Genomic DNA, 56,256 nt, shown 5'->3' on the forward strand with positions numbered 1-56,256 from the left:
GCGAGCGCGGCTTCGGCCTGTCCGGTGGCGAGGCCCGGCGCGTCGGCCTGGCAAGATTGCTGCTGCGCGACCCGCAGGTGCTGTTGCTGGATGAGCCGACCGCCTTCCTCGACACCGAGACCGAGGCGGCCTTGCTGCGCAGCCTGGCCGCGTATGCGCGCGGCCGCAGCGTGGTGGTGGCCACTCACAGCCCAGCCGTGATCGCCTGGGCCGACCGCTGTCTGCTGCTGCCGGAAGGTCGTCTGGTGGAACCGGCACAGGCGGTGCGCGCATGAAGCGCTCGTCCGATTCCTTGCGCGCGGTGTTCCTGCGCCATCGTCCGCGCCTGCTGCTGACGGTACTGCTGTTGTGGACCACGATGCTGGCCGGCACCGCGCTGCTGGGGCTGTCCGGTGGCTTCCTCACGGCCGCCGCGTTGGCCGGTGCGGCCGGTCTCGGCCAGGGTTTCAATTTCTTTTCGCCATCGGCCGGCATCCGTGGCCTGACCATGGCGCGCATCGTGTCGCGCTACTTCGAGAAGCTGGTTGGTCATGACGCCACCCTTCGCATCGCCCGCGACCTGCGCGTGTGGTTCTTCCGCCGCGCGCTGCCACTGGCACCGGCACGGCTGGGTGCCACGCGTACCGGCGAGCTGCTGGCGCGTCTGCTGGGGGACATCGGTGAAGTCGATGGACTGCTGGTGCGCGCGATCGGGCCGCTGGTGGCGCTGGGTGCGTTGTCGCTGGTCGCGGTGGCGTCGGCGGCGCTGATCCTGCCATCGGCGGCGCTGCTGCTGGCCGCGCTGGCGCTGCTGATCGCCTTCGGTGTGCCATGGCTGGGCGTGCGTGGCCACGATGATGAAGAGGCCGACCGTGCCGCGCATCGCGCCGCACTGCGTACTGCCGCGTTCGAAGGCCTGGAAGGGGCAGGTGACCTGGCCGCACTGCATGCCGATGCGGCCTGGCAGTTGAAGGTGCGCGTGGCGGCCAAGCAGCTGGCCTCGCGCGACCGGCGCCGGCGCTGGCGCTTGATCGCGGCCTCGACCCTGCATGGGCTGGTTGCCGGACTGGGGCTGGTGGCGATGCTGGCACTGGCCCTGCACGCGGCCGAACAGCAGCGCATCGCGCCGGAAATGGCGGCGGGCCTGGTGTTTCTCACCGTGGCGTTGATCGAGCTGTGGGCCGGCATGGGCCTGGCCTGGCAGTCGTTGCAATCCGGCCGGATCGCCGCCGATCGCCTGCAGGCCATCGTCGAGCAGGTGCCGACGGTGGAGGATCCGCAACTGCCGCAGCCGGTCCCGGCGGCCGCACGGGTGCATTGGGACGACGTGCATTTCCAGTGGCCAGGCGCAGCGCGACCGGTGTTGTCCGGCCTGCAGCTGACCCTGGCGCCGGGCGAGCGCATCGCCATCCGTGGAGACAGCGGCAGCGGCAAGACTACGCTGTCCAGCCTGTTGTTGCGCCTGTGGGATCCCCAACAGGGGCGGATCACCTATGGCGGACGCGACCTGCGCGATTTCGTCCAGGCCGACTGGCACCGCCAGCTTGCATGGCTGCCGCAGAATGCGCCGGTATTTGCCGGCAGCGTCGCCGAGAATCTGCGCCTGGGTGATCCCGGGGCCAGCGACGCCGCATTGTGGGCCGTGCTGTGCCGCGTGCGCCTGGGTGAATGGGCCGAGCGCAACGGCGGCCTGCAGACCTGGGTGGGCGAGAACGGCGCGACCATGTCGGCCGGGCAGGCGCGCCGCCTCGCACTGGCCCGCGCGCTGCTGCGCAACGCGCCGATCCTGCTGCTGGACGAACCCACCGAAGGCCTCGACGTGGATACCGCGCACGCTCTGCTGCAGGATCTTTCAGGACTGCTGGACGGGCGCAGCCTGTTGATGATCACCCATGACGACCTGCCCGAAGGGGTTGTCGACGCGCAGTACCGGTTGTGCGATGGCGTGTTGATCCGCGAAGCGTGAATGGTAGTGCCGGCCGCTGGCCGGCAACCTCATGGCGCTATGGCGCTTGATACGGAATTGCCGGCCAGCGGCTGGCACTACCGATTGCGGGGGTTACCGCGCAAACTCGCGCAGCATCACCGCGATCGAGGCCACGTTGGCCAGCACGCACAGCCAGAACACCCATTGGAACGAGGCCTTGCGGTGCTTGTGGCGGAACAGCGCCTGGCCCAGCAGTGCGCCCGGCCAGCCGCCGGCGAAGGCCAGCAGCTGCAGGGTGCGTTCGGGAATCCGCCATTGCTTTCGCTGTGCAGCACGCTTGTCGTGCCCATACAGGCCGAACGACACCGCGCTGGCCAGCAGGCACCAGCCGCCCAGCCACGGCGGCAGCACGCCGCTGATCATCAGCGCGATCAACGCGCCGAAGGCGGCCAGCGCCAGATTACGCCGCCACGCCACTTACAGGGCGTCGAGGAAATCGCGCACGGCCGGGCCGAAGCGATCGAAATCGACCAGGAAGGCGTCGTGTCCCTGCGGCGATTCCAGACCGATGAAGCGCGCATCGGCACCACCGGCGCGCAGGCCATCGGCGACCTGTTGCTGCTGCTGCACCGGGAACAGGATGTCGGTGTTGGCGCCGATCGCCAGTGCCCTGTCCACCCGGATCTTCGCCAGCCCGGCCAGCACGTCGCCGTCGGCATACTCGGCCAGGTCGAACCAGTCCATCGAACGGCTCAGGTACAGGTAGCAGTTCGGATCGAAGAAGCGCACGAAGCGCCGTGCGTGGCCTTCCAGATAGCTCTCCACCTGGAACTCGAGGCCGAACGGATCGTCATCGGTCTGGTCCGAATCCAGTCGCACGCGGCCGAAGCGGCCATCCCACTCCAGGGCCGAGCGGTAGGTGATCACGCCAAGCTTGCGCGCCATGCGCATGCCGGACTCGGGGTACTCGGCATCGTCGTAGTGACCGCCATTCCAGCGTGGGTCGAGACGGATTGCCTCGCGCTGCAGCGAGCGGATCGCGATCGAGAACGGCAGCGCCTGTGCGCTGCCGGAAATATTGACGTGACTGCGCGCGATGCCCGGCTGCAGCATCAGCACGGCCAACGCGGTCATGCCGCCCATCGAATTGCCGATCACGCAGGCCAGCCGTTTGATGCCCAGTGCATGCACGACCTCGATCGCGGCGCGCGCACCGTCCTCGATCGACAGTTCGGGGAAATCCAGGCGGTAGGGTTCACCGGTTGCCGGATTCAGCGAGGCCGGGCCGGTCGAGCCTTTGCAGCTGCCCAGCGAATTGATGCAGACCACGAACCAGCGGCGCGTGTCGATCGGCTTGTCCGGACCGACCATCGCCTCCCACCAGCCTGGTGCCGGGTTGGCGTCGTTGGCTGCGGCATGCGCGTCCGGCGACAGTCCGGTGACGATCAGGATCGCGTTGCTGGCATCGGCGGCCAGCGTACCCCAGGTCTCGTAGGCCACGCGCGCGCCGTGCAGGGCGCCGCCGCGCTTGAACGGGAACGGCGAGGGCAGGGCGTGGAAACGGGTGCCGGGAGGAATGAATTCGGTCATGCGGGCATTCTAGCGGGGCCGCATGTGGAGCTGGCGACACGCTGGTTTCCATCGGCGATGTATCCGGTGGTGCCGGCCGCTGGCCGGCAACCCCATGAATCCTGATACGTCCGCGTGGTTGCCGGCCAGCGGCCGGCACTACCGGGTAGGTGATGCTAGGGAAAGCGCAGCTCCACCACGCCTTCATGCGGCAGGTTGACCTTCACCGGAACGCTCTGCAGGTCGTCGTCGCTGCGGTTGGCGCTGCCCGAGCGCGAGATGCGTGCCAGCACTTCCACTTCGCGATGTGCCGACAGCGGCGCGGTCGGCATCGGACTGTCACCGTCACCCAGCCCGACCGTGGCCGGGAAACCGGCCAGCGGCAGCTTGCGTGCGGCCACTGGCATCGGCGGTCCCCCCACGGCCCGCGCCAGTACGAACACTTGGGTGCTGGCGGGCCAGTGCGCACCCTGCAACGCAGGCAGCTGCACGCGCACCTGCAGCAGTGCGGGCGGTGGTTCGGCAGCCGTATCGGGGGCCTGGCCGGCGGCCTCGCGGGCGATGGCGATCTGCGCCTTCAGCGCCTGTGCGGCCCCTGGCTCCAGCCGCGGCAGCAGGCCACTCCATACGTCGGCAGCCTCGGCGTTCTTCCCACGCTGGCGCAGGGCAATGCCCAGCAGCCAGCTGGCGCGCTCGGCATCGGGGGCCTGTGCATGCGCCTGCTGCAACCAGGCCATCGCGATGTCATCGAACTGTTTGCCGGCATCGGCCTGCGCGCGCGCCTGCGCGGCTTCCACCAGTACGCCCGGATCATCCGGCGCCAATGCGGCGGCACGCGCGAAGGCGTCCGCTGCGGCCGGGATATTGCCCAGTTCGGCCTGCGAACGACCCAGCAGCGCCCAGCCATCGGCGCGCTGCGGGTCACGCTTCAGCGCGTCCTGCAGGGCCTGCACGCCATCACGCAGGGTTGCCACCGAAGGCGCCGGCTGCACCTGTGCCGCACGTGGGTCACCCACCAGCACATACAGGCAGGCGCCGGCCACGCCAAGTGCGAGCACACCCACCGCGAAGCCGCGGCGACCGTGCTGGCGCAGCGGCCACAGCACCAGCGCGGCCATCAGCGCAGCCACCAGACCGGCAAGCATCGGCAGCCACTGGCTCACCAGCTGTCTCCTTCATCATCCTTGCTGGCCGCTGCGGCGGCTACCGTGCGTCCACGGCGGCGGACGATGCCCGCCACCACCAGCGTACCAGCAGCGAGCACCAGCAGCGGGCCCCCCCACAACAGCCAGGTGCCCGGCTGCAACGGTGGCTGGTAGAGCACGAACTCCCCGTAGCGGGCCACCAGGAACTGCTTGATCTGCGCGTCGTCGTGGCCCTGCTGCATCAACTGCAGTACCTCGCGGCGCAGGTCCTGCGCGATCTGCGCGTTGGAGTCGGCCAGCGACTGGTTCTGGCACTGCACGCAGCGCAACTGCGCGGCCAGGTCATGGAAGCGGCGCTCCTCGCCGGCATCGCGGAACTGCAGCGGTTGCGGGTCGTGCAGCGGCTGCTGGGCCAGCGCGGCCAGCGGCAGCACCAGAAGCAGCAGCGCCAGCAGCCAGCGCATGGGCTCAGGGCGCCGTATGCAGGGTGTTGCCGGCACTGCCCTGGGCCTTCTCGATCTTCTCCAGCGCCGGGATCAGCTTCTCGTCGACCACGCGCTGGGTCATCGCACCGCTGTACTTCCAGCGCACGATGCCGCTGCCGTCGACCAGGAAGGTCTCCGGTGCGGCGGTCACGCCCCAGTCGATTGCAGTGCGGCCTTCAACATCGCTGAGCACCACCATGAACGGATTGCCCAGCTGTTCCAGCCAGTGCAGGGCGTCGTTCGGGTCGTCCTTCCAGTTGTAGCCGATCACGCGCACGCGCTTGCTCTCGGCGAAGCGGGTCAGCACCGGGTGTTCTTCGCGGCAGGCCGCGCACCAGCTGCCCCATACGTTCAACAGATAAGGGGCGCCGCGCAGGTCGTCGCTGTGCACGATCATCTCCGGGTCGTGCAGCACCGGCAGCGCGAAGGCCGGCGCCGGCTTGTCGATCAGCGCAGACGGCAGCACGCCGCGCTGCGGGTCGCCGGATTTCATCACCCCGTAGATCATCAACCCGAGCAGGCCGAAGAAGAACAGCACGCCGATCACGATGGCTACCGGCGGCAGCGGGCGGGAGGGGCGCGGGGCGGGGGACTCGGACATGGGAACTCCTACGGACGACGGAAACGGCGGTCGGCGGCGGCGATGAATCCGCCCAGGGCCATCAACAGCGCGCCCAGCCAGATCCAGCGCACGAACGGTTTGATGTGCACCCGTACCGCCCATGCATTGTTGCCCAGCGGCTCGCCCAATGCCACGTAGACATCGCCGTCGAAGCGTGCATCGATGCCGGCCTCGGTCATCACCTGGCCGCCACTGGCGTACTGGCGCTTCTCCGGATGCAGCAGGGCCAGCTCGCGACCGTCGCGGAACACCCGCAGGTGGCCGCGGTCGGCGATGAAGTTGGGACCTTCGCGATGGTCCACGCCTTCAAAGCGCACTTCGTGACGCCCGACCACCACCTGCTCGCCCGGTGCCAGTGCCACTTCGCGTTGCACGTTCAGGGCTTCCACCAGCAGCGCGCCCGCCAGGAACACCGCCACGCCGGCGTGGGCGACGATCATGCCGAGCATTTCCGCAGTGAAGCGGCCGTTGCCGCGCACGCGCTGCCAGACGAAGCGCGCGGTGCCGAGCCCGACCCAGGCCGCAGCGGCCACGCCGATGCCGGCTTTCCAGCCGTTCTGTGGTGCCTGCCACCAGGCCAGCGCGCCAAGCAGCACGGCCAGGCCCAGCCACGGGGCCAGAAGCGCGAACGCGCGCGAGGGCTGGTCGCGCTGCCACTTCACCAGCGGGCCGAACGGAAGCAGCAGCACCATCGGCGCCATCAGCAGCAGGAACAGGCTGCCGAAGTAGGGAGGGCCGACCGAGATCTTGCCCAGCGACAACGCATCGGCCAGCAGCGGGTACAGCGTGCCGAGCAGCACCATCGCACAGGCGCTGGCCAGCAGCAGGTTGTTGGCCAGCAGCAGGGTCTCGCGCGAGGTCGCGGTGAAGCCACGTCGCGGGTCGTCGGCGTCCACGCTCAGCTGGCTGGCACGCAGGGCGTACAGCAGCAGGCTGCCACCGACCAGCAGCGACAGGAACACCAGGATGAACAGGCCGCGCGAAGGATCGGCAGCGAACGAATGCACGCTGGTCAGTACGCCGGACCGCACCAGGAAGGTGCCCAGCAGCGACAGCGCGAAGGCGGCGATCGCCAACAGCAGCGTCCAGCTGCCGAAGGTGCCGCGCTTTTCAGTGACGGCCTGCGAGTGGATCAGCGCCGCACCGACCAGCCACGGCATGAAGCTGGCATTTTCCACCGGGTCCCAGAACCACCAACCGCCCCAGCCCAGCTCGTAATAGGCCCACCAGCTGCCCAGCGCGATGCCCACGGTCAGAAAGCCCCAGGCGACGTTGGTCCAGGGGCGCGTCCAGCGCAGCCAGCGCGCGTCCACGCGGCCTTCCAGCAGTGCGGCCACCGCGAACGCGAATGGCACCGCAAAGCCGACGTAGCCGATGTACAGCATCGGCGGATGGATGATCAGCCCCGGGTCCTGCAGCAGCGGGTTGAGGTCGCGGCCTTCCAGTGGCGCCGGGTTCAGGCGCAGGAACGGGTTGGAGGTGAAGATCAGGAAGGCGAGGAAGCCGACGCTGACGATGCCCATCACCGCCAGCACGCGCGCCTGCACCGGTGCTGGCAGGTGCCGCGAGAACAGTGCCACTGCGCCGGTCCACAGCGCCAGCACCAGTGCCCACATCAGCAGCGAACCTTCGTGCGCGCCCCACACCGCCGAGTAGCGGTAGATCATCGGCAGCAGTGAATTGGAGTTCTCGGCCACGTAGCGCACCGAGAAATCCTGCTGCACGAACGCGGCGGTCAGTACCGCGAAGGCGCCGGCCACCAGCAGAAGCTGCGCGAACGCTGCCGGCCGTGCCACCGCCATCCACGCGCTGTGGTTGCGATGCGCGCCGACCAGCGGCAGGCCGGCTTGCAGCAGCGACGCCAGCAGCGCGCACAGCAGCAGGATCTGACCCAGTTCGGGCAGCACTCAGCGCACCTCGGTCGGCGTTACCGGCACATCATGCTTGCGATGGGCATCGCCCATCTTGTCGGCCACTTCCTTCGGCACGTACTTCTCATCGTGCTTGGCCAGCACTTCGTCGGCGACGAATGTCCCATCCTGCAGGCGGCCGCTGGCAACCACCGCAGTCCCTTCGGCGAACATGTCCGGCAGGATCCGCGCGGTGGTCACGGCCAGCTGCGCATCGCCATCGGTCACTTCGAAGCGTGCTTCCAGCGAGCCCACCGGGCGATTGAAGGAGCCCTTGACCACCATGCCGCCGAGGCGGAAGCGCGACTGCGCATCGACATCGCCGCGCAGCACTTCCGAGGGTGTGTACAGATAGGCGATGTTGCGCTCCAGCGCCATCGCCACCAGCGCGGTGGCCAGGCCGGAGGCGAGCAGAGCCAGCAGCACCCACACCAGGCGGCGTCGCTGAACCGGGGTCATCGTTCCAGCTCCGTCGACAGCGGGGCGGCGTCCTGCCTGCCGCCCCGGGCCTGCTGGCGCTGCTGCCGTGCCACGGCCAGGCGGTGCGCCAGGCGCAGGCGCAGCCACGAACCGATGGCATCGGCGCACAGCACCAGCACGAACACGGCGTAGGCGCCGATCACATAGGGCAGGTGGGTCATGGCTGTGCCTCCTGCGGGCCGGGCGCGGCATCGACACGGCCTCCGACCCAGGCCTTGCCGGCCTCGCGGTCGAGGTTGTCGGCGCGCGCCTTGGCCAGCACCGAACCGGCGAACCAGAACTTGGTGCCGATCACCATCCACCACAGCGGCGCGATCATCGCGCTGCTGATTGCCGATTCTCCGAACACATTGATCGACTGGCGCTGGTGCAGGCCGCCCCACCAGTCCACCGAATAGCGGATCACCGGCAGCAGGCTGACGCCGACGATGGCCAGCAGGCCCGCCGCGCGCGCGGCACTGCGGCGATCCTCGATGGCGTGGTACAGGCCGATCACGCCCAGATACAGGAACAGCAGCACCAGTTCGCTGGTCATGCGCGGGTCCCAGTCCCACCAGGTGCCCCAGGTGCCCTTGCCCCAGATGCTGCCGGTGAGCAGGGTGATCAGGGTGAAGCCGGCGCCCATCGGCGCGCAGGCCATGGCCAGGATCTCGCAGACCTTGATCCGCCAGATCAGCGCGATGGCGGCATACAGGGCCATCAGCGCGAACACGAACAGGCTCATCCAGGCGCTGGGCACGTGGATGTAGAGGATGCGGAAGCTGTCCAGCTGCTTGGCTTCCGGCGGTACCACCAGCAGCGCCTGCCACATGCCGACCAGCAGCACCGGCACCGCGGCGAGGTAGAACAGCCGCGACCAGCGGGCAGCGAAGCGGTCGAATGTGGGGGGCGAGCCGAGTTGGTGGAACCAGCGGACAATCGGATTCATGCGTGGCGGCTATCCAGCAGGGGTGGATTGGCTCTCAGCTCGGTCAACTCAGAGAAATGCGTATTGCAGCAGCAGTGGCCAGCGGTGCCAGTACCAGCGCGACCAGCAGGCCGGCGCCGAGCATCAGCAGCGCACCGACCGGATCCTGGCCGCGTCCGGCTGCCGCCAGACTGCCTGCGCCGAACACCAGCACCGGCACGTACAGCGGCAACGACAGCAACGCCACGAGAATACCAGAGCGTCGAATGCCCACGGTCAGCGCGGCGACCACGCCACCGATCAGGCTCAGCAACGGTGTTCCCAGCAGCAACGATGCCAGCAACATCGGCAGTTGGTCATGCGGCAGATGCAGCATTTCGGCCAGCAGCGGGCTGACCACGATCAACGGCAACGCGGTGGTGGCCCAATGCAGCAGTACGCGCACCAGCACCAGCCAGGCCAGCGGCACCGGCGCCAGCAGCCATTGTTCCAGCGAACCGTCTTCGGCATCGGAACGGAACAGCGAGTCCAGCGACAGCTGGCCGGCCAGCAGCACCGCCAGCCACAGCACCGCACCGGCGGTCGCGGCCAGCAACTGCGGCTCGCGGCCCTGCGCCAGCGCAAACAGCACCACCACCAGCACGGCGAACAGCAGCGGCTGCAGCGCATCGCCGCGGCGACGCCAGAGCAGGCGCAGGTCGCGCTTGATCAGGGCGCCGGCGGTCTGCCACAGGCCCGGTTCGGTTCCTGGGGCAATCATGCGGCACCGCCGAGGTCGAGCTGGCGGGTGCGCACCGGCGGTGCGGCATAGGCGCCATGCGTGGTGACCAGCGCAGCGCCGCCGGCGCGCAGGTGCGCCGAAATCATTCGGTTGACCAGGGTGATGCCCTCAAGGTCGAGATTGGCGTAGGGTTCGTCGAGCAGCCACAGCGGTGCTGGCGACAGCCAGATGCGTGCCAGCGCCAGCCGTCGCTTCTGTCCGGCCGACAGCTGTCGCACCAGCGTGTCCTCATAGCCGGCCAGGCCGACGATGGCCAGCGCGTTGCCGGGCATCTGCCGCGCGCGGCGCCCGTGCAGGCCACACAGGAAATGCAGGTTCTCCAGCGTACCCAGGTCCGGCTTCAACGCCGGCAGATGGCTGAGGTAAGCGACGTAGCGCGCGCGCTCGGCGTTGCTGGCCGGTTTGCCGTCGATCCGGACCTGGCCTGCACCGGGCCGTGCCAGGCCCGCCAGTACCCGCAGCAGGGTGGTCTTGCCTGCGCCATTGCCGCCCTGCACCAGCAGGGCCTCGCCGGCGTCCACATGGAAGTCCAGCGGGCCGAACACCGGCTCGTCATTGCGGGAGAAGCTCAGGCCGCTGGCGGCCAGCAATGCAGGGGTGTTCAAGGGGCAGGGGTCTTCATGCCGGAGTGCGGCGGCAATTGTAGCGGTGAATGTGGCCCGGTAGCGCCGGGCCATGCCCGGCGAGCACGCTGCGCGGCCTGCCATCGGTGAGGCATGTGCAAAGAGCCGCCGGGTATGACCCGGCACTACCGTCGGCGCCGCAGGCGGGGTCCGGATTTCGTACACTTCCAGCCCTTGTTCCCCCACAGCCCAGGCCGATGCAACCCACCACCAAGCTGCCCAAGGTCGGTACCACGATCTTCACCGTGATGTCCCAGCTCGCCGCCGAACACGGCGCGGTCAACCTGGGCCAGGGTTTCCCGGATTTTTCGGCGCCGCAGCGCCTGATCGACGAAACCGCCAAGGCAATGGCCGCCGGGCTCAACCAGTACCCGCCGATGACCGGCGTGGCGCCGCTGCGCCAGGCCATCGCACAGAAGGCGCTGGACTGCTACGGCGCGCAGGTCGACGCGGACAGCGAGATCACCGTCACCAGTGGCGGCACCGAGGCCATCTTCAACGCCATCCACGCCGTGGTGCGTGCCGGCGAGGAGGTGATCGTGCTCGACCCGGCGTATGACTGCTACGAACCGGCCATCGACCTGGCCGGCGCCAAGGCGGTGCACGTGTCGCTGGACCCGCAGACCTTCGCCGTCGATTGGGACCGCGTGCGTGCGGCGATCACCCCGCGCACCCGCATGCTGATCGTCAACACGCCGCACAACCCGTCCGGCGCGATGCTGTCGGCGCAGGACATGCAGGCGCTGGCCGAGCTGCTGCGCGGCACCGGCATCTACCTGATTTCCGATGAGGTGTACGAGCACATCATCTACGACGGTCGCCGCCATGAATCGGCGCTGCGCTACCCGGAACTGCGCGAGCGCGCGTTCGTCATCTCCAGCTTCGGCAAGACCTACCACTGCACCGGCTGGAAGATCGGCTATGCGATCGCCCCGCCGGCGCTGACTGCTGAGTTCCGCAAGGTCCATCAGTACAACACCTTCACCAGCTTCGGCCCGGCGCAGTACGGCTTCGCCGCGATGATCCGCGACGAACCCGAACACCACCTGGAGCTGGGTGCGTTCTACCAGGCCAAGCGCGACCGCTTCCGCGAGCAGCTGGCTGGTACCCGCCTGAAGGCGCTGCCGGTGCCGGGCGGCTATTTCCAGCTGGTCGACTACTCGGCCATCAGCGACCTGCCGGACCATGAATTCGTGAAGTGGCTGACCATCGAAAAGGGCGTCACCGCCATTCCGCTGTCGCCGTTCTACGAGAACCCGCCGGCCGGCCAGCGCCTGGTGCGCCTGTGCTTTGCCAAGAACGAAGCGACCATGGACGCGGCGATCGAACGCCTGCGCCTGTTGTGAGCGGAGAGGTGAACATGCAGGACCTGCGCATTTCCCTTGTCCAGGGCGACACCCGCTGGCACGACCCGGCCGGCAACCGCGCCTACTACGGTGCGCTGCTGGCCCCACTGGCCGGATCCACCGACCTGGTGATCCTGCCGGAGACCTTCACCAGCGGCTTTTCCAACGAGGCCATCGCCCAGGCCGAAGATATGGACGGACCGACCGTGGCCTGGGTGCGCGAGCAGGCCAGGGTCTTGAATGCGGCGGTGATCGGCAGCGTGCAGCTGCGCGAGGGCGACGGCGTCTACAACCGGCTGCTGTTCGCCACGCCCGACGGCGACCTGCAGCACTACGACAAGCGCCATCTGTTCCGTTACGGCGGCGAGCACGAACGCTATGCTGCCGGCCGCGATCGCCTGTGCGTGGAATGGAAGGGCTGGCGGATCAATCCGCAGGTCTGCTACGACCTTCGGTTCCCGGTGTTCTGCCGCAACCGCTACAACGTGGAGCGAGCGGACCAGCTGGATTTCGACCTGCAGATTTTCGTGGCCAACTGGCCGTCGGCGCGCGCCTACGCGTGGAAGACCCTGCTGCGCGCGCGTGCGATCGAGAACCTGTGCTTCGTCGCCGCGGTGAACCGCGTGGGCATTGATGGCAACCAGCTGCACTATGCCGGCGACAGCGTGGTGCTGGACTTCCTGGGCCAGCCGCAGGTGGAGATCCGCGAGCGCGAACAGGTGGTGACCACCACCATTTCGGCCGAGGCGCTCGCCGCGCACCGTGCACGCTTCCCGGCAATGCTCGATGCCGATGCCTTCCACCTGGACGATCAGGCCTGAGCAACGGCCTGAACGCCGGCGCACCCGCGCGCGTGCCTGCATTCAACGTGCACACGCGCGCTGCTAGATTCGCCGGCAGTCCGACCGAACTGGAAGTCCTGCCATGAACAAGTCCTTCGCCCTGCTGCTGGCCCTGTCGGCCGCAACGCTGGCCCCGGCCGCTCACGCTGCCGGCAACCTCGACTGCCAGCTGCGCTACAACCTGTCCGGCTGGTCACTGATCTACAAGACTGCCTCCGGCAACGGCACGGTCAGCTGCAGCAATGGCACGAGTCTGCCGGTGCGCATCGAAGTGAAAGGCGGCGGCCTGACCGTGGGCAAGTCGAAGATCACCAACGGCCGCGGCAGCTTCACCGGCGCGGTCAGTGTCAACGAGCTGCTGGGCACCTACGCCGCGCTCGGCGCGCACGCCGGCGCGGTGAAGTCCAGCAACGCGCAGGTGATGACCAAGGGTGATATCTCACTGGCCCTGTCCGGCACCGGCAAGGGCTGGGACCTGGGCGTGGACGGCGCCGCGTTCACCATCAGCCGGCGTTGAGCCCCAAAAGGGGACGGAGGGGATTAAGTCGATTCCCGCAGTTACGCTGCTGCCGTGCTGGAAACGACTTAATCCCCTCCGTCCCCTTTTTTCCTGGTGTCAGGCCCCTTCGGTATTGGTGCGCACGTTGAGCTTCCAGCGGATCGCACCCTGCTGGGGAGCGTGCTGATGGTGCGACTGCGGAGGGAACGGGTCGCGCTGATTGCTGGTGATTTCACGCTTGCAGCCGAGGCATCGGTAGATGCCCGAGACCTGTACGGTGTCGCCGGGACTGTACACGGCGTTCCACCATTCATTGGTGGCGTTGACCTGCAGCAATACGGAAGTAGACGTGTGCCAAGCCATCGTGGCTCCTGTGTGTCGTGGATGGAGTGAGCACGATAGGAAGTCTCTAGGTCTGATGCGGCGACGCGTGACACAAACAGCTTGTTTTCAAAGAATTCCTAATTCAAGTTCTTCATCCACGCATGGCGTGGATCTACCCGCTGATCGATGCACCACGCAAAGAAAAACCCCGGCCGAAGCCGGGGTTTTTCGTGGGTCAGCGTGGCTGCCGATCAGCCGCCGCGCGGGCCGCTGCGGCGCGGGCCGCCGGGGCCGCGATTGCCGCCGGGGCCGCCTGGGCCACGGTTGCCACCCGGGCCACCGGGACCGCGATTGCCACCGGGACCGCCCGGGCCACGATTGCCGCCCGGACCGCCTGGACCACGGTTACCACCCGGACGTGCGTTGGCGTTGCCGCCCGGACGGCCATTGCCGGCCGGACGTGCGCTGCCATACGGGTTGAAGCCCGGATTGGCGTGGTCGGACGGGAAGCTCGGGGCATTGCCCGGATGGCCGTACGGGTGCTTGTTGCCCTGGCCCTGCGAGCGGTTGCCCGCGCCGGCCGGACGACCCTGGCCGCCGGCACCGCCACGGTTCTCGCCACCGAAGCCACCGCGGCCCTGACCACCGGCATTGCCACGGCCTTCGCCGCCGAAGCCGCCACGACCCTGGCCGCCACCGGCGCCAGCGCCCGGGCCCTTCGGCTTGCCGTACGGACGGCCCTGGCCACCTGCGCCGGGACCTCGGGCACCCGGGCCACGTGCGCCCGGACCGGCGTTGCGGTGGCCGCTCGGGCCGGTGCTCACGCCATCCGGCACGTACCATGTGCGGAACGCGGCCGGGTTGCCTTCCGGCAGCGAGCGGTCATTCTTCGGCGCGCGCTGCTTGAACGGCTTCTGCGACTGCTTGGCCGCCGCTTCACCGCTGACGGTCAGGCCGCCCTTGAAGCCGCCGCCCTTGCCACCACGACCACGGCTGCGGTCTTCGCGCACGTTGTCGAAGCGGCGCAGTTCGCGACCTTCATCGGCGGTGTTATGGCCATTGACGTAGGCGTTGCCACGGCCACCTTCGCGCACGCGCACGGTGGTCTTGGCGGCGCGGCGCTGGCCGATCACCGGCTGCAGGGTCAGCGCCGACGGCGCGCCTTCTTCCAGCTTCAGCTGCGCACGCAGGGCTTCGACCTGGGCGCTGCCCAGCTCCACCGACTGGCCACGGGCCAGTTCGCGCGGCAGGGTGACCTTGCCGTAGCGGGTGCGCTTCAAGCGGCTGACCTGGCAACCCTGCGATTCCCACAGGCGGCGCACTTCACGGTTGCGGCCTTCCTTCACCACGACGCGGAACCAGTCGTGCGAATCGGTGCCGCCGATGCGTTCGATCTCATCGAACTTGGCCGGGCCGTCTTCCAGCGCGACGCCACGGCTGAGGCGGTCGACGATGGCGTCGGCCACCTTTTCCTCACCTTCCGGGGCACGCACGCGCACCACGTATTCGCGCTCGACCTCGAACGACGGGTGCATCATGGCGTTGGCCAGTTCGCCGTCGGTGGTGGCCAGCAGCAGACCGGTGGTGTTGATGTCCAGGCGACCGACCGCGATCCAGCGCGCGCCCTTCAGCGGCGGCAGCGACTCGAACACGGTCGGGCGGCCTTCGGGGTCTTCGCGGGTGGTCACTTCGCCTTCCGGCTTGTTGTAGACCAGCACGCGCGACGGTTCGGCCAGAGCGGTGGCGACGAAGCCGCGGCCGTCCAGCTCGATCTTGTCGCCGCTCTTGACCGACATGCCGGTCTGCGCGACTTCGCCGTTGACCTTGACCAGGCCTTCGGCGATGCGCTGTTCCAGCGCGCGGCGCGAGCCAAGGCCGGCCTGGGCCAGCACCTTGTGCAGGCGTTCTTCCAACTTGAACTGTTCAGAGGTGGCTTCGCGCTTGAGCGAGAGCTTGTTCAACGACAGCTTGCGAGGGGTGTCACTCATCAGTTTTGCTCCGGCCGACGGTTTCGAGGTCGGCCTCTGGTTCGGAATCGGCTTGGTCAACAGCCACGGTCGTCATCGCGACGGCGTTGTCTTCGCGTTCGTTCACTGGCACCGCGCGCTCGCCCGGCGCGGAATCGGGGTGCCCATCATCGAAGGGCGAAGGTGCTTGCTCATCGGAGGCCGACGCAGACGCTGCGTCGGCGGAATCGGGGGTGTCACGACCGGCCAGGCCGGTGTCATCGTTCGCGGCGGCGCCATCGGCGCCGGCCGATACATCAGGACCTTCCGCGCTGGCGGCGGCCGGTGCGTCGCGGTCCAGGGCCAGTTGCGGTTCCAGCTCGCCCAGGTCCTTCAGTTCCGACAGTGGTGGCAGTTCATCCAGCCGCTTCAGGCCAAAGTAGTCCAGGAAGCCCTTGGTGGTGCCGAACAGCGCCGGCTTGCCGGGCACGTCGCGGTGGCCGACCACGCGGATCCACTCGCGCTCTTCCAGCGCCTGGATGATGTTGCTGCTGACCGCCACGCCACGCACCTGTTCGATCTCGCCGCGGGTGATCGGCTGCCGGTAGGCGATCAGCGCCAGCGTTTCCAGTGTAGCGCGGGTGTAGCGGGTCTTGCGCTCGGTCCACAGGCGGCTGATCCAGCTGTGCACTTCGCCGGTCACCTGGTAGCGGAAGCCGGAGGCGACCTCGACCAGTTCCACGCCGCGGCCGTCGCAGGCCTCGCGCAGGCGTTCCAACGCACGTTCGATGCTGCCCGGCGGTGCCGGTTCCTCTTCCGGGAACAGGTCCTTCAGCTGGGCCAGGGTGAGCGGCTGGCTGGAGGCCAGCAGGGCACCCTCGACAATGCGGTTGATCAGCGTTTGATCCATCGGCAGGCAGCGCTCACTCGTTCTCGTTGGCGGCGTCGTTGTCGTCGAACTCGCTGCTGAACTGCAGCGGGGCATTGGTGTTGCCGGCGGCCAGCGACTTCACGTAGATCGGCGCCAGCGGCTCTTCCTGGACCAGGTCCAGCAGCTGTTCCTTGGCCAGTTCCAGCACTGCCAGGAACGTCACCAGCACGCCCAGCTTGCCTTCTTCAGCGGTGAACAGGCTTTCAAAACGGTAGAACCTGCCATCTTCAAGCCGGCCCAGGACTTCGCCCATGCGCTGGCGGACGCTCAGAGCCTCGCGCTTGATGGCGTGGCCGCTGAACAGCTCGGCGCGCTTGAGCACGTCGTGCAGTGCCATCAGCATTTCCTTCAGGTCCACCGGCGGCGGCAGCTTCACTGCGGCGCGTTCGGGCATGAAGGCGTGGGCCATGCTGGTGTCGCGGTCCTGGCGGGGCAGGCTGTCGATGTCCTCGGCGGCCTGCTTGAAGCGTTCGTACTCCTGCAGCCGGCGCACCAGCTCGGCGCGCGGGTCGGCTTCATCGCCTTCCTCACTGACCGGGCGCGGCAGCAGCATGCGCGACTTCACCTCGGCCAGGATCGCGGCCATCACCAGGTACTCGGCAGCAAGCTCGAAGCGCAGCTCGCGCATCACGGTGATGTATTCCACGTACTGCCGGGTGATCTCGGCGACGGGAATGTCCAGCACGTCCAGGTTCTGCCGGCGGATCAGGTACAGCAGCAGGTCCAGCGGGCCCTCGAAAGCATCCAGGATGACTTCCAGCGCGTCCGGCGGAATGTACAGGTCCTGCGGAATCTGCAGGACCGGTTGCCCATGCACCACGGCCAGCGGCATTTCCTGCTGCTGGGGGGCGGGCGGCCGGGTTGGCGGGTTCGCGTCGAGCGCGAGTTCGGAAGTCATCTAATGGACATCAGGATTGCAACGGACCAGTCGCGGCACCGGGTTCGCCGGGCCAACGCCACGGAGCCCCAGGGCACCAGACACGCCGGGATCGGCGCGCTTCCACACATATCAAACAGCAGGACGTGCCGCAGAAAACGGCAGCGACGGAACTACGGGGAGGTCGTCTACGTGGCCCGGTCGGGTGATCCGGTTCGAAGCAGCGGATCGGTCGTCGGGGGCTGCGTTGGCCGCAAAAACCGACGGGCTGCTGCATCCAGCCACGTGCAATGGAGTCTAGGGTAAGCCTTTGCCGCGCCAGTGTCCAGCCGGAGCCGGGGCAGGGGTCGCATTGGCTAGAATCTACCGACCCGACAACGCAAGCGAGGAAATGCCGGTGTGGTATGTGATCGAGGGGTATGACGGCCAGGATGTGCTGGCGCAGCGGCTGCAGGCACGGCCGGAACACCTGGCGCGGCTGCACGTGCTGCGCGACGAGGGGCGCCTGCTGCTGGCCGGCCCGTGCCCGGCGGTGGACAGTGAAGACCCGGGCCCGGCCGGTTTCAGCGGCTCGGTCGTGATCGCCCAGTTCGACGGACTGGTGCAGGCCCAGGCCTGGGCCGATGCCGACCCGTACGTGGCCGCAGGCGTCTACACCCACGTGCAGGTACGGCCGTTCCGCAAGGTCCTGCCGTGAGTGCGGAGCGCATCGAGCGAATCCGTGATGCACTGCAACAGGCGTTGGCGCCCAGCGTGCTCGAGATCGAAGACGACAGCCATCGCCACGCCGGCCACGCCGGTGCCCGCGATGGGCGGGGTCATTTCAACGTGTTCCTGGTCAGCGAGCGCTTCGCTGGCCAGGGCCCGTTGGCCCGGCATCGCGCGGTCTATGCTGCGCTGGGCTCGATGATGGACACCGATATCCACGCATTGTCCATCCGCGCACTGACCCCGTCAGAACAGGGCTGAGCCCTTGTCCCACACTGTCCCGGCCGGTCCGCCAGCGGACCTGTCGCGGCCAGATTTTCATGTCCATTTCAGGACATTCGTCTAACGGACTGTTTACAAGGCCAGATGGAAACGCTTACATTCCGCGCCATTGCTGGTAGGTCCAAGCCGTGGAGGGCGGCTTCGTGAACAAGGCAGCTATCACAATCAAAGATGTCGCACGCGAAGCCCGGGTCTCCGTGGCCACGGTTTCCCGCGCGCTCAACGGGCATGAAAATGTCGCCGAACCGGTCCGCCAGCTGGTGCTGGAGGTGGCCGCTCGGCTGCGTTACACCCCGCACGCCGCCGCCCGCAGCCTGAGCAGCCGCCGCACCAATACGGTGGGCGTGGTGCTGCCGGACCTGTATGGCGAATTCTTCTCCGAGCTGATGCGCGGCATCGACGGCGTTGCCCGCAACCGCCGCCAGCACCTGCTGGTGTCCAGCTATCACGGTGACCAGGAGCAGCAGGGCGCCGCCCTGCGTGCCATGCGCGGCCGCGTCGACGGCCTGCTGGTGCTCTCGCCCTATGCCGAGAGCCCGGGTTTCCTGACCGACAACCTTCCGCAGGCGCTGCCGACGGTGCTGATCAACACCTACCTGCCCACGCAGGATCACCCGGTGTTGAGCATCGACGACCATGCCGGTGCGATGGCGATGACCCGCCACCTGCTCGATGCCGGCCATCGCCGCATCGCTTTCATTTCTGGTCCGGACCTCAACTTCGACGCGCGCGAGCGCCTGCGCGGCTTCCGTGACGCGCTGGCGGCTTTTGGCAGTGGCGCCGAGGGCATCGAGCTGCCCGGTGATTTCGACGAAGCTTCCGGCCACCGCGCCGGTCAGGAGTTGCTGGCAGCCGGAGCGCTGCCCGATGCCGTGTTCGCCGCCAACGACATGATGGCCCTGGGTTGCCTGTATGCGTTCACGCAGGCAGGGGTCCGCGTGCCATCCGATGTCGCCCTGGCCGGTTTCGATGACATTCCACTGGCGCGTTTCGTACACCCGTCGCTGACCACCATGCAGGTCAGCATCGCCGAGCTCGGCGACCGGGCCATGTCGCGCCTGCTGCAGTTGATGGACGGCACCTCCACGGATGGGACAGGGGACAAGCACACCCTGGTTCCCCGCTTGATAGTTCGCGATTCCACCACTCCGCCATCCGGCCATTGAAGCCTGAGGCGTTCCTACTTTTTTGACTGATCGCAGGGACCGCGCAAGCGGTCACCGCCACCCGGAGATTGAGTTGATGATGCATACCACCCTGCGCATGCCGGCACGCCGGCTGCTGAGCACCGCACTGGTCAGCTGCCTGATGCTGGCCGCTGCCCCCAACGTCATGGCGCAGTCGGCCAACGCCAGCCTTCGTGGCCAGGTAGCCGACGCCCAGGCGGGTTCGGAAGTCACCGCCACCAACGTCGCCACCGGCACCGTCCGCCGCGGTACCGTCCGCGCCGATGGCAGCTACTCGCTGATGGGCCTGGATCCGGGCACCTACAACGTGGTCGCCAACGGCCAGACGCAGAAGGTCACGGTCACCGTGGCCTCGACTGCCACCCTGAACTTCGCCGGTGCCGCCAGCAGCACCCCGGGTTCGACCGCGGCCACCAACCTGGATACCGTCAACGTCGTTGCGCCCACCCTGTTGCAGGAAGTGCGCACCTCGGAAGTCGGCAAGACCGTCAGCCTGCAGCAGATCCAGACCACCCCGCAGGTCTCGCGCAACTTCCTGGAGTTCGCCGACGCGGTGCCGGGCATGATCTTCACCCGCGATGCCAAGGGCAACACCTCGCTGCGCAGCGGCGCCACCAATGCCGATGGCACCAACGTGTACATCGACGGCGTGGGCCAGAAGAGCTACGTCAAGGGCGGCGGCGTGGCCGGGCAGTCCGGCAGCGCCGGCAACCCGTTCCCGCAGCTGGCCATCGGCGAGTACAAGGTCATCAGCGGCAACTACAAGGCCGAGTATGGCCAGGTCTCCAGTGCGGCCGTCACCGCTGCGACCAAGTCCGGTACCAACGAATTCAAGGGTGAGGCGTTCTACCGCTACACCAACGACAGCATGCGCGCGATGACCCCGGCCGAACGCCAGCCGGGCAAGAGCAAGGAGGACTCGGCCGAGAAGGAATACGGCTTCGCGCTGGGCGGCCCGATCCTGCAGGACAAGGCTCACTTCTTCGTGACCTATGAAGCCAAGCGCTTCGACCTGCCGGTGACCATCGCACCGCACGGTTCGGTGACCGGTCTGGCGAACCAGCTGCCGGCACAGGCACAGGCCGGCCTCGGCCCGGCAAGCCAGCCGTTCCAGCAGGACCTGATCTTCGCCAAGATCGACGTGGAGCCGACCGACAACGATCGCCTGGAGTTCACCATCCAGGATCGCGACGAGACCCAGCAGGAGTTCGCTGACCAGACCGCGCCGATGCACGGCAAGGAAACCAAGAACACCGACCGTCGCTATGCGCTGCGCTGGAACCACAGCGGCGAGCGCTACTACAACGAGTTGATGGTCACCCACGAAGACTCGTTCAACAATCCCAAGCCGCTGAGCCTGGGCAACGGCTACAACTACACCGGTACCGATGGTTCCGAAGATCGCCCGATCGTGTCGATCGGTGGCGCCTCGGCGTTCGCCTCGCAGGTGAAGGGCCAGAAGGGCTGGTCGATCGAAGACAACCTGACCCTGGACGGCATCGAGTGGGCCGGCGACCACACCATCAAGATGGGCGCCAAGTACAAGCAGATCGACCTGTACGCCTCCGACGCGGCGCAGATCAATCCGCAGTTCTACTACAACGTCGGCAGCTCGGCGTTCCCGGCTGACATTCCGTACAAGGCCCAGTTCACCAAGCCGATCACCGGCGTCAGCGGCGTGCAGTCGGAAGTGCGCTCGAAGGTCAAGCAGATCGGCCTGTTCATCCAGGACGACTGGCAGGTCAACGACCACCTGCAGCTGAACCTCGGCCTGCGTTGGGACTACGAGAAGAACCCGTCCTACCTGGACTTCGTGACCCCGCCGGAAGTGGTCAACGCGCTGTTCTCGCAGGATCCGCGTGCAGTGGCCGGCCAGACCTACGCCGATTCGCTGGCCAAGGGCGGCCTGGACGTCAACGACTACATCAGCAACGGCCACAACCGCAAGGCATTCAAGGATGCCTGGCAGCCGCGCCTGGGCTTCTCGTATGACATCAACGCCGACGAGAAGCACGTGATCCACGGTGGTGCCGGCCGTTCCTACGACCGTGACCTGTTCGATTACCTGCAGCTGGAAGTGACCAAGCTGGCCCTGCCGCAGCCGACCGTGTACTTCCGCAATCCGGCCACGGGCAACTGCCTGCGCGGCCAGAACCCCTGCTACACCTGGGACCCGAACCTGCTCAACGGCATCGGCAACCTGCAGTCCCTGATCGGCGCCACCAGCAATGACGGCCTGGAGCTGGACCTGCTGAACAACAAGCTGAAGGCCCCGTACGCCGACCAGTTCAGCCTGGGCATGAGCAACCAGATCGGCGACTGGCTGACCGACGTGACCGTGGCCCGCACGCTGACCTACGATGGCTTCGCCTTCACCATGGGCAACCGCTATCCGACCGGCCAGTTCTTCGATGACCCGCGCCTGTGCGGTGGCACCGAAGCCGGCCTGAGCCAGGCGTGGAGCTGCAACGTGCCGGGCTTCGGCACGCTGATCATCGGCCAGCAGGGCATCGAAACCCGCTCCACCCAGGTGCTGCTGTCGGCGCAGAAGCCGTACAGCAAGGAAAGCGGCTGGGGCACCTCGATCGCCTACACCTGGACCAACGCTACCCACAACCGCAACATCGACGAACACTACTCGTTCGATCGCGGCACCATCGGCGAATACCCGTTCATCAAGTCCAACGGTGCACCGCGCCACCGCCTGGTGGTGACCGGTTCGTACGACGGCTTCTGGGGCATCACCTTCGGCGGCAAGCTGACCCTGGCCACGCCGACCGCCGTGAACGACTGGTACGGCGTGCCGCAGGCCAATGGTTACGACCTGCCGACCCCGGCGGCCGCGACCCCGGGCGGCAATGGCAAGTTCCTGTTCGGCGGCAAGATCTTCGGCTTCCGTTCGGTCGACCTGCAGGCCACCAAGACGTTCAAGATGCCGGGCGACACCGAGATGTATGCACGTATCGACATCATCAACGTGTTCAACTTCGACAACTTCTCCAACTACAACTACTACAAGAACGGCAAGTTGACGGCCAGCTACAACGAGACCGGCGATATCATCGGTACGCCGCGCCAGGTCAAGGCCGAAGTGGGCTTCCGCTTCTAAGCCCGGGCGTTGATGCAACATCCGATGCCGCCGGTCCGCCGGCGGCATCGGTGAAAACGGCAATGGCCGGCCTCGTGCCGGTCCATTGCCCACGCCGCTGCCGATCAGGGGGCAGCGGCGTGGGCAATGATCGCGGTGTCAGACCACGGTTTTCGTGGTTTTTTAAGAACGCACCTTGTAAACGATTTCAGATCATTGGACGTTATGCTTTCCCATCGATCAGACCACCGGAGGAACCGCGCCATGCAGGCACGCCATCTGTTGTCCGCGGCAGCGTTGAGCCTGGCCGTGGCCGCCTGCCAGCCGGCGCCGCAGGAGCCGGCCAAGCCGCGCCCGCCAGTGATCCTGATCGAGGCCGATGCACCGCCACGGCCGATGAAGCCGGAGCTGCCGCCGCTGTTCGACGACATCGAGCGCCGCACCTTCCAGTTCTTCTGGGACACCACCAATGAACTCAATGGCCTGACCCCGGACCGTTACCCGTCGCGGCCGTTCGCCAGCATCGCCTCGGTCGGCTTTGCGCTGACCGCCTATCCGATCGGCATCGAGAACGGCTGGGTCAGCCGCAACCAGGCGATCGACCGCACGCTGACCACGCTGAAGTTCTTCCGTGACGTGCCGATGGGGCCGCAGCGCACCGGCAAGGCCGGTTACAAGGGGTTCTACTACCACTTCCTGGACATGCAGGAAGGCCGCCGCTATGACAGCTGGGTGGAGCTCTCCTCGGTGGACACCGCGCTGCTGATGATGGGCGTGCTGTTCGCGCAGTCGTACTACGACGGCGACGATCCGCGCGAGAAGGAGATCCGGCAGATCGCCGACACGCTGTACAAGAAGGTCGACTGGCCGTGGCTGCAGCAGCACGCCCCGCTGATCTCGATGGGCTGGTTCCCCGAGAGCGGCTTCATCGACCATGACTGGATGGGCTACAACGAGGCGATGATGGTCTACATCCTCGCCCTGGGCTCGCCCACCCATCCGGTCAGCCCGGACGCATGGACGGTGTGGACGCGCACCTACGACAACGACTGGGGCGTCTACCAGGGCCAGGAATACCTGTCCTTCGGCCCGCTGTTCGGCCACCAGTACAGCCATGTCTGGATCGATTTCCGCGACATCCAGGACGCGTACATGCGCGAGCGCGGCAGCACCTATTTCCTCAACAGTCGTTCGGCGGCCCTGGCCCAGCGCGAGTACGCCATCGCCAACCCGATGCAGTGGAAGGACTACGGCGAGAACGTCTGGGGCCTGACCGCCAGCGATGGCCCGCAGAACACCACCCAGGACTACCGCGGCGAGCAGCGCCAGTTCCGCCACTATTCCTCGCGCGGCGCCGGCCTGCGCGAGAACTTCGATGACGGCACCATTGCCCCGACCGCGACGATCGCCTCGGTGGTGTTCGCGCCGGAGCAGGTGATCCCGGCCACGCTGGAAATGCACAAGCGCTACGGCGACTACATCTATTCCAGCTATGGCTTCCTGGACTCATTCAACCCCAGCTTCAACTACGACATCCCGATCAAGACCGGCCGCCTGGTGCCGGATCGCGGTTGGGTCGCCAGCGATTACATCGCCATCGACCAGGGCCCGATCCTGACCATGATCGCCAACTACCGGAATGATTTCGTGTGGGAGGTGATGAAGAAGAGCCCGTACATCCGCAAGGGCCTGGAGCGGGCCGGGTTCAGTGGTGGCTGGCTGGCGCCGGAAGGCTCGTTCCAGCCGCTGGAACTGCAGAAGGACGAAAAGGCCGCGGCGGCACGCGCGGTGGGTATCGCCGAATCACGCGCGGCTGCCGCGCAGGAACAGAAGAACAATGCCAACCGCAACACAGGGCAGGGGAAGTAACCCGGTGCCGAACTGGATCGACCGCCTGCGCCGCTGGGCGCTGCCTGCCCTGGCCGCTCTGGCCGTGGCCGGCTGCGCGCGCACCGAGCCGGGTGCCACCACCGTGCGCTTCTGGGCGATGGGCCGCGAAGCCGAAGTGGTCAGTGAACTGATCCACGAGTTCGAGGCCGAGAACCCCGGCATCAAGGTGGACGTACAGAACATTCCGTGGACCGCCGCGCATGAGAAGCTGTTGACGGCGTTCGCCGCCGATGGCCTGCCGGACGTGTGCCAGCTCGGCAACACCTGGGTGCCCGAGTTTGCCGAGCTCGATGCACTGACTCCGTTGCAGCCGTTCGTCGATCATTCCGCGGTGGTCGATGAGAAGGACTACTTCCAGGGCATCTGGGACACCAATGTTATCCATGGCGAGCTGGTTGGCGTGCCGTGGTACGTCGATACGCGCCTGATCTACTACCGCAAGGACCTGCTGGCCAAGGCCGGCTACGACCACCCGCCGCGTACCTGGGCGGAGTGGGACGAGCAGATGGCGGCGATCAAGCGCATGCAGGGTCCGAACCGTTACGCGGTGCTGATGCCGATCAACGAGTTCGAGCAGCAGTTGTCGCTGGCGCTGCAGCAGCCCGACCCGCTGCTGCGCGACGACGACACCCGCGGCAATTTCTCCAGCCCGGGGTTCCGTCGCACGCTGGCCTTCTACGCCAACATGTTCGAGCAGGGCTGGGCGCCGAAGATGTCCGAGACGCAGATCTCCAACGTCTGGGATGAGTTCTTCCGCGGCTTCAACGTGTTCTACATCTCCGGCCCCTGGAACATCCGCGAGTTCAAGAAGCTGCAGCCGAAGGAACTGGAAGGGCAGTGGGGTACCGCTGCACTGCCGGGCCCGGAGGGGCCGGGCGCGGGCATCGCCGGTGGCACCAGCCTGGTGATCTTCCGCAAGTCGCAGCAGAAGGAAGCCTCGTGGAAGCTGATCGAGTTCCTGTCGCGACCGGCGATCCAGGCGCGTTTCCACTCGATCATCGGCGACCTGCCGCCGCGCCGCAGCACCTGGAACGCGCCGTCGCTGGCCAACGATCCACTGGCCACTGCGTTCCGCGATCAGCTGGAGCGGGTCAAGCCGACGCCGAAGGTGCTCGAATGGGAGCGCATCGTGCAGGAGATGCGCATCGTCACCGAGCAGGTGGTGCGCGGTGGTCTGCCACAGGACAAGGCCGTGCAGGAACTGGACCAGCGCGTGGACAAGGTACTGGCCAAGCGCCGCTGGATGCATGAACAACAACGCCTGCAGCAGCGTGCGCCTTCGCCGCGTTCGAGCAGCGCCGTGGCCGCCGGGAGCGCGCAATGAAACGTACTTCGCTGGCCGGTTGGATCTTCGCTGGCCCCTCGCTGATCGTGCTGGGCGTGTTCTTCGGCCTGCCGGTGGCCTCGGCACTGGCGCTGAGCGTGACCGATTTCGACCTGTATGCGCTGGCTGACAGCAGCAACCTGCGTTTCGTCGGCCTGGGCAACTACATCGATCTGCTGCAGACGCCGATGTTCTGGAAGTCGCTGTGGAACACCACCTACTTCGTGTTGATCGGTGTGCCGTTGTCGATCGGCGTGTCGCTGGGCGCGGCGATGCTGCTCAACGCACCGGCGGCGCGCTTCAAGGCCCTGTTCCGCACCGCGCTGTTCGCCCCGGTGGTGACCACGCTGGTGGCGGTGGCGGTGATCTGGCGCTACCTGTTCCATACCAGCTACGGCCTGGTGAACTACGGGCTGGGCCACCTGGGCATCAGCCCGATCGACTGGCTGGGCGACCCCAACTGGGCGATGCCGACCATCATGCTGTTCGCCGTGTGGAAGAACTTCGGCTACAACATGGTGATCTTCCTGGCCGGCCTGCAGGCGATTCCGCATGATCTGTACGAGGCGGCGCGCATCGATGGCGCCTCGCGCTGGAAGCAGTTCCTGCACATCACCCTGCCGATGCTTGGCCCGGTGCTGCTGGTGGTTGGTGTGATCACCGTGTCCGGCTACTTCCAGCTGTTCGCCGAACCGTATGTCATGACCCGTGGCGACCCACTGCAGAGCACCGTCAGCGTGCTGTATTTCATGTTCGAGGAAGGCTTCAAGTGGTGGAACCTGGGGCGCGCCTCCGCGGTGGCGTTCCTGCTGTTCCTGATCATCCTGGCGGTGACCACCGTGATGCTGCGTTTCGGCCGCAAGAGGCAGTTGGTATGAGTCGTGAAATCGGCCAGTCGCGCTGGTACCCGTGGATGATCAATGGCGCCTTGCTGGTGCTGGCCCTGGTCAGCCTGGCACCGCTGTTGTGGATGCTCTCGGTTTCGTTCATGCCGCAGGGCGAGGCCAGTCATTTCCCGCCCCCGCTGTTGCCGTCGAGCGTCACCACGCACAACTATCATGAGCTGTTCGCGCGCACCGGCATGGGCGGTAACTTCGCCAACAGCCTGCTGGTGTCGCTGGGTATCACCCTCGGCTCGCTGCTGCTCAACACGATGGCCGGTTATGCGTTTGCCAAGCTGAACTTCGTCGGCCGTGATCGCCTGTTCCAGGTGCTGATGGCGGCGCTGGTGATCCCGGCGCAGGTGGCGATGCTGCCGCTGTTCCTGCTGATGAAGCAGCTGGGCCTGGTCAACAGCTTCGGCGGGGTGATCGTGCCGGCGCTGGCCAGCGTGTTCGGCATCTTCCTGGTGCGCCAGTACGCGCGCTCGATTCCGGACGAGCTGCTGGAAGCGGCGCGCATCGACGGGGCAGGGGAGCTGCGCATCTTCTTCCAGATCGTGCTGCCGATGCTCAAGCCGGTGCTGGTGACCCTGGCGATCTTCACCTTCATGGGCGCATGGAACGATTTCATGTGGCCGTTGATCGTGTTGACCGATCAGGAGCACTACACTTTGCCGGTGGCGCTGGCCACCCTCTCGCGCGAACACATCATGGACGTGGAAATGATGATGGCCGGCGCGGTGGTCACCGTGGTCCCGGTGCTGGCGCTGTTCCTGGTGCTGCAGCGGTACTACATCCAAGGTCTGTTGCTGGGGAGTGTGAAGGGATGAAGCGAGCGATCGCCGTTGGACTGGGCCTGTTGTGGACCTCCCTGGCGATCGCCGCACCACCGGCACTGCCGGCACCGAAGGTGCTGGACGACTTCGACGATATCGGTGCCTGGAAACTGGTGCTGTCCGACCAGGTCAGTGGTTCGCTGCGGCCGGTCAGTGGCGCTGGTGGCGGCCGCGCGCTGTGCCTGGACTACGACTTCCACAATGTCTCCGGCTACGTCGGCATCCGCCGTGCGTTGAACATCGAATACCCGGCCAATTACCGCTTCGGCTTCCAGCTGCGCGGTGATTCGCCGGGCAACGACCTGCAGTTCAAGTTGATCGATGCCAGCGGTGACAACGTCTGGTGGGTCAACCGTCCCGGTTACAGCTTCCCCAAGGCGTGGACGCCGGTCGAATACCGTCGCCGGCAGATCGACAAGGCGTGGGGGCCGTCACCCGACAAGGAGATGGCACGCAGTGCCGCCGTCGAGTTCACCATCTACAGCAAGGTCGGCGGTCGTGGCACCGTGTGCTTCGACAAGCTGACCCTGCAGGGCCTGCCGCCGCAGGATGATTCGGCACTGGTGCCATCGGTCATCGCCGACACCGCCACCGCGCTGCAGGACCGCATGATCGATGGCAAGAGCGATACGTTCTGGATCAGTGGTGGGGTCAAGCAGCAGACCATCAGCCTGGACCTGCACAAGAGCCGTGAGATCGGCGGTGCGGTGATCGACTGGCTGCCGAACCTGGAAGCCAACCGTTACACGGTGCGCACCTCCGAGGATGGTCGCGACTGGCGCACCGTGCGCGAGGTGACCAGTGGCGCCGGTGGCCGTGACTGGCTGGCGCTGCCGGATACCGATGCGCGCTACGTGCGCTTCGATCTGCAGGAAGGCCCGAACTGGCGCTATGGCATCCGTGACATCACGCTCAAGCCGCTGGCCTTCGCCGCCACGCCGAACGCATTCCTGTCCTCGGTGGCCGCCGACCTGCCACGCGGTTCGCTGCCGCGCGCCTATGTGGGCGAGCAGCCGTACTGGACCCTCCTTGGCCTGGACGGCGGCCAGGAACAGGCGCTGATCAGCGAGGACGGCGCACTGGAGCCGGCCAAGGGCAGCTTCAGCATCGAGCCGTTCATCCGTCTTGACGGCAAACTGCTGGACTGGTCGAAGGTGGCCATCACCCAGTCGCTGCAGGATCACTACCTGCCGATCGCCAACGTCGACTGGGTACACGAGAAAGCCGGCCTGGCCGTGACCAGTTTCGTACAGGGCACGCCGGAGCGTGCGCAGCTGATCGGTCGCTACCGTTTGAGCAACCCGGACAAGGTCGCGCACGAGTACACGCTGGCACTGGCGATCCGTCCGTGGCAGGTCAACCCGCCGACCCAGTTCCTCAGTACCGTCGGCGGGTTCAGCCGGATCGATGCGCTGGATGTCGGCGAGCAGCTGGTGCGCGTCAACGGCGAGCCGCGCATCTACCCGCTGCAGGTACCGGATGCGCGCTTCGCCAGCACGTTCGATGGCAAGCTCGATGCGATGCATCTGGCGTCTGGCAAGTACCCGTCCAGCACGGCGGTGAAGGACAGCACCGGCATGGCCTCCGGCGCGCTGCTGTACACATTCAAGCTGGAGCCGGGGCAGAGCCGCGAAGTGGCGGTAGTACTGCCGCAGACTGGCGGCTGGGCGCCACAGGCACTGGACGCGGCCAAGGCGCAGGCGCAGGTGGCCGAGCAGTGGCGGAAGAAGCTGGGCGTGGTCTCGCTGCAGGTGCCGGCCGCCGGCCAGGCACTGGTGGATACCCTGCGCACCGCCGTCGCACACATGCTGATCTCGCGGGTAGGTCCGCGCCTGCAGCCGGGTACGCGCTCGTACGCGCGCAGCTGGATACGCGATGGCGCGATGATTTCCGAAGGGCTGCTGCGCATGGGCCGCAGCGATGCGGTGCGCGACTACATCAACTGGTATGCGCCGTACCAGTTCGAGAACGGCAAGGTGCCGTGCTGCGTCGACGCACGCGGCAGCGATCCGGTGCCGGAGAACGACAGCCATGGCGAGCTGATCTACAGCATTGCCGAGTACGGGCGCTACACCGGCGACAGCACGTTCGCCGAACTGATGTGGCCGCATGTGCAGGGCGCCTACAACTACATGGAGCAGCTGCGCGCCAGTGAGCGCACCGAAGAGAACCGCGCGCGCAATCCGGCCTTCTACGGCATGATGCCGGCCTCGATCAGCCACGAGGGTTATTCGGCCAAGCCGATGCACTCGTACTGGGACAATTTCTGGGCCCTGCGGGGCTACAAGGATGCGGCGTTGCTGGCATCGCAGCTGGGCAAGGTCGAGGCGATGCAGATCGCCGAATCGCGGGACCAGTTCCGTGATGACCTGCAGGCCTCGTTGCTGTCGGCGATGCAGCAGCACAACATCGATTACCTGCCGGGCTCGGCCGAGCTGGGCGATTTCGATGCGACCTCGACCACCATCGCACTGGCCCCCGGCGGTGAGCAGGACCGCCTGCCGCAGCAGGCATTGGACGCGACGTTCGAGCGCTACTGGAAGGAATTCGTCGCCCGCCGCGATGGCAAGCGCGAGTGGAAGGACTACACGCCCTACGAGTGGCGCAACGTGGCCGCCTTCGTGCGCCTGGGCTGGCGTGATCGTGCCTGGCAGGCCACCGAGTTCTTCTTCAAGGACCGCGCGCCGCAGGCCTGGAACCAGTGGGCCGAAGTGGTTTCGCGTACGCCACGCAAGCCGTTCTTCGTCGGTGACCTGCCGCATGCCTGGGTAGCCTCGGACTTCGTGCGCTCGGCGCTGGACATGTTCGCCTACAACCGCGACATGGATGGTGCGCTGGTGCTGGCCGCCGGCATCCCTACGGCCTGGCTGCAGGGCGAAGGCATCGCCGTGCAGGGCCTGCGCACGCCGCAGGGCCAGCTCAACTACCGCCTGCAGCGCAGTGACAAGCAGCTGGTACTGGAGGTGCAGCCGGGCCTGGTGCCGCCGGTGGGCGGCGTGGTGCTGCCGTGGCCGTATGCCGGTGACCCGGGCGAGGCAACCATCAACGGCGAAGCGGCCCAATGGGTCAACAAGGAGCTGCACGTGCACCAGCTGCCGGCGCGGGTCGAGATCGACGTACCGAGCGCGGTGCGCCGCGCCGAACGCAAAGGACCGTAACGATGGCGCTACAGCGGTCGGGGGCGTGCATCCTGTTGCGCGCCCTGGGGCTGGCGATCGCGCTGGCCTTGCCCGGCGCTGCAGTGTCGGCTGCACCGCAGGTCAGGGCGGCACCGAACGAGGCAGTGGGTGCGCCCGGCATGAGCATGGTCACCTTCAACCTGCATCACGACCGTGAGGACTGGCCGCGCCGCCGCCGCACCATCCTGGCCGAGCTCAAGCGCCTGCAGCCCGATGCCATTGCCCTGCAGGAGGTGATCCAGCGCCGCACCGTGCGCAACCAGGCGCAGTGGCTGGCCAGCCAGCTCGGCTACACCTACGTTTTCGTGTCCACCGATGCGGTGGGGGCGGCCAAGCGGTACGGCAACGCGCTGCTGACCCGGCGCCCGGTCCTGGCCCGCGGCGATCACCTGCTGCAACCGCTGGATGACTATCGCACCGTTGCCCACTTGCGCATCGACGTGGACGGCAAGGCGGTCAACGTGTATGCCACGCATCTGAACGAGCGCAACGACGAGAGCGGCCAGCGTATTCGTCGCAGCCAGGTCGAGGATCTGCTGCGCTTCATCAGCGCAACCTCGGCCGGTGCGCCGGTGGTGATCGCCGGTGACTTCAATGCGCTGGTGGATGCCGGTGGCCTGAGCGAGCTGCGCAGCCACTACGGTGACAGCTACGGCAGCGTACATGTCAACACCGACCTGGCCGGGGTCAGCACGCTCAATCGACATTACTACCAGGCGCCGTTGCGGATCGACCACATCTTCTTCCAGCAGGACGAGATGGTTGCGCGTGAGGCAAAGCTGCTGTTCGATCAGCCCGACGACAGCGGCCGCTGGGCCTCGGACCACTACGGCGTGTGGGCCCGTCTTCAGTTCGCGCCCAAACCCTGACGCAGACACGCCTTGGTAGGTGCCAACCTGGGTTGGCACGAACAACCGCATCGACCAAGGTCGGCCACGACCCATCGCACAAACAAAAACGGCGGGGATCATCGATCCCCGCCGTTTCGCTTCTACGCGATCAAAAACCGATCAGTTCGCCGGCGGCGTGCGCTTGGCGGCTTCTTCGTCTTCGTCGTCGGCCTTGGCTTCGGCCGCCTGCGCTGCAGCGTCGGTGTGGCCATCGGCGACCGGGTCGATCGACGGCGCCACCACCGCTTCGGCGATCGGTGCCGCCGGTTCCACCGGGACGGCTTCCACCGCCACCAGGGCGAGCGGCTGCTCGGCGACCGGCGCGGCCTCGACCGGCTTGACCTCGACCACCGGCGCGGCTTCAACGGCCACCGGCTTCGATTCGATCACCGGCGCCGCTTCAACGACGGTCGGCTTTGCTTCGGCTGCCGGAGTGGCTTCAATAACTTCCGGCTTCGATTCCACCACTGGCTTCGATTCCACCACTGGCTTCGCTTCGACCGCCGGGGCAGCTTCAATCGCCACCGGCTTTGCTTCGACCGCCGGGGTGGCTTCAATCGCCACCGGCTTCGCTTCGACCGCCGGGGCGGCTTCAATCGCAACCGGCTTTGCTTCAACCACCGGGGTCGCCACGACCACCGGCTGGGCAGGCGTTGCGGCATCGATGGCATCGAGCATGCTGGTCTGCACCGGCGAAGATGCCGGTTCGGCCTTGGCGGCGGCTTCGACCGGGGCCTGTACTTCTGCTGCGACCGGAGTGGCGGCCTCGACCACGGCGCTGCTCACCACCGCGACCGGCGCGGCAACAACAGCAGCGGCGGCACGGACTGGCTTCCCGGCTTCGGCGGCGGTCGGCTCGGCTTCGTCATCGAAGTCGAATTCCGGTTGCGAACGGGCCGGCTGTACAACGGCGACCGGAGCGGTATCGACGGTGCCGTCGACGTTCAGTTCGGCACCCTCGATGTCATCGCCTTCGTCAGCGTCGTCCTGATCATCACCAAGGGCGTCGCCACCTGCTGCGTTCTCGGCGCCACCACGGCGACGGCGACGGCCACCACGACGGCCACGGCGACGGCGGGTCGCGCCTTCGCCAGCCTGCTCGCCGTTGGCGTCGATGGCAGCCTCTTCACCGGTCACGGCAACCACTTCGGCCTCGTTGCCGGCGTTGGCAACGGCGTCGACCGGTGCTGCGGCTTCAGCCGGCGCGGCGGCGGTCACCGACGCCACCGGCGCGGTGGCTTCCTGCGCTGTCACCGCATTGGCAACGACGGCGGTGGCGGCCACTGTGGCGACGGCTGCAACCTCAACCGGTGCTTCGGCCGACACTTCAGCGGCATTGCGCTGCGGCTTCTCGGTCGGCTTGTCGCCGTCCTGCTGCGGACGCGGCTGCCGGGGCTGCTTCAGCTTCGGCTGCTGCGGGTTCTGGCCCTGCTGCTCGTTGCGCGGCTTGTTCTGCTGCTGCGGCTGCTGCTGGCCATCCTTCTGCTGCGGCTCCTTCTGCTTGCCCTGCTGCTGCGGCTGCTGGGCGTTGCCGTTGTTGCCGTTGCGGCCGTCCTTGCGCTGCTCGCCACGATCCTTGCGGTTGCCACCATCCTTCTGCGGCTGGGCGTTGCCATTGCCGCCGTTGCCACGGTTGTCGTCGCGACGGTCCTTGCGGTCCTTGTTGCGATCCTTGTTGCGGTCCTTGCGGCCGCCGTCCTGCTGCTGGCGCGCAGCCGGGGCTGGCGGTGCCGCGGCCGGAGCCGGTTCGCCACCGAACACACGCTTGATCCAGCCGATCACGCCGCCGCTTGCTGCCGGCGCCGCCGGCGCTGCCACGACCGGAGCCGGGGCAACCGCTGCTGGCTCGGCTTCCTCGCGCACCGGGGCGGGCGAGGTGTGCTTGACCTGGGTCACCATCGGCGGCGGGATGTTCAGCTGGCCCTTGGTCAGCGCATGCACCGGCAGCTTGCGCGGGGTGCCGCGCTGGTAGCTGGGCTTGTTGCTGTCTTCACCCAGCTCGTTCTCACGCAGGCGGGTCACGGTGTAATGCGGGGTGTGCAGCTGCTCGTCGGCAACGATCACGATCGGCGCTTCATGGCGCTGCTCGATCTCGCGCAGGGCGCTGCGCTTCTCGTTCAACAGGTAATTGGCGATCTCCACCGGGGCCTGTACCAGCACCTGCCCGGTGTTCTCCTTCATCGCGTGTTCTTCGGCGACGCGGATGATCGACAACGACAGCGATTCGACGCTGCGCATGCGGCCGTGGCCGTCGCAACGCGGGCAGACGATCTGGCTGGATTCGCCCAGGCTCGGGCGCAGGCGCTGGCGGCTCATTTCCAGCAGGCCGAAGCGCGAGATACGGCCGACCTGCACGCGGGCACGGTCGTACTTCAGCGCGTGGGCCAGTCGGTTCTCGACTTCGCGCTGATGCTTGTTGGAGGCCATGTCGATGAAGTCGATCACCACCAGGCCGCCCAGATCGCGCAGGCGCAGCTGGCGGGCCACTTCCTCGGCCGCTTCCAGGTTGGTCTGGAACGCGGTGTCCTCGATGTCGCTGCCCTTGGTGGAGCGGGAGGAGTTCACGTCGACGGCGGTCAGTGCTTCGGTCTGGTCGACCACGATCGAGCCGCCCGACGGCAGGCGCACATTACGCTCGTAGGCGCCTTCGATCTGCGATTCGATCTGGAAGCGGTTGAACAGCGGAATGTCGTCCTTGTAATGCTTGAGCTTGCGCAGGGTCTGCGGCATCACCTGCTGCATGAACTCCTTGGCGTGCTCGTACATCTCCTCGGTGTCCACCAGGATCTCGCCGATATCGGCGCGCAGGTAGTCACGCAGGGCGCGCACGATCAGGCGCGATTCCTGGTAGATCAGGAACGGGGCCGGCTTGCTCAGTGCGGCTTCGGCGATGGCGCGCCACACGTTCAGAAGGTAGTCCAGATCCCACTGCAGCTCTTCCGCGTCGCGGCCGACGCCGGCGGTGCGGATGATGACGCCCATTTCGTCGGGGATGTTCAGCTTGTCCAGGGCGTCCTTCAGGGCGGCCCGGTCTTCACCCTCGATGCGACGGGAGACACCACCGGCGCTGGGCGAATTCGGCATCAGCACCATGTAGCGGCCGGCCAGGGAGATGAACGTGGTCAGGGCGGCGCCCTTGTTGCCACGCTCTTCCTTGTCGACCTGGACCACCACTTCCTGGCCTTCCTTGAGCAGCTCGCGGATGCCGGCCTTGTTGTGGTCGACCCCGGCCTGGAAGTAGTCGCGGGAGATTTCCTTCAGCGGCAGGAAGCCATGGCGGCCACCGCCGTACTCGACGAAGGCGGCTTCCAGCGAGGGCTCGACGCGGAAGATCCGGCCCTTGTAGATGTTGGACTTCTTCTGTTCCTTGGACGGCTGCTCGATGTCGATGTCATACAACGACTGGCCATCCACGATGGCAACACGCAGCTCTTCAGCCTGCGTGGCGTTGATCAGCATTCGCTTCATTGTTGCGTTCCTCGCAAGCGGCTACCGCGCGGAACGCCATGGGGTTTCGCCTCTGGACACGGCTCGCCGCCCATTCGCGCAAGCGCGGGGAGGGAGGCTTGGGTTTCCAGCGCTACGACACCACGGCAGGCCGCGGGAGCGCTTCACTCTTATGGGTTTTGGGTGTTACAAGGCCGCAGGCAGCTGTCAGCCAGGCTGGAGCGCCACGCGGGACATGTTCAGCACGGTTGCGTGTCAGGCATCCGGCGATGGCCGGGAAGGCCGGTGAGCCGCTAACATGGCCGCCCCGCGGGCGGTGGTCGCGCACTGTGCCGGATTCGTCGGGAGCTGGGCTTCTGGCCCTGAGTAACTTCCAACGAAATCAATCCCTTATCTCGCCCCCCGAGTGTAACAGAATAAACAGCCTGATGACTGCCCAAGACCCCACCAAGCCCGCTGGCGACAAGCCTTCCGTGCGCATGATCACCGTTCCCGACGACCGCGCCGGCCAACGCCTGGACAATTTCCTGCTCGGCCAGCTGAAGGGGGCCCCGCGCAGCCTGGTCTACAAGCTGGTGCGCAGTGGCCAGGTGCGGGTGAATGGCGGCCGTGCCAAGGCCGAACGCAAGCTGGAGGCGGGAGATGAGGTGCGTGTGCCACCGGTCCGTCTCAATGAAGAGGGCGACAAGGCCGGCCCGCCGGAGGCGTTCATGCGCCGCCTGGAGCAGGCCATCGTCTTCGAGGATGCCCGTCTGCTGGCCCTGAACAAGCCCTCGGGCGTTGCCAGTCATGGCGGCAGCGGCATCAGTTTCGGCGCCATCGAGACGCTGCGCGCGCTACGCCCGGGGCAGACCCTGGAACTGGTCCACCGGTTGGATCGCGACACCTCGGGCCTGCTGATCGTGGCCAAGAAGCGCTCGGCGCTGAGCGAGCTGCAGGCGCTGCTGCGCGAAGACCACGGCGCCGGCATCCGCAAGCGCTATCTGACCCTGCTGGCTGGGCGCATGCCCGACGGGGTGATGACGGTCGACGCGCCGTTGCACGTGGGGTTGCGCCAGGGTGGCGAGCGCCATGTGCAGGTCAACGCGATCGGCAAGGAATCGATCAGCCACTTCCGGGTGCTGGAACGCCGTGGCGGCCATTCCTACTGTGAGGTTCGCATCGAAACCGGGCGTACTCACCAGATCCGTGTGCATGCCCAGCACCTGGGGCATCCGGTCGCCGGTGACGACAAGTACGGCGATCCGGCGGTCAACAAGCGGCTTCGTGAGCAGATCGGGCTGAAGCGCCTGTTCCTGCATGCGGCCTCGCTGGAGTTCGCGCTGGATGCGGGCAAGACCCCTTATGTGTTGAACGCGCCGCTGGCCGATGAGCTGGTCGAGGCACTGGATCGGCTCCGCTGAGGGCGAAGGCGCCGGTCAATGTCGCCAGGCATGGCCTGGCGCTGCCTGGCTTCGGTAGATCCACGCCATGCGTGGATCCGCCCTTCGGGGGGCCTCACCACTTGAACAGCACCAGGCTGATCGCCAGCGTGCCCATGCCGGCCACCAGGCCATACACCGTCTCGTGACCCTTGGCGTAGCGCTTGGCCGCCGGCAGCAGCTCGTCCAGCGCCAGGAACACCATCACGCCGGCGATCAGCCCGAACACCCAGCCGAAGGTGGCGTGCGACAGCGAGCCGGACAGCAGCCAGTAGCCAAGCACGGCGCCCACCGGCTCGGCCAGGCCCGAGAGCAGGCTGGCGCTGAACGCGTAGAACTTGTTCTGGGTGGCGAAGTACACCGGCACCGCAATCGCGATGCCTTCGGGAATGTTGTGGATGGCGATGGCGAAGGCCAGTGGCATGCCCACCGAGGGGCTCTCCAGTGTCGCGAAGAAGGTCGCCAGCCCTTCCGGGAAATTGTGCGCGGTGATCGCGATCGAGGTCAGCAGGGCGACCCGCTTGAGGTATTCGCGGCTGTTCTCGCGGAACGCGGGGTCCTGCTTGTCCAGGCTGTCGTGCGGGTTGGGAATGAAGTGGTCGATCAGCACGATCACCACCACGCCCAGCAGGAAGGCCAGAGTGCCGTAGGTGAAGCCGGTGCGCTCGCCATAGGCCAGTGCGAACGACGCGATGGACTTGTTGAGGATCTCTGACAGCGACACGTAGACCATGGCGCCACCGGCAAAGGCCAGCCCGAACGCCAGCAGGCGCGGGTTGGGGCGTCGCGAGAACAGCACCAGCAGGCTGCCGATGGCGGTCGCCAGGCCGGCCGCGAGAGTGACCGCCAGTGCGATCCAGATGTTTTCGGGGGGAATCTGCAGCATGTACCGACGCGATCCTGATCAACAGACAACCGCCCCGGACGAAGCCGGGGCGGCGAGGGCGAGGCGGGCGTCGGCTGGCCTCGTCGGGGTATGCGCGATCAGCCGCCGCGGCGCAGGCGTTCTTCGATGGCGAAGCACTGGTCCGGCTTCGGTTGCGGCGGATTGAAGCTGATCGGCACCTGGATGGTGGCCGGCACCGGCTGGCCGTTGCGGGTGGCGGCATTGAAGTGCCAGCCCTGCACGGCGGTCCTGGCCAGCTCATCCAGCTGCGGATTGCCGGCGCCGGTAAGCAGGGCAACCTCGCTCGGCTTGCCGTCGGTGCCGATGGTCACCTTGAAGGTGCTGGTGCCACCCACGCCCATGCAGGCCAGTTCAAGCGGGTACTGCGGCGGCGGGGTCTTCACCGCGGCCACTTCGGTCGGCGGCGGCGGTGGCGGGGCCGGCGGCTCGGAGGGGCCACAGCCGGCCAGGCCGGTCGCAGCGATCAGGGACAGGCTCAGCAAACGTACGTTCATGGCAGTTGCTCCGTCAGGGCCGAAGTCTTCGCCGCGCAGATGAAGTCGTTCTCGCTCAGGCCGCCCACATCGTGGGTGGAAAAGCGCACGACCGCGCGGTCGTAATGCACGCCCAGGTCCGGATGGTGGTCCTCGCGGTGGGCGATCCAGGCCAGCGCGTTCACGAAGGCCATGGTGGCGTAGTAGTCCTTGAAGCGGAAGGTGCGCAACAGGGCCTGGCCACCCTCGCTCAGCTCCCAGCCGGGAATCTGCGGCAGCAGCTCGGCCAGGCGGGCCTCACCAAGCTTGTGGTCGCTGCCTTTGCGCGGCACGCAACTGGCCTGGGCCAGTGGAATCAGGTCGGCCATGGGAATCTCCACCTCGTGTTGACTGAACAATGCGCCGGACGGTGTATAAATCGAATGAGCGGCTGACGCTTACTTGGCTAGAATAGCCTGATGATCCAGATCTCCGACACTGCCCAGACCCATTTCCGCAAGCTGATCGAACGCGAGGGCGTGCCCGGCATGGGCGTGCGCCTGAGCGCAGTCGATCCCGGTACCCCGCGCGCCGATGCCCGGCTGGAGTTCGCCGAGCCGGCTGAACTGCTCGGCGACGAGTGGGCGGTGGACTGCGATGGCTTCACGCTCTACGTCGATGCCGGCAGCGTCGGCTGGCTTGATGGCGCCGAGATCGACATCGTCGCCGGTACCGCTGGTGCCCAGCAGCTGACCATCAAGGCGCCGCGCATCAAGGGCGAAGCGCCTGGCGATGCCGCTTCGCTGGTCGAACGCGTGCACTGGGTGGTGGAAAACGAAATCAATCCGCAGCTGGCTTCGCATGGCGGCAAGGTGGCCGTGCAGGAAGTCTCGGCCGAAGGCGTGGTGCTGCTGCGCTTCGGCGGCGGCTGCCAGGGCTGCGGCATGGCCGACGTGACGCTCAAGCAAGGCATCGAGAAAACCCTGATGGGCCGTGTGCCGGGCGTGACCGCCGTGCGTGACGCGACCGACCACGACAGCGGCCATGCGCCGTACATCCCTCGCGGCAACGCCGCCTGATCGCTGACGCGTGCCTCTGACCCGGGCCGAGCAACTCATCGATCTTCTGCTGGCGCGCCAGCAGCCACGATCCGTCCTCGAGAAAACCACGCGCCTGCCGTATGGCTGGGCGCTGTGGTTGCGTTCGCTGGGGCCGCTGCCGCGTCCGTTCCATGCCCGCGAGGTGATCGCGGTGCTGCTGCCGCGCCCATTGCCCGGCCCGCCCGGGCAGTCGCCGCGGCTGTCGCCGTGGCAGGCGTTGCGCCGCTTGTTCTGGCAGGGCTGGAGTGCAGCGCCGCGCGACCAGCGCTGGATGCGCTGGACTTCGGCGTTGGTCAGCGCGGTGCTGCACCTGCTGTTCTTCGCGCTGCTGCTATGGGTAGCGGTGATCCGCACCACGACCCCGGAAGAAGACGGTGCCGACGGCGAGCGGGTACAGATGCAGTTCGTCGGTCGTGCGGCGCAGGAGGGCGGCGGCGATCAGCCCGGTGCCGAAGCCGCTGCTGCGGCACCCGCCGGCAAGGTCGCCGCAGGGCAGGAGGCGGGCGCGGCGACGGCCCCCGAACCGCGTCCCGACGCGGCAGCGGCAGCGGTTCCATCGCCGGCCGCCGCCGCGACTGCCAGCACGCCGCCGCCGGCCGAGGCCGAACCGGCGCCGGTTGCAGCCCCGCCCCCGTCGCCGGTGCAGGCCACCGAGGTGGCCCAGGCCAGCACCGATTTCGTGGTGCCACCGGTCAGCGTGCCGCGCACTGAAGTCAGTGTGGTGCCGCGCGACAGCACGCCCAGCGTGCGCGAACGCAGCGTACAACCGGTGCAGGCGCCGCCGACGCCGATACGCGCGCCAGAGCTGGCCGTGCACGCACCGCAGGTGCGTGACATTCCGGTGCGCGAGCGCGACGTCAGCACGGTCGATGCCCCCGTGGTCCCGCAGCCGCTGCGTACCGCCGAAGTGCGGGTGCGCATGCCGCAGCAGGACGTGCAGGTGCGCGAACGTGACGTGCAGGCCGTGGCCGATCCGCAGGTACGGATGGCGACGGTGGCAGGGCGTGAGCCGACGGTGCGCGCGCCGGCCGGGCGTGATGTGCAGGTGCGAGAGCGTGCAGTGGCCTCGGCACCAGTGGCGGCGCCGTCAGCGTCCAGCGGTAGCGCGCCTGCTGCAACGCCTGCGGCGACCGCCAATGGCAGTGCAGCGCAGGCCCGCAGCGCCGCTGCACGCCCGGCCGCATCGAGCGCGGCGCCGGCGCAGGCCGGTGCGCGGCCTGCGCCGGACCCGGGCAACTGGGCCACGCCGGCCAAGGGCGATGACTGGGGGGCGTCCAACCACGCTCGCGAGGGGGCCAGCCACGGCGACAGCCAGGCCAGTACGTCCGGCAGTGGTAATGGTCTGTTCAACGCCGATGGCAGCGTGCGCGTGCCTGGACAGGAGGGCGAAGGGCGCGCCGAGCGTGGCGCACCGGGCGGAGCCAATGACGGTTGGACCAAGGAACGCATCGCGCAGTCGGGCAAGTGGCTCAAGCGTCCTCCGTACGACTACACCCCCACCTCGTTCGACAAGTACTGGGTGCCGCAGGAATCACTGCTGGCCGAGTGGGTGCGCAAGGGCATCAAGGCCATGGAGATTCCGTTGCCGGGCACCAGCACCAAGATCTCCTGCGTGGTATCGATCCTGCAGGCCGGTGGCGGCTGCGGCCTGACCAACCCGAACATGCAGGACCAGCCGGCCGTGGCGCGGCCACCGCCGGACATCCCGTTCAAGAAAGAACTGCAGGAAGATAACGGCAGCCGCTAGGTGGCGATGCCCGGGCCTGGCCACAATCCACGCATGGCGTGGATCTACCGATTCGTCTCGGGTAGCGCCGGGCCATGCCCGGCGGAGGTGTGCATGCCGCGACGCGCGTTCGCCGGGCGTGGCCCGGCGCTACCGTCACGCGCTCTGCGACAGGAATATCCAGAACGGTACGTCGCGGCCGACCCAGTCGCGGCTGGTTTCGTCCATCACGTCAAGCAGTGTGTCGAAGTCCTTCTGCGCGGCCGCGCGCAGCGTATCCACGTCGGCCAGGAACAGCGCGTAACCGTTGGCCGGCAGCCACTGCAGGTCGCGCAGGTTGTCCGACAGTGCATCCCAGTTGCCGCCGAAGCCGGCCGGGAAATCCAGCTGCGCGGCCAACCGGGCCAGCAAGGTGCGCTTGTCGGCCACACCTTCCAGGTCGATACGGATCACCTTCAGGCCGGCATCGCGCATCGCCGCGGCCAGCGCCCCGATGTCCTCGCTGTCGATGGCGTAGACGCCGGCATTGTTGATGTCATGCAGGCCGAGGCCGAAATCATCGTGGCTCATCACTGCGCTCCCTGGGCCGGTACGGTGAAACTGCGGAACGACGCGTAGTGGTCGTCGGTGTAGTACCACGCTTCCGGCGGATCGCCGCCAGTGACGATGCGGCGCGTGCCGCGGGTGCGCGCGCCGGGCGTATCGACGGTGTACTCGCGGTAATAGCCGCGGGGGCGCGATGGCAACTGCTGCTCGCGGTTGCCGAAGGTGCTGCCATCCTGGCGGTGCACGAACGGACCGCCGCGCTGGATCAGGGCGATGGTCTGGCGCGCCTCGGCGGGCAGGAACGCGGGCAGCCCGCTGGCGTCGCCGGTGCTGGGCGCAGCCGGCGCACGTGTGGCAGGCGCGCCCTGCAGATCCGGTGCGAACTGCGGAGCCGCTGGCCGCTGCAGGAAATGGTTGGCGACCAGGCCGAGCAGCAGCAGGGCGATGGCGGTGATCAGCAGCCGAGGGTTGCGCATAGGCAGGGGCAGGGGCAGGCGAGGGTGGTGCACGCACTGTAGCGCCTGTGCGCTGCACCGTGCATGAGGGCGGTGCTGCGTCACTGCTGCATAACAATTGCCGTCGTGCTCACCGGCAGGACGCAATTTCCTTTACATCCCCCTTGGTAATCTGGCTGCCTGTCCCCATCATTCACCGCGCACCGCCCGACACCGTCGGGTGCCCTCGCAATCAGGAGATGCATCATGGCCTACACCCTGCCCAAGCTGTCCTACGCCTACGACGCGCTGGAACCGCATATCGATGCGGCGACGATGGAAATCCATCACACCAAGCATCACCAGACCTACATCAACAACGTCAACGCGGCGCTGGAAGGCACCGAGTACGCTGACCTGCCGGTCGAAGAGCTGGTGAAGAAGCTCAAGTCGCTGCCGGAGAATCTGCAGGGCCCGGTGCGCAACAACGGTGGCGGCCATGCCAACCACTCGCTGTTCTGGACCGTGATGGCCCCCAATGCCGGTGGTAACCCGGTGGGCGACGTGGCCAAGGCCATCGACAAGGACCTGGGTGGTTTCGACAAGTTCAAGGACGCCTTCACCAAGGCGGCGCTGACCCGTTTCGGCAGCGGCTGGGCGTGGCTGAGCGTGACCCCGGACAAGAAGGTCGTGGTCGAGAGCACCGGCAACCAGGACAGCCCGCTGATGGAAGGCAACACCCCCATCCTCGGCCTGGACGTGTGGGAACACGCGTATTACCTGAAGTACCAGAACCGCCGCCCGGAATACATCGGCGCGTTCTTCAACGTCATCGACTGGAACGAAGTCGAGCGCCGTTACCAGGAAGCGATCGCCTGATCTGCGTAACTGGATGAAGTGAAAAGGCCGGGGGAGACCCCGGCTTTTTTTCTGCGTGCGATTGCATCCGCCGGGCCATGCCCGGCGAGCGCAGCGGCACTACCTATTCGGTCGCCGCCGGGATGCCCTGCAGCCGCAGGGTCGCCATCACGCCCAGGCGCAGGCCGGGCAGGTCGCCGTCGGCCGGCAGCAGGATCGGTTGCTGGCGGATTCCGCCGAAGTGCTTGACCTGGAACAGCACATCCAGGCCATGGCCACTGCTGCCGCCACCACTGGCGGCTGCCGGTTCGGGCCGGCCGCCGGGGTTGCGCCGTGCCGGCTGGAAACCAGGCGTGCTGCGCACCAGTTCCACGGTGGCCGCCGAGAAGTCGCCGGCGATCAGGCTGGGCATGCCCTCGGCGGTGGCGCCGATCCAGGTCATCAGGTCGCTGGTTTGGTGCTGGCGGGCGCCGGACTCATCCGGATCCGGGCGCAGCCGCGCCACGTAGATGTTGACCAGCGCTTCGCCCAGCTTCAACCGCATCATGCCGGCCGCGCTGAAGGTGCCCGGAGGGTGCAGCAGGGTCACGCCGTCCTCGCTGACCGGCAGCCGGGTCAGCATCGCATTGCCGTGCCGCAGCGCCTGGCTGGGCGGGTCGGCGGTGACGAAGTCGCAGCTGTAGCGCAGCCGGCTGGCCAGCCAGCAGGCCGGATTGCGGCCCTGCTGCTGCAGCACCTGCTGCACCGAGATCACGTCCGGCTGCAGTTCGGTCAGCAGCTGCGCGACCTGTTCGCGGCGCTGCTTCCACTGTGCGTCATCGCGGCTGGGCAGTTCCAGCGCAGCCACGGTCAGTTGCCGGGGATCGTTTTCGCCGGTGGCTGAGGCCGGCGCCTGCGGTCGTGCCTGCACCTGCAACGCCAACGACAGCGCAAGACAGCTGAGCAGGAGGCGGGCGTGGGCGAGGGGGCGCATAACGATAAGTTTACGCTTTTGTCGTGGAGGTGCCGTGACTTTCGGCACGGCCAGCGCCGCCTGCCATGGATTGGCACCGTTGTCATGCAGCCCTGCAGCGTGCTTCGCAAGCCCGGGTTCCGGTAACCTTGCGCCTTTCGCTTTGCAGGAATGCCTTACAGGATGAGCCACGACGCAGTTGCCCCCATCGCCGGCCAGGGAAGGATGCCGCGCCAGATTCCGTACATCATCGGCAATGAGGCCTGCGAACGGTTCAGTTTCTACGGGATGCGCAACATCCTGGTGCAGTTCCTGATCACCTCGCTGCTGCTGCAGGAAATCACTGCGGAAGGCCGTGCGGGTGAAGCCAAGGACATCATGCACAGCTTCATGATCGGCGTGTATTTCTTCCCGCTGCTCGGTGGCTGGCTGGCCGACAAGTTCTTCGGCAAGTACCACACCATCCTCTGGTTCAGCCTGGTCTACTGCGCCGGCCACCTGTGCCTGGCCCTGTTCGAGAACAGCCGCGAGGGCTTCTTCCTCGGCCTGGGCCTGATCGCGCTCGGCGCTGGTGGCATCAAGCCGCTGGTGGCCTCGTTCATGGGCGACCAGTTCGACCAGAGCAACAAGCACCTGGCCAAGTTTGTCTTCGACGCCTTCTACTGGATCATCAACTTCGGCTCGCTGTTCGCCTCGCTGCTGATCCCGCTGGTGCTGAAGAACTGGGGGCCGCAGTGGGCGTTCGGCATCCCGGGCATCCTGATGTTCATCGCCACCTTCGTGTTCTGGCTGGGCCGCAAGCGCTACGTGCTGGTGCCGCTGCCGCCGAAGGACCCGCATTCGTTCGCCAATGTGGTGCGCACCGCGCTGACCGCACGCGTGGCGGGCCAGGGCCGTCCGGGCCTGGTGATCGCCGTGCTGGGCCTGGTACTGGCGGTGGCCTCGTTCGGCCTGGTCGGTTCGCTGGGCATCGTGATCTGCCTGTGCCTGGCGCTGGTGGCCCTCCTGGCGGGCATCGGCGGTGGTACCTGGCTGCAGCTGGACCGCGCCCGTGGCCAGCATCCGGCTGAAGCCGTGGAAGGCGTGCGCTCGGTGCTGCGCGTGCTGGTGATCTTCGCACTGACCACACCGTTCTTCTCGCTGTTCGACCAGAAGGCCTCGACCTGGGTCCTGCAGGGCCAGCAGATGCAGATGCCGAGCTGGTTCACCGCCTCGCAGATGCAGGCGCTGAACCCGCTGCTGGTGATGATCCTGATCCCGTTCAACAATCTGGTGCTGTACCCGGCGTTGCGCCGTTTCGGCTTCGAGCCGACCGCACTGCGCCGCATGACCGCCGGCATCGCCTTCAGCGGCCTGGCCTGGATCGTGGTCGGTGGCATCCAGGTGGTGATGGACGGCGGCAACGCCATGTCGATCTTCTGGCAGATGCTGCCCTACGCGCTGCTGACCTTCGGTGAGGTGCTGGTCTCGGCCACCGGCCTGGAGTTCGCCTACAGCCAGGCGCCGCAGGCGATGAAGGGCGTGGTGATGAGCTTCTGGAACCTGACCACCACCATCGGCAACCTCTGGGTGCTGCTGTCCAACGCGGCTGTGCGCAACGACACCGTCACGCACCAGATCGCCGGGACAGGCCTGAGCGAGGCGGCGTTCCTGATGTTCTTCTTCGCCGGGTTCGCCTTCGTCGCGGCGTTGGCGTTTGGTTGGTATGCAAAACGCTATCGTATGGTCGACAACTACCGTAGCGCCTGAGCCTGACATGACCCCCGTCAACCTGCTGCTGATCGCCATCACCGCCATCCTGTCGTGGATGGCGTTCAACAACCGCAAGCTGGCCGATCGCCTGATCCTGTGGCCGCCGGCGGTGGATCGCCACCGCCAGTACGACCGGCTGGTGACCTATGGCTTCATCCATGCCGACTGGTCGCACCTGATCTTCAACATGATCACCCTGTTCTTCTTCGGGGGATTCATCGAGGGCGTGATGGTGCAGCTGACCGGCAGCTACCTGACCTACCCGGCGTTCTACATCGGCGCGCTGCTGGTCTCGATCCTGCCCAGCTACCTGAAGAACCAGAAGAACCCGAACTACCTCAGCCTCGGTGCGTCCGGGGCGGTGTCGGCGGTGCTGTTCGCCTTCATCCTGATCAAGCCGTGGTCGATCATCCTGGTGTTCTTCATTCCGGCGCCGGCGATCGTCTACGCGGCGTTCTACGTCGGTTACAGCATCTGGATGGACAAGCGCGGCGGTGACCGCATCAACCACAGCGCACACCTGGCCGGTGCGGCGTTTGGCGTGATCTTCATGCTGGCCATGCAGCCGAGCATCTTCAGCCACTTCCTGCGCGAACTGTCCAATCCGACCTTCCGCCTAGGCGGCGGTTGATGCCGGCGATGGGGGCGGATCGGTGTCGATCCGCCCCGTCGGTTCAGGCCGCGGCCTGCTGGCCGTAGGTGTCCAGCAGGCGAGCGAACACTTCCTCGCCGATGCGCTGGAAATCCTGGTCTTCGGTCTGCCCTTCCACCGCCAGTTGCAGCAGGCCCTCCAGCAGGGCGCGGTCGGTATCGGAATGGGAATTGCTGGCGTGCATCGGAGCCTCCACGGTGGTGCGCATGGTCAACGGTCGCAAGGGTCGTGCCAGCCAGGCCGTACCCCTCCATAGGCGATAGCGGCCGCTGGCGCTCCAGCTTGAGGGTCGGAAACTGACGTGAATGGACTGGACTTGCCCCTGTTCAGGCTTCACGCGATCATGGCGCCCGGCTGCGCACCATCCACGCAGTCGTCGCAGGAGACAGTTCCATGGCTTCGGTCACGCCCCCCGGTCTGGCCTACGAGGTCGAACACGATCAGGCCAACCATCGCTTCAGCGCCCGCGTGCGAGGACAGGTGGCGGTGCTGGACTACCAGATCAAGCGCAGGCGCATGGTCATCACCCATACCGAGGTGCCCGAGCCGATTGCCGGCCGCGGGATCGCGGGTGAGCTGACCCGCGTCGCACTGCGCTTCGCCCGCGAGCGGAAGTACAAGGTGGTGCCGGCGTGTTCCTATGCCGAGGCTTTCCTGCAGCGGCACGAGGAGTATCACGACCTGCTGGTTGGCTGAAGGCCAGCGGGCCACGCTTCAGCCAGGGCGGGCGATGATGTACAAACATGAACAGGGGATCCCGATGAAGATTGGAAACAACCGGCCATTGCACGGCAGCGTGCTGGCCGGCGTAGTGGGCGTGCTGTTGCTGGCCGGTTGCCAGCGCGAAAGTGAGCCGGCTCCGGCGCCCGACGCGGCCCCCGCCGCCGAGGCCGCCGCTGCGGGTGAGGCGCCGGCCGCGGAAGCGCCGCTGGACCTGCGCGATGTGATCGAGAACAACGAGCGCGAAGTGGTCGGCATCAGCTACCCGGCCGGCATCGACCGTTACCCCGGCCTGGCGCGCGCGCTGCAGGGCTACGCCACCAGCGCGCGCAGCGACCTGCAGCAGGCGCTGGACGGCCTCGGCAACGACAAGCCGACCATGCCCTACGAGCTGTCGCTGAGCTTCGAGAAGCTGCTGGAGACACCGCAACTTGTGGTGATCAGTGCCGATGGCAGCCGCTATACCGGTGGTGCCCACGGCGAGCCGCTGGTGGCGCGCTTCGTATGGCTGCCGCAGCATCAGCAGATGCTCAGTGCCGAGAAGCTGGTGGCCGATGCCAAGGGCTGGAAGGCGATCAGTGATTTCGTGGCAGACCAGCTGCGCGAGCGCGTGGCCACCCGCCTCAGCGGCGAGGACATGGACCCGGCCCAGCTGCAGGAATCGCTGCGCAACGCCTCGCGCATGATTGCCGATGGCACCGGCCCGCAGGCCGACAATTTCAGCCAGTTCCAGCCACTGACCGACGATAAGGGCCAGATCACCGCGGTGCGTTTTGTGTTCCCGCCGTATCAGGTGGGTCCATACTCGGACGGCACCCAGACCGCCGATGTACCGGCGGCGGTGTTGTTGCCGCACGTGGCCAAGGACTACGTGGAGCTGTTCGCACGCGGTTGACCGCAGTCGAGGAGGTGGCGTGGATACAGGGTTGCAGGAGCGGGTTGCCGGCCTGCTCCACGAAGCCGGGGTCCGCATCGGCGGCACCCAGCCACAGGACATCCAGGTACATGACCCGCGCTTCTTTGCGCGGGTCATGGCGCACGGCTCGCTCGGCCTGGGCGAGAGTTACATGGACGGCTGGTGGGATGCCAACGTCCTGGATGACTTCCTCGTCCATCTGATGCAGGCGCACCTGGACGAACGGGTGCACGGCTGGCGCGAAGTGGCCGATGCGCTCAAGGCGCGCCTGTTCAACCTGCAGGCCGGGCAGGGCAGCTACGAGGTCGGCCGTCGTCACTACGACCTCGGCAATGATCTTTACCGGGCCATGCTCGGCCAGCGCCTTGTCTACAGCTGCGGCTACTGGCGCAACGCCGACGATCTCGATGCGGCGCAGGAAGCCAAGCTCGACCTGGTCTGCCGCAAGCTGGGCCTGCGCCCAGGCCAGCGCGTGCTGGATATCGGATGCGGCTGGGGCGAAGCGCTCAAATTCGCCGCCGAGCGCTACGGTGTCAGCGGTGTCGGTGTGACCATCTCGCAGGAACAGGCCGACTTCGCCCGAGAACTGTGCGCCGGCCTGCCGATCGAGATCCGCCTGCAGGATTACCGTGAACTGGACGAGCCGTTCGATGCGATCTTCTCGATCGGCATGTTCGAACACGTAGGTGACAAGAACTACGCCAGCTTCTTCGAGGTGGCCCAGCGCTGCCTGTCGCCGCGCGGGTTGCTGCTGCTGCATACCATCGGCACCAACATCTCCCGCCACCGCACCGACCCGTGGATCGCGCGCTACATCTTCCCCAACTCGATGCTGCCTTCGGCGGTGCAGGTCACCAAGGCGTTCGAAGGGCGTTTCGTGCTGGAGGACTGGCACAACTTCGGCACCGACTATGACCTGACCCTGCAGGCCTGGCGGCGCAACGTGGAAGCGGCGTGGCCGCAGCTGGACGCGGGTTACGACGAGCATTTCCGCCGTATGTGGCGTTTTTATCTGGCTGGGTCGATGGCCACCTTCCGTTGCCGGCATGCGCAGCTGTGGCAGCTGGTGCTGTCGCCGGAAGGCGTGCCGGGTGGGTATGTGGCGCCGCGTTGATCTGGAAGATCATCCACGCATGGTGTGGATCTACTGGAATGCGGCGCGTCGTAGATGGTCCACAAAAAACCGCCCAGTTTCCCGGGCGGTTTTCGTTTCACGCTACCGCGCGGGCGATCAGTTGCCGGCGCCGGTCAGGCCACGCTTCTCCAGCAGCGGTTCGATCTGCGGCTCGTGGCCGGCAAAATCGCGGAACAGCTGCATGGCGTCGACGCTGCCGCCCTTGGACAGCAGCGTGGCGCGGAAGTGATCGCCATTCTTGCGGCTCAGGCCGCCGTTGTCCTTGAACCACTTCTGGGTATTGGCGTCGAGCACTTCCGACCAGATGTAGGCGTAGTAGCCGGCCGAGTAGCCACCCATGATGTGGCTGAAGTACGGGGTCTTGTAGCGCGGAGGAACCGGCGCGTAGTAGATGCCGTCCTTCTCCAGTGCGGCGCGCTCGAAGGCCATCACGTCCTTGGCCGCCGGCACCTGGTCGGCACCGATCTGGTGCCAGCGCTGATCCAGCATCGCCGCACCCAGGTATTCGGTGGTGGCAAAGCCCTGGTTGAACTTGGCCGCGGCCAGCACCTTGTCCAGCAGCGCCTGCGGCATGGCCGAGCCGTTCTGGTAGTGCTTGGCATAGTTCTTCAGGATGGCCGGGTTGTCCGACCACATCTCGTTGACCTGCGAGGGGAACTCGACGAAGTCACGCGGCACCGAGGTGCCCGAGAAGTACGGGTACTTCACGTTGGAGAACATGCCGTGCAGGGCGTGGCCGAACTCGTGGAAGGTGGTGTTCACCTCATCCCAGGTCAGCAGGGTCGGCTGGCCGGCCGGCGGCTTCGGGATGTTCAGGTGGTTGGCCACCACCGGCTTGAAGCCGGTCAGCTTGGACTGCGAGACGTAGGAGTTCATCCACGCACCACCACGCTTGGAGGCGCGCGCGTACGGGTCGAAGATGAAGATCGCCAGCTGGCTGCCGTCGGCATCGAACACGTCGTAGACGGTGACGTCATCGTGGTAGACCGGCAGGTCGGTGCGCTGCTTGAAGGTCAGGCCGAATTCCTGGCCAGCGGCATAGAACACGCCGTTTTCCAGCACGTTCTTCAGTTCGAAGTACGGCTTCAGCTGCGACTCGTCGAAGTTGTACTTGGCCTGGCGCACCTTCTCGCTGTAGAAGGCCCAGTCCCACGGTTCCAGCTGGAAGGTCGGCTTGCGCGCTGCCTTCTGCTCCTTGTCGATCATCGCCTGCAGGTCGGCGGCTTCGCGCTTGGCGTTGGCCACGGCGGCCGGGGCCAGCTTGCCCAGCATCGCATTGACCGCTTCGGGGGTCTTGGCGGTCTGGTTGGTCAGGTTGTAGGCGGCGAAGTTGGCGAAGCCCATCAGCTTGGCCTTGTCGGCACGCAGCTGCATGATGCGCGAGACCAGCGCGGTGTTGTCGAACTCGCCACCGCGGCTGCCGCGGGTGGTCGAGGCTTCGTAGATCTTCTGGCGCAGGGCGCGGTTGGCCAGGTTGGTCAACGGCGGCTGGCCGGTGGTGTTGAGCAGGGTGATCACGTACTTGCCTTCCAGGCCACGGGCCTTGGCGGCTTCGGCGGCGGCAGCGATCTGCTCCTTGGACAGGCCGGCCAGCTCCTTGACGTCGTCGACGGTGATCGCCGAGGCGTTCACTTCCGACTGCACGTTCTGGCTGAACTTGGTGCCCAGGTTGGCCAGCTCGGCATTCATGCCCTTCAGCGTGGCCTTGTCGGCCTCGGACAGCTTGGCGCCGGCGCGTACGTAGTTGTCGTAGTACTTCTCGACCAGGCGCACGCCTTCGGCGTCCAGGCCCAGCTGGCTGCGGGTGTCATACAGCGCCTGGATGCGGGCGAACAGCTTGCCGTTCAGCGCGATCGCATCGCTGTGCGCGGCGAACTTCGCCGAGTAATCGGCCTGCAGCTTCTTGCGGGTGTCGTTGGTATCGGCGCCGACCAGGCTGAAGAACACGGTGGTCGCACGGTCGAGGATGTCACCGCTCTTTTCCAGGGCGATGATGGTGTTGTCGAAGGTCGGCTTGGCCTTGTTGTTGGCGATCGCCTCCACTTCCTTCAGCTGCTGTGCCATGCCGGCGTCGAAGGCCGGGGCGAAATCGCTGTCCTTGATCTTGTCGAACTGCGGGAAGTGCAGCGGCAGCGGGCTGTCGGCGAAGAACGGGTTGGCCTGCTGGGCGGTGCTGCTGGCGGCCGGGGTGGCGGCGCCGGCCGAGTAGGCGGGCAGGGCAAGGCCGAGGGTCATGGCCACGGCAAGGGCAAGTCGAGTGGTCAAGGTAGGAACTCCGGTAAGGCAAACAAGGGCCCGAGGGTAACCCGGCCGGTCACGCCCGCACTTGTGTCAAAAGGCATGCTGGCAAGGCCGCCCTGCAGTAGAGCCACCCCATGGGTGGCTGCCCCGGTACCATGGAGAACACCACCGCCAGGCCAGCCGCCATGACCACTGCCTACGATTTCAGCTTCCGCAACCTGGACGGCCAAGCGCAGGCGCTGGCCCAGTTCCAGGGCCGTCCGCTGCTGCTGGTCAACGTCGCCAGCCGCTGTGGCTTCACCCCGCAGTACACCGGATTGGAGCAGTTGTGGCAGGACTACCGCGCGCGTGGCCTGGTGGTGATCGGCTTTCCGTGCAACCAGTTCGGAGCGCAGGAACCCGGTGACGCCGCGCAGATCCGCCAGTTCTGTTCACTGGATTATCCGGTCAGCTTTCCGCTGTCGGAGAAGATCGAGGTCAATGGCGAGGGCGCGGACCCGTTGTGGGCCTGGATGGCGCGCGAGAAGCGAGGCCTGCTGGGTAGCGCCCGCATCAAGTGGAATTTCAGCAAGTTCCTGGTCGACCGCCAGGGGCGGGTGGTGGCGCGGCATGCGCCCACCACCAAGCCGGACCAGCTGCGCAGCGCGATCGAAGCACTGCTGTAACAAAAAAGGGGACGGAGGGGATTAAGTCGTTTGTGCCACAAGCGACTTAATCCCCTCCGTCCCCTTTTTTGAAGCGCCGGCCAGCGGCCGGCACTACTTCTCGACGAAGGCGCGTTCGAAGACGTAGTGGCCGGGCGTACCGATGCGCGGCGAAGTCTGGAAGCCGCGTGCGTCGAGCACGGCGCGCAGGTCGGCCAGCATCTGCGGGCTGCCGCAGATCATCGCGCGATCGTTTTCCGGGTCCAGTTCCGGCAGGCCGAGGGTGCGCTGCATCTCGCCGCTTTCCATCAACTGGGTCAGGCGGCCCTGGTTGGCGAACGGCTCGCGGGTGACGGCCGGGTAGTACAGCAGCTTGTCGCCGATCATCTCGCCCAGGAACTCATGCTCGCGCAGTTCCTTCTCGAAGTAATCGCGGTAGGCCAGGTCCTTTTCGTAGCGCACGCCGTGGCACAGGATCACCTTCTCGAAGCGCTCGTAGGTTTCCGGATCCTTGATCACCGACAGCCATGGCGCCATGCCGGTGCCGGTGCCCAGCAGATACAGGTTCTTGCCCGGGTGCAGGTCACTGATCAGCAGGGTGCCGGTGGGCTTCTTGCCGACCAGCACCTTGTCACCCGGCTTGATGTGCTGCAGGCGCGAGGTCAGCGGGCCGTCCTGCACCTTGATGCTGAAGAACTCCAGGTGCTCTTCCCAGTTGGCGCTGGCGATGGAGTAGGCACGCAGCAGCGGCCGCGCCTCGGTTTCCAGGCCAATCATCACGAACTGGCCGTTCTCGAAGCGGAAACCGCTGTCGCGGGTAAGGGTGAAGCTGAAGTAGGCATCGGTCCAGTGACGGACCTCAAGCACCGTTTCGGCGCCGAAAGCGGAGGACATGGGCGTATCTATCAAAAGTCGTCGGGGGTGATTCTATCTCAAATGAGACAGGTTCTCATTAGGCGGAACGAGAGGCGTTCTCAGCGGTAGCCGGCTGCCTGCAGCTCGAACAGCTCGGCATAGCGGCCGCGCTGGGCCATCAGCTGCTCGTGCGTGCCGCTGGCCTCGAGGCGGCCCTCGGCCAGCACCAGGATGCGGTCGGCCATGCGTACCGAAGAGAAACGATGGGAAATCAGCACAGCAGTGCGATTATCCGCCAGTTCCCTGAACCGCTGGAACACTTCGAACTCGCTGCGCGCATCCAGCGCCGCCGTCGGCTCGTCCAGGATCATCACCTGCGCATTGCGCATCCATGCGCGGGCGATGGCGATCTTCTGCCACTGGCCACCGGACAGGTCCACGCCCTGCTTGAAGCGGCGCCCGATCTGCTGGTCGTAGCCTCCGGGCAGGGCCTCGATCACGTCCTCGGCCATGCCTCGGCGCGCGGCGTCTGCAATGCGTGCCTGGTCGTGCATCGCCTCGACCTGGCCGACGCCAATGTTCTCGCCGGCGCTGAGGTTGTAGCGCACGAAGTCCTGGAAGATCACCCCCAGGTTGGCGCGCAGGTCGTCCAGGTCGTAGTCGCGCAGATCGCGGCCATCGAGCAGGATGCGGCCCTCATCCGGTTCGTACAGCCGTGCCAGCAGTTTGACCAGGGTGGTCTTGCCGGCGCCGTTCTCACCGACCAGGGCCAGTACTTCGCCGGCCTTCAGCTGGAAATCGAGATGGCGCACCGCCCACTGCTCGGCATCGGGGTAACGGAAGCCGACGTTCTCGAACACGAAGCCCTGCCGGATCGGCTGCGGCACGCGCACAGCGCCTTCGCGCGAATGGATTTCCGGTTGGATCTGGAAGAACGAGAACAGATCGTCCAGGTACAGCGCCTGGCTGGCCACCTGCGAGAAGCCGATCAGCAGGCCTTCCAGCAGCTGGCGCAGGCGCAGGAAGCTGCCGGCAAGGAAGGTCAGGTCGCCGATCGAGAAATCGCCGCGCACCGTGCGCCAGGCGATATAGGCATAGGCGGTGTAATAGCCCAGCGTGCCCAGCGCGGCCAGCAGCGTGCCCCAGAACGCGCGGCGCCGCGCCAGCGCACGGTTGGCCTGGAACAGCGCCACCGACAGCCGCCGGTAGCGCTCCACCAGGAAGCGGTGCAGGTTGTAGATCTTTACTTCCTTGGCCGTTTCCACGCTGGCACCGAGCTGGCGCAGGTAGTCGAGCTGGCGGCGCTCGGGCGTCCACTGGAAGTTGAGGCTGTAGCCGGCCGCGTTGAAGTGCGATTCGCCGATGAAGGCCGGCACCAGCGCCAGCGCCAGCAGCAGGATCAGCCACGGCGCGTACACCAACAGGCCAATGGCGAGGCTGGCCACGGTGATCGCATCCTGCACCTGGCCGAACAGCTGGCTCATCAGGTTCATCCGGCCCATGGTCTGGCGCCGTGCGCGGTCCAGCTTGTCCTGCAGGTCCGGGTCCTCGAAGTCCTCCAGGTCCAGCGTGGCGGCGTGTTCCATCAGCCGGATGCTGGTGACGTTGGCGAACAGTTCCGAGAGCAGCGCATCGGCATAACTGACCATGCGGCCGAGCAGATCCGAGGCGATGGCCAGGCCGAGCTCCAGTGCCAGCAGGCCCAGCAGTGGATTGAGCACGCCGCTGGACAGTGCCTCGCCCAGTGGCGGGAAGCCGGCATCGTGCTGGCTCAGGTGCAGCGCGCTGTCGATGATGAGCTTGCCGACATACAGCATCGCCACGGGCAGCAGGGCGCGGATCAGGCGCAGCCCGAGGCTGGCCAGGGTGAGCGCGGGACTGGTCTGCCAGACCATGCGCAGGAACGGCGGCAGGTTGCGCATTGCCTTGAAGCGCTGGCGCAGGCTGGGTTTCTTTTCGGAGGCAGCAGGCATCCGCGCATTGTGCGCGCCCGGGCCGTGCAGAGGGGGTCAGTGCCCAGAGTCAGAGCCCTTTGCAGCGCAAAGGGCTCTGACCCTCCTGCATCCACGCATGGCGTGGATCTACTGAGGGCAGCGGGGATCCGACCCCGCCGAAACTCAGGGCAGCGGCGGCAGCAGCCCCGCACCCAACCGGTTCCAGGCGTTGATCACCGCGATGCCCATGCTCAGGTCGCTGATGCCTTTTTCATCGAAGTGCGGGGCCAGCGCATCGAACGCCGCCTGTGACGGCGCACCCTCGGTCAACCGGGTCAGCGCCTCTGCCCAGCCCAGCGCGGCACGTTCGCGCGCATCGAAGAAACGGCTCTCATGCCAAGCCGGTAGCGTGTCCAGCTTGCGCGGCTCGATGCCACCCTTGCGGAGCGCGGTGCCGTGCATGTCCATGCAATAGCCACAGCCGTTGAGCTGCGACACGCGCAGGAACAGCAGTTCCATCAACGTCGGGTCGATCGAGCTGTCGTGCACTGCCTTGCTGGTGGCCAGCAGGCCCTTGAAGGCATCGGCGGCCAGGCGGGTGTAAGGCACGCGGGGAGAGGCATGGTCGGACATTGTCGGCTCCACGGCGGCCACCGTGGCCGCCTTTCACTACCAGGACGCCACACCGTCATCGCGCGTGACAACCGACGGCAGTTTTTCCGGATTCAGTACGCTGTACACATTGGCGATGCGGCCATCGACCACCTCGATGGTGGTGACCGAGTGCAGACGGTCGCCCTGGAAGCGCAGGATCGCCGGCTCGCCGTTGACGTAGCCCAGCCGCGCCGGATGCACCGCGCCGCGGCGGGCGATGGCCCAGAACAGGCGGCCGATGCGCTCGGCGCCCAGCAGCGGGCGAACGGCCGCAGTGACCACGCCGCCACCGTCGGAGACCAGTAGCGCGTTGGCGTGCAGCAGCGCCTGGATGGCCTCGCTGTCGCCGCGCTGGGAGGCGTCCATGAAGCGTGCCAGCAGCTGCCGGTGCTGGCTGGCGTCGGCATTGAAGCGCGGCCGCCCGGCCTGCAGACGCTGGCGCGCGCGATGCACCAGCTGCCGGCAGTTGGCCTCGCTGTGGCCGATCAGATCGGCAATCTCACGGTAATCGTGGTCGAAGGCTTCCTTCAGCAGGAAGGCGGCGCGTTCCTCGGGGCCGAGCTGCTCAAGCAGGGTCAGGAAGGCGACCGATACATCGTCGGCCAGTGCGTGCAGCTGGGCCGGGCCGGGCGCCGGATCGGGCTCCAGCGTGACCGCCAGTGGTTCAGCCAGCCATGGGCCGACGTAGTGCAGGCGCTCGCGTTTGGCTGCGCGCAAGCGGTCCAGGCCGAGACGGGTGGTGGTGGTGACCAGCCACGCCTCGGCATCGCGGACGCTGGCCGGGTCGGCGCCGGACCAGCGCAGCCAGGCGTCCTGGACCACGTCTTCGGCGTCGGCGCGGCTGCCGAGCAGGCGGTAAGCCAGCGCCATCAGACGGGGGCGGTGGGTGTGGAAGGCGGTTTCGCTGTTCATGTTGGCAAGGACGCCGCAGTGGCGCGTGGCGTGACAGAGCGATGGTGTCAGATCTTGCCGGCCAGCGGCCGGCACTACCACCCTGCGGCCGGGGGAGGGGGTAAAATGGGGGATTACCCCCGCCAGCCTTCAGCAAGCGAGCAATCCGTGACATCGATCAAGCAGGAAGACCTCATCCAGTCCGTCGCCGACGCGCTGCAGTACATCTCGTACTACCACCCGGTCGACTACATCAAGAACCTTGCCGCCGCCTACGAGCGCGAGGAGTCGCCGGCAGCGAAGGAGGCCATCGCGCAGATCCTGATCAACTCGCGGATGTGTGCCGAAGGCCACCGGCCGATCTGCCAGGACACCGGCATCGTCACCGTGTTCCTGGAGATCGGCATGGACGTGCGTTGGGATGACGCCACCATGGGCGTGGAAGACATGGCCAACGAGGGCATCCGTCGCGCCTACCTGTACCCGGACAACAAGCTGCGTGCCTCGGTGCTGGCCGATCCGGCCGGCAAGCGCATCAACACCAGGGACAACACCCCGGGC

54 protein-coding genes (2 of these 54 cut by a window edge) are annotated in these 56,256 nt (G+C 66.8%); 26 read left to right on the plus strand and 28 right to left on the minus strand.

What is annotated here, in order from left to right:
* Together cydD and cydC are read left to right on the plus strand one after the other, a co-directional pair.
* Window positions 1–275: the 3' portion of a thiol reductant ABC exporter subunit CydD gene (cydD, locus tag ABH900_RS16980; RefSeq protein ID WP_429624303.1), read on the plus strand. Its footprint begins 1,471 nt before the window's first position; only the last 275 of its 1,746 coding nucleotides appear in the window; the start codon falls outside the window, past its left edge; the stop codon is at window positions 273–275.
* On the plus strand, window positions 272–1,945 hold the full coding sequence (gene cydC, locus ABH900_RS16985) for a thiol reductant ABC exporter subunit CydC (protein WP_429624304.1): 1,674 nt from the start codon (window positions 272–274) through the stop codon (window positions 1,943–1,945). The genes cydD and cydC overlap by 4 nt, the downstream gene beginning before the upstream one ends.
* 93 nt (window positions 1,946–2,038) lie before the next feature.
* On the opposite strand, the gene ABH900_RS16990 is transcribed toward cydC, so the two are convergent.
* The 11 genes from ABH900_RS16990 to ccmA all read right to left on the minus strand — a co-directional run bounded on the left by ABH900_RS16990 (window position 2,039) and on the right by ccmA (window position 10,512).
* Window positions 2,039–2,383 carry a DUF1294 domain-containing protein gene (locus tag ABH900_RS16990; RefSeq protein WP_429624306.1) on the minus strand — a complete coding sequence of 115 codons (345 nt, stop codon included), beginning with the start codon at window positions 2,381–2,383 and terminating at the stop codon, window positions 2,039–2,041.
* On the minus strand, window positions 2,384–3,496 hold the full coding sequence (gene metX / locus ABH900_RS16995; protein WP_429624307.1) for a homoserine O-acetyltransferase MetX: 1,113 nt from the start codon (window positions 3,494–3,496) through the stop codon (window positions 2,384–2,386). It lies immediately after the preceding gene.
* 155 nt (window positions 3,497–3,651) lie between these two features.
* Entirely contained in the window at window positions 3,652–4,641 is a 990-nt protein-coding gene (locus ABH900_RS17000) for a tetratricopeptide repeat protein (protein ID WP_429624379.1), read from the minus strand.
* On the minus strand, window positions 4,635–5,084 hold the full coding sequence (locus tag ABH900_RS17005; RefSeq protein ID WP_429624308.1) for a cytochrome c-type biogenesis protein: 450 nt from the start codon (window positions 5,082–5,084) through the stop codon (window positions 4,635–4,637). Before ABH900_RS17005 ends, ABH900_RS17000 begins: the two co-directional genes overlap by 7 nt.
* Window positions 5,085–5,088: 4 nt before the next feature.
* Entirely contained in the window at window positions 5,089–5,706 is a 618-nt protein-coding gene (locus ABH900_RS17010) for a DsbE family thiol:disulfide interchange protein (protein ID WP_429624309.1), read from the minus strand.
* Window positions 5,707–5,714: 8 nt separating this feature from the next.
* On the minus strand, window positions 5,715–7,634 hold the full coding sequence (locus tag ABH900_RS17015; protein ID WP_429624310.1) for a heme lyase CcmF/NrfE family subunit: 1,920 nt from the start codon (window positions 7,632–7,634) through the stop codon (window positions 5,715–5,717).
* On the minus strand, window positions 7,635–8,096 hold the full coding sequence (gene ccmE / locus ABH900_RS17020) for a cytochrome c maturation protein CcmE (RefSeq protein ID WP_429624311.1): 462 nt from the start codon (window positions 8,094–8,096) through the stop codon (window positions 7,635–7,637).
* Window positions 8,093–8,278: a heme exporter protein CcmD gene (locus tag ABH900_RS17025; protein ID WP_429624312.1), complete on the minus strand. Its 186-nt coding sequence runs from the start codon at window positions 8,276–8,278 to the stop codon at window positions 8,093–8,095. The genes ccmE and ABH900_RS17025 overlap by 4 nt, the downstream gene beginning before the upstream one ends.
* On the minus strand, window positions 8,275–9,045 hold the full coding sequence (gene ccmC, locus ABH900_RS17030) for a heme ABC transporter permease CcmC (RefSeq protein WP_429624313.1): 771 nt from the start codon (window positions 9,043–9,045) through the stop codon (window positions 8,275–8,277). The genes ABH900_RS17025 and ccmC overlap by 4 nt, the downstream gene beginning before the upstream one ends.
* Before the next feature lie 43 nt (window positions 9,046–9,088).
* Window positions 9,089–9,784 (minus strand): heme exporter protein CcmB, encoded by a 696-nt coding sequence (gene ccmB, locus ABH900_RS17035; RefSeq protein ID WP_429624314.1) that lies wholly within the window; start codon window positions 9,782–9,784, stop codon window positions 9,089–9,091.
* The gene (ccmA, locus tag ABH900_RS17040; protein ID WP_429624315.1) at window positions 9,781–10,512 is read right to left on the minus strand and encodes a heme ABC exporter ATP-binding protein CcmA; all 732 of its coding nucleotides are present in this window, start codon (window positions 10,510–10,512) and stop codon (window positions 9,781–9,783) included. The genes ccmB and ccmA overlap by 4 nt, the downstream gene beginning before the upstream one ends.
* A gap of 113 nt (window positions 10,513–10,625) precedes the next feature.
* Between ccmA and ABH900_RS17045 the strand changes: the two genes are divergently transcribed.
* From ABH900_RS17045 to ABH900_RS17055, 3 genes are all read left to right on the plus strand, one after another.
* The gene (locus tag ABH900_RS17045; RefSeq protein ID WP_429624316.1) at window positions 10,626–11,774 is read left to right on the plus strand and encodes a pyridoxal phosphate-dependent aminotransferase; all 1,149 of its coding nucleotides are present in this window, start codon (window positions 10,626–10,628) and stop codon (window positions 11,772–11,774) included.
* 14 nt (window positions 11,775–11,788) lie between these two features.
* Entirely contained in the window at window positions 11,789–12,595 is an 807-nt protein-coding gene (locus ABH900_RS17050) for an amidohydrolase (protein ID WP_429624317.1), read from the plus strand.
* A gap of 103 nt (window positions 12,596–12,698) precedes the next feature.
* On the plus strand, window positions 12,699–13,133 hold the full coding sequence (locus tag ABH900_RS17055; RefSeq protein WP_429624318.1) for a hypothetical protein: 435 nt from the start codon (window positions 12,699–12,701) through the stop codon (window positions 13,131–13,133).
* A 99-nt stretch (window positions 13,134–13,232) separates the two neighbouring features.
* Here ABH900_RS17055 and ABH900_RS17060 read toward each other — a convergent pair whose 3' ends face one another.
* From ABH900_RS17060 to ABH900_RS17075, 4 genes are all read right to left on the minus strand, one after another.
* Window positions 13,233–13,478 (minus strand): protein L, encoded by a 246-nt coding sequence (locus ABH900_RS17060; protein WP_429624319.1) that lies wholly within the window; start codon window positions 13,476–13,478, stop codon window positions 13,233–13,235.
* Between the two features lie 212 nt (window positions 13,479–13,690).
* A complete protein-coding gene (locus ABH900_RS17065) occupies window positions 13,691–15,427 on the minus strand; it encodes a pseudouridine synthase (RefSeq protein ID WP_429624320.1) in 1,737 nt (578 codons plus the stop codon).
* Window positions 15,420–16,295, minus strand: a complete 876-nt coding sequence (gene scpB, locus ABH900_RS17070; RefSeq protein ID WP_429624321.1) for an SMC-Scp complex subunit ScpB — start codon at window positions 16,293–16,295, stop codon at window positions 15,420–15,422. Before scpB ends, ABH900_RS17065 begins: the two co-directional genes overlap by 8 nt.
* A gap of 13 nt (window positions 16,296–16,308) precedes the next feature.
* Window positions 16,309–17,214 carry a segregation and condensation protein A gene (locus tag ABH900_RS17075; RefSeq protein ID WP_429624322.1) on the minus strand — a complete coding sequence of 302 codons (906 nt, stop codon included), beginning with the start codon at window positions 17,212–17,214 and terminating at the stop codon, window positions 16,309–16,311.
* 376 nt (window positions 17,215–17,590) lie between these two features.
* On the opposite strand from ABH900_RS17075, the gene ABH900_RS17080 reads away from it, so the two are divergent.
* The 10 genes from ABH900_RS17080 to ABH900_RS17125 all read left to right on the plus strand — a co-directional run bounded on the left by ABH900_RS17080 (window position 17,591) and on the right by ABH900_RS17125 (window position 31,437).
* Window positions 17,591–17,890, plus strand: a complete 300-nt coding sequence (locus tag ABH900_RS17080) for a YciI family protein (protein WP_429624380.1) — start codon at window positions 17,591–17,593, stop codon at window positions 17,888–17,890.
* On the plus strand, window positions 17,887–18,162 hold the full coding sequence (locus tag ABH900_RS17085) for a BolA family protein (protein WP_429624323.1): 276 nt from the start codon (window positions 17,887–17,889) through the stop codon (window positions 18,160–18,162). Before ABH900_RS17080 ends, ABH900_RS17085 begins: the two co-directional genes overlap by 4 nt.
* Before the next feature lie 149 nt (window positions 18,163–18,311).
* Entirely contained in the window at window positions 18,312–19,349 is a 1,038-nt protein-coding gene (locus ABH900_RS17090; RefSeq protein WP_429624324.1) for a LacI family DNA-binding transcriptional regulator, read from the plus strand.
* A 76-nt stretch (window positions 19,350–19,425) separates the two neighbouring features.
* Complete coding sequence (locus ABH900_RS17095) at window positions 19,426–22,479, plus strand: TonB-dependent receptor domain-containing protein (RefSeq protein ID WP_429624325.1); 3,054 nt, start codon at window positions 19,426–19,428, stop codon at window positions 22,477–22,479.
* Window positions 22,480–22,722: 243 nt separating this feature from the next.
* Window positions 22,723–24,327 carry a glucoamylase family protein gene (locus ABH900_RS17100; protein WP_429624326.1) on the plus strand — a complete coding sequence of 535 codons (1,605 nt, stop codon included), beginning with the start codon at window positions 22,723–22,725 and terminating at the stop codon, window positions 24,325–24,327.
* Window positions 24,328–24,331: 4 nt separating this feature from the next.
* Entirely contained in the window at window positions 24,332–25,672 is a 1,341-nt protein-coding gene (locus tag ABH900_RS17105) for a sugar ABC transporter substrate-binding protein (RefSeq protein WP_429624381.1), read from the plus strand.
* Entirely contained in the window at window positions 25,669–26,550 is an 882-nt protein-coding gene (locus ABH900_RS17110; protein ID WP_005410323.1) for a carbohydrate ABC transporter permease, read from the plus strand. Before ABH900_RS17105 ends, ABH900_RS17110 begins: the two co-directional genes overlap by 4 nt.
* Window positions 26,547–27,383, plus strand: a complete 837-nt coding sequence (locus ABH900_RS17115) for a carbohydrate ABC transporter permease (protein ID WP_429624327.1) — start codon at window positions 26,547–26,549, stop codon at window positions 27,381–27,383. Before ABH900_RS17110 ends, ABH900_RS17115 begins: the two co-directional genes overlap by 4 nt.
* Window positions 27,380–30,547 carry a discoidin domain-containing protein gene (locus ABH900_RS17120; protein WP_429624328.1) on the plus strand — a complete coding sequence of 1,056 codons (3,168 nt, stop codon included), beginning with the start codon at window positions 27,380–27,382 and terminating at the stop codon, window positions 30,545–30,547. Before ABH900_RS17115 ends, ABH900_RS17120 begins: the two co-directional genes overlap by 4 nt.
* A gap of 2 nt (window positions 30,548–30,549) precedes the next feature.
* Window positions 30,550–31,437 (plus strand): endonuclease/exonuclease/phosphatase family protein, encoded by an 888-nt coding sequence (locus ABH900_RS17125; protein WP_429624329.1) that lies wholly within the window; start codon window positions 30,550–30,552, stop codon window positions 31,435–31,437.
* A 141-nt stretch (window positions 31,438–31,578) separates the two neighbouring features.
* On the opposite strand, the gene ABH900_RS17130 is transcribed toward ABH900_RS17125, so the two are convergent.
* Complete coding sequence (locus ABH900_RS17130; protein WP_429624330.1) at window positions 31,579–34,926, minus strand: Rne/Rng family ribonuclease; 3,348 nt, start codon at window positions 34,924–34,926, stop codon at window positions 31,579–31,581.
* 407 nt (window positions 34,927–35,333) lie between these two features.
* On the opposite strand from ABH900_RS17130, the gene ABH900_RS17135 reads away from it, so the two are divergent.
* Entirely contained in the window at window positions 35,334–36,308 is a 975-nt protein-coding gene (locus ABH900_RS17135; RefSeq protein ID WP_429624331.1) for an RluA family pseudouridine synthase, read from the plus strand.
* Between the two features lie 94 nt (window positions 36,309–36,402).
* Here the strand turns inward: ABH900_RS17135 and zupT are convergent, their stop codons facing one another.
* From zupT to ABH900_RS17150, 3 genes are all read right to left on the minus strand, one after another.
* Entirely contained in the window at window positions 36,403–37,212 is an 810-nt protein-coding gene (gene zupT, locus ABH900_RS17140; RefSeq protein WP_429624332.1) for a zinc transporter ZupT, read from the minus strand.
* Between the two features lie 98 nt (window positions 37,213–37,310).
* Window positions 37,311–37,727: an energy transducer TonB gene (locus tag ABH900_RS17145; RefSeq protein ID WP_429624333.1), complete on the minus strand. Its 417-nt coding sequence runs from the start codon at window positions 37,725–37,727 to the stop codon at window positions 37,311–37,313.
* On the minus strand, window positions 37,724–38,074 hold the full coding sequence (locus ABH900_RS17150; RefSeq protein ID WP_429624334.1) for a 4a-hydroxytetrahydrobiopterin dehydratase: 351 nt from the start codon (window positions 38,072–38,074) through the stop codon (window positions 37,724–37,726). Before ABH900_RS17150 ends, ABH900_RS17145 begins: the two co-directional genes overlap by 4 nt.
* A gap of 90 nt (window positions 38,075–38,164) precedes the next feature.
* Here ABH900_RS17150 and ABH900_RS17155 point away from each other — a divergent pair, with 90 nt between their 5' ends.
* Both ABH900_RS17155 and ABH900_RS17160 read left to right on the plus strand, forming a co-directional pair.
* Window positions 38,165–38,764 carry an NfuA family Fe-S biogenesis protein gene (locus ABH900_RS17155; protein ID WP_429624335.1) on the plus strand — a complete coding sequence of 200 codons (600 nt, stop codon included), beginning with the start codon at window positions 38,165–38,167 and terminating at the stop codon, window positions 38,762–38,764.
* Window positions 38,765–38,774: 10 nt separating this feature from the next.
* On the plus strand, window positions 38,775–40,532 hold the full coding sequence (locus tag ABH900_RS17160) for a hypothetical protein (protein WP_429624336.1): 1,758 nt from the start codon (window positions 38,775–38,777) through the stop codon (window positions 40,530–40,532).
* A gap of 135 nt (window positions 40,533–40,667) precedes the next feature.
* On the opposite strand, the gene ABH900_RS17165 is transcribed toward ABH900_RS17160, so the two are convergent.
* Together ABH900_RS17165 and ABH900_RS17170 are read right to left on the minus strand one after the other, a co-directional pair.
* Window positions 40,668–41,081: a barstar family protein gene (locus ABH900_RS17165; RefSeq protein ID WP_429624337.1), complete on the minus strand. Its 414-nt coding sequence runs from the start codon at window positions 41,079–41,081 to the stop codon at window positions 40,668–40,670.
* Entirely contained in the window at window positions 41,081–41,533 is a 453-nt protein-coding gene (locus ABH900_RS17170) for a ribonuclease domain-containing protein (RefSeq protein WP_429624338.1), read from the minus strand. Before ABH900_RS17170 ends, ABH900_RS17165 begins: the two co-directional genes overlap by 1 nt.
* Before the next feature lie 225 nt (window positions 41,534–41,758).
* Between ABH900_RS17170 and ABH900_RS17175 the strand changes: the two genes are divergently transcribed.
* Window positions 41,759–42,370, plus strand: coding sequence for a superoxide dismutase (locus ABH900_RS17175; protein ID WP_005410310.1), 612 nt, complete (start codon window positions 41,759–41,761; stop codon window positions 42,368–42,370).
* 103 nt (window positions 42,371–42,473) lie between these two features.
* Here ABH900_RS17175 and ABH900_RS17180 read toward each other — a convergent pair whose 3' ends face one another.
* The gene (locus ABH900_RS17180) at window positions 42,474–43,322 is read right to left on the minus strand and encodes an endonuclease/exonuclease/phosphatase family protein (RefSeq protein WP_429624339.1); all 849 of its coding nucleotides are present in this window, start codon (window positions 43,320–43,322) and stop codon (window positions 42,474–42,476) included.
* A gap of 162 nt (window positions 43,323–43,484) precedes the next feature.
* Here ABH900_RS17180 and ABH900_RS17185 point away from each other — a divergent pair, with 162 nt between their 5' ends.
* Both ABH900_RS17185 and ABH900_RS17190 read left to right on the plus strand, forming a co-directional pair.
* Window positions 43,485–45,050, plus strand: coding sequence for an oligopeptide:H+ symporter (locus ABH900_RS17185; protein ID WP_429624340.1), 1,566 nt, complete (start codon window positions 43,485–43,487; stop codon window positions 45,048–45,050).
* Window positions 45,051–45,057: 7 nt separating this feature from the next.
* Window positions 45,058–45,684, plus strand: coding sequence for a rhomboid family intramembrane serine protease (locus ABH900_RS17190; protein WP_429624341.1), 627 nt, complete (start codon window positions 45,058–45,060; stop codon window positions 45,682–45,684).
* Between the two features lie 43 nt (window positions 45,685–45,727).
* On the opposite strand, the gene ABH900_RS17195 is transcribed toward ABH900_RS17190, so the two are convergent.
* The gene (locus ABH900_RS17195; protein ID WP_429624342.1) at window positions 45,728–45,889 is read right to left on the minus strand and encodes a hypothetical protein; all 162 of its coding nucleotides are present in this window, start codon (window positions 45,887–45,889) and stop codon (window positions 45,728–45,730) included.
* A 209-nt stretch (window positions 45,890–46,098) separates the two neighbouring features.
* Between ABH900_RS17195 and ABH900_RS17200 the strand changes: the two genes are divergently transcribed.
* From ABH900_RS17200 to cfa, 3 genes are read left to right on the plus strand one after another with little or no spacing between them, the layout of a single operon-like run.
* Window positions 46,099–46,401 (plus strand): GNAT family N-acetyltransferase, encoded by a 303-nt coding sequence (locus ABH900_RS17200; RefSeq protein ID WP_429624343.1) that lies wholly within the window; start codon window positions 46,099–46,101, stop codon window positions 46,399–46,401.
* A 37-nt stretch (window positions 46,402–46,438) separates the two neighbouring features.
* Window positions 46,439–47,320: a DUF3298 domain-containing protein gene (locus tag ABH900_RS17205; protein WP_429624344.1), complete on the plus strand. Its 882-nt coding sequence runs from the start codon at window positions 46,439–46,441 to the stop codon at window positions 47,318–47,320.
* Between the two features lie 19 nt (window positions 47,321–47,339).
* Complete coding sequence (cfa, locus tag ABH900_RS17210) at window positions 47,340–48,455, plus strand: cyclopropane fatty acyl phospholipid synthase (protein WP_429624345.1); 1,116 nt, start codon at window positions 47,340–47,342, stop codon at window positions 48,453–48,455.
* A gap of 117 nt (window positions 48,456–48,572) precedes the next feature.
* Here the strand turns inward: cfa and ABH900_RS17215 are convergent, their stop codons facing one another.
* A complete protein-coding gene (locus ABH900_RS17215) occupies window positions 48,573–50,741 on the minus strand; it encodes a M3 family metallopeptidase (protein ID WP_429624346.1) in 2,169 nt (722 codons plus the stop codon).
* Between the two features lie 161 nt (window positions 50,742–50,902).
* On the opposite strand from ABH900_RS17215, the gene ABH900_RS17220 reads away from it, so the two are divergent.
* Window positions 50,903–51,382: a glutathione peroxidase gene (locus ABH900_RS17220; RefSeq protein WP_429624347.1), complete on the plus strand. Its 480-nt coding sequence runs from the start codon at window positions 50,903–50,905 to the stop codon at window positions 51,380–51,382.
* Window positions 51,383–51,475: 93 nt separating this feature from the next.
* Here the strand turns inward: ABH900_RS17220 and ABH900_RS17225 are convergent, their stop codons facing one another.
* The 4 genes from ABH900_RS17225 to ABH900_RS17240 all read right to left on the minus strand — a co-directional run bounded on the left by ABH900_RS17225 (window position 51,476) and on the right by ABH900_RS17240 (window position 55,716).
* Entirely contained in the window at window positions 51,476–52,255 is a 780-nt protein-coding gene (locus tag ABH900_RS17225) for a ferredoxin--NADP reductase (RefSeq protein WP_429624348.1), read from the minus strand.
* 80 nt (window positions 52,256–52,335) lie between these two features.
* The gene (locus ABH900_RS17230) at window positions 52,336–54,189 is read right to left on the minus strand and encodes an ABC transporter ATP-binding protein (protein ID WP_429624349.1); all 1,854 of its coding nucleotides are present in this window, start codon (window positions 54,187–54,189) and stop codon (window positions 52,336–52,338) included.
* 144 nt (window positions 54,190–54,333) lie between these two features.
* A complete protein-coding gene (locus ABH900_RS17235) occupies window positions 54,334–54,783 on the minus strand; it encodes a carboxymuconolactone decarboxylase family protein (protein ID WP_150456100.1) in 450 nt (149 codons plus the stop codon).
* Window positions 54,784–54,819: 36 nt separating this feature from the next.
* Window positions 54,820–55,716, minus strand: a complete 897-nt coding sequence (locus tag ABH900_RS17240) for an RNA polymerase sigma-70 factor (RefSeq protein ID WP_429624350.1) — start codon at window positions 55,714–55,716, stop codon at window positions 54,820–54,822.
* A gap of 147 nt (window positions 55,717–55,863) precedes the next feature.
* Here ABH900_RS17240 and ABH900_RS17245 point away from each other — a divergent pair, with 147 nt between their 5' ends.
* Window positions 55,864–56,256: the beginning of a fumarate hydratase gene (locus ABH900_RS17245; protein WP_429624351.1), read on the plus strand. It continues 1,125 nt past the right edge of the window; only the first 393 of its 1,518 coding nucleotides appear in the window; the start codon lies at window positions 55,864–55,866; its stop codon lies beyond the right edge, outside the window.

The sequence above is a fragment of the Stenotrophomonas sp. AN71 genome, from assembly GCF_050435725.1.
GTDB lineage: Bacteria > Pseudomonadota > Gammaproteobacteria > Xanthomonadales > Xanthomonadaceae > Stenotrophomonas.

Bases quoted from the DNA above. Each gene is read 5' to 3' on its own strand.
- ABH900_RS17220 (WP_429624347.1), top strand. From the start codon at position 50,903: ATGACCACTGCCTACGATTTCAGCTTCCGCAACCTGGACGGCCAAGCG.
- ABH900_RS17005 (WP_429624308.1), bottom strand. From the start codon at position 5,084: ATGCGCTGGCTGCTGGCGCTGCTGCTTCTGGTGCTGCCGCTGGCCGCG.
- ABH900_RS17060 (WP_429624319.1), bottom strand. From the start codon at position 13,478: ATGGCTTGGCACACGTCTACTTCCGTATTGCTGCAGGTCAACGCCACC.
- ABH900_RS17025 (WP_429624312.1), bottom strand. From the start codon at position 8,278: ATGACCCACCTGCCCTATGTGATCGGCGCCTACGCCGTGTTCGTGCTG.
- ABH900_RS17135 (WP_429624331.1), top strand. From the start codon at position 35,334: ATGACTGCCCAAGACCCCACCAAGCCCGCTGGCGACAAGCCTTCCGTG.
- ccmC (WP_429624313.1), bottom strand. From the start codon at position 9,045: ATGAATCCGATTGTCCGCTGGTTCCACCAACTCGGCTCGCCCCCCACA.
- zupT (WP_429624332.1), bottom strand. From the start codon at position 37,212: ATGCTGCAGATTCCCCCCGAAAACATCTGGATCGCACTGGCGGTCACT.
- ABH900_RS17150 (WP_429624334.1), bottom strand. From the start codon at position 38,074: ATGGCCGACCTGATTCCACTGGCCCAGGCCAGTTGCGTGCCGCGCAAA.
- ABH900_RS17195 (WP_429624342.1), bottom strand. From the start codon at position 45,889: ATGCACGCCAGCAATTCCCATTCCGATACCGACCGCGCCCTGCTGGAG.
- ABH900_RS17190 (WP_429624341.1), top strand. From the start codon at position 45,058: ATGACCCCCGTCAACCTGCTGCTGATCGCCATCACCGCCATCCTGTCG.
- ABH900_RS17050 (WP_429624317.1), top strand. From the start codon at position 11,789: ATGCAGGACCTGCGCATTTCCCTTGTCCAGGGCGACACCCGCTGGCAC.
- ABH900_RS17075 (WP_429624322.1), bottom strand. From the start codon at position 17,214: ATGACTTCCGAACTCGCGCTCGACGCGAACCCGCCAACCCGGCCGCCC.
- ABH900_RS17230 (WP_429624349.1), bottom strand. From the start codon at position 54,189: ATGCCTGCTGCCTCCGAAAAGAAACCCAGCCTGCGCCAGCGCTTCAAG.
- ABH900_RS17120 (WP_429624328.1), top strand. From the start codon at position 27,380: ATGAAGCGAGCGATCGCCGTTGGACTGGGCCTGTTGTGGACCTCCCTG.
- ABH900_RS17125 (WP_429624329.1), top strand. From the start codon at position 30,550: ATGGCGCTACAGCGGTCGGGGGCGTGCATCCTGTTGCGCGCCCTGGGG.
- ABH900_RS17200 (WP_429624343.1), top strand. From the start codon at position 46,099: ATGGCTTCGGTCACGCCCCCCGGTCTGGCCTACGAGGTCGAACACGAT.
- ccmA (WP_429624315.1), bottom strand. From the start codon at position 10,512: ATGGCAGGCCGCGCAGCGTGCTCGCCGGGCATGGCCCGGCGCTACCGG.
- ABH900_RS17065 (WP_429624320.1), bottom strand. From the start codon at position 15,427: ATGAGTGACACCCCTCGCAAGCTGTCGTTGAACAAGCTCTCGCTCAAG.
- ABH900_RS17180 (WP_429624339.1), bottom strand. From the start codon at position 43,322: ATGCGCCCCCTCGCCCACGCCCGCCTCCTGCTCAGCTGTCTTGCGCTG.
- ccmB (WP_429624314.1), bottom strand. From the start codon at position 9,784: ATGATTGCCCCAGGAACCGAACCGGGCCTGTGGCAGACCGCCGGCGCC.
- ABH900_RS17100 (WP_429624326.1), top strand. From the start codon at position 22,723: ATGCAGGCACGCCATCTGTTGTCCGCGGCAGCGTTGAGCCTGGCCGTG.
- ABH900_RS17185 (WP_429624340.1), top strand. From the start codon at position 43,485: ATGAGCCACGACGCAGTTGCCCCCATCGCCGGCCAGGGAAGGATGCCG.
- cydC (WP_429624304.1), top strand. From the start codon at position 272: ATGAAGCGCTCGTCCGATTCCTTGCGCGCGGTGTTCCTGCGCCATCGT.
- ABH900_RS17235 (WP_150456100.1), bottom strand. From the start codon at position 54,783: ATGTCCGACCATGCCTCTCCCCGCGTGCCTTACACCCGCCTGGCCGCC.
- ABH900_RS17095 (WP_429624325.1), top strand. From the start codon at position 19,426: ATGATGCATACCACCCTGCGCATGCCGGCACGCCGGCTGCTGAGCACC.
- ABH900_RS17110 (WP_005410323.1), top strand. From the start codon at position 25,669: ATGAAACGTACTTCGCTGGCCGGTTGGATCTTCGCTGGCCCCTCGCTG.
- ABH900_RS17055 (WP_429624318.1), top strand. From the start codon at position 12,699: ATGAACAAGTCCTTCGCCCTGCTGCTGGCCCTGTCGGCCGCAACGCTG.
- ABH900_RS17240 (WP_429624350.1), bottom strand. From the start codon at position 55,716: ATGAACAGCGAAACCGCCTTCCACACCCACCGCCCCCGTCTGATGGCG.
- ABH900_RS17045 (WP_429624316.1), top strand. From the start codon at position 10,626: ATGCAACCCACCACCAAGCTGCCCAAGGTCGGTACCACGATCTTCACC.
- ABH900_RS17010 (WP_429624309.1), bottom strand. From the start codon at position 5,706: ATGTCCGAGTCCCCCGCCCCGCGCCCCTCCCGCCCGCTGCCGCCGGTA.
- ABH900_RS17175 (WP_005410310.1), top strand. From the start codon at position 41,759: ATGGCCTACACCCTGCCCAAGCTGTCCTACGCCTACGACGCGCTGGAA.
- ABH900_RS17205 (WP_429624344.1), top strand. From the start codon at position 46,439: ATGTACAAACATGAACAGGGGATCCCGATGAAGATTGGAAACAACCGG.
- metX (WP_429624307.1), bottom strand. From the start codon at position 3,496: ATGACCGAATTCATTCCTCCCGGCACCCGTTTCCACGCCCTGCCCTCG.
- ABH900_RS17165 (WP_429624337.1), bottom strand. From the start codon at position 41,081: ATGAGCCACGATGATTTCGGCCTCGGCCTGCATGACATCAACAATGCC.
- ccmE (WP_429624311.1), bottom strand. From the start codon at position 8,096: ATGACCCCGGTTCAGCGACGCCGCCTGGTGTGGGTGCTGCTGGCTCTG.
- ABH900_RS17130 (WP_429624330.1), bottom strand. From the start codon at position 34,926: ATGAAGCGAATGCTGATCAACGCCACGCAGGCTGAAGAGCTGCGTGTT.
- scpB (WP_429624321.1), bottom strand. From the start codon at position 16,295: ATGGATCAAACGCTGATCAACCGCATTGTCGAGGGTGCCCTGCTGGCC.
- ABH900_RS17155 (WP_429624335.1), top strand. From the start codon at position 38,165: ATGATCCAGATCTCCGACACTGCCCAGACCCATTTCCGCAAGCTGATC.
- ABH900_RS17145 (WP_429624333.1), bottom strand. From the start codon at position 37,727: ATGAACGTACGTTTGCTGAGCCTGTCCCTGATCGCTGCGACCGGCCTG.
- ABH900_RS17170 (WP_429624338.1), bottom strand. From the start codon at position 41,533: ATGCGCAACCCTCGGCTGCTGATCACCGCCATCGCCCTGCTGCTGCTC.
- ABH900_RS17115 (WP_429624327.1), top strand. From the start codon at position 26,547: ATGAGTCGTGAAATCGGCCAGTCGCGCTGGTACCCGTGGATGATCAAT.
- ABH900_RS17225 (WP_429624348.1), bottom strand. From the start codon at position 52,255: ATGTCCTCCGCTTTCGGCGCCGAAACGGTGCTTGAGGTCCGTCACTGG.